Here is a 57671-nt window from a genome sequence, read left to right on the forward strand (position 1 = left end):
ACAGCCGCAAGCCGCGGGGCTCGACGAAGTCGCCGCACACCTTCTCGCGCGGGAAGCGGGCGCGGTCCAACACCCAGGTCCGCACGCCTTCGCGGGCCAGGGCCCACGCCATGACGGCTCCGGCGGGCCCGCCCCCCACGACCACCACGTCGGGACGGCGGGTCTGGGGCCGACCGTTCCTAGTCACGCTCCAGCAGGAGGTCGCAGACGATCCAGGGTGGTCCGGCGGGGCTGTCCTGCAGTCCGGCCAGGGTGAGCCGGTAGGAGTGGCCCTGGACCTCGAAATCCACCGGATCCCCGACGTGAAGCTCCCCACGGAGTGGGTGATCGAGGAAGGGAAGTGGGCGCGAGCAAACCAGCAGCTCGGCATCCGGGATGACGCTGCCGCACTGCGAAGTCGGTGCGACCTCGACCGTTACGAAATCGCGGGAGCGCGGCGTGCGCACCGCCAACAAGAGGTCGCCCAGGATGGCGAACGGCTCCTGCCCGGGGGCGTCGACGACGGTGGCATTCCAACGTGCGCTGGACATGGGGCCCTCCTGTCGGAAGGACTCGGGACTCCACTCCAGGAACGCTACCCGTGCCCGGCAGCGACGGCAAGAAAAATCAAAACGCTTGACCGCCTCGCGCCTGGAAGGTACATGAACAGTATCCACCGAACCGGAGGGTCGACATGGCCTACAATGTCCATGTCCTCAGCATGCCCGGTGTCGACATCGACCATCTCCCCCAGGTCGATGTGGACGTCGATGACCTGCCTCCCGTCGACGTCGCATCGCTGCCGGATCTCACCATCACGGAGATCGGACCGATGGGTCCGCTCACCCTGGCTGGAATCCCCGACCGCTACACGGTCGCGATCAGCGCCATCCCGGACCTCAATCTCCGCATCCGGGAGATCCCGCAGATCCGGGCGCACATACCCGCCAACTTCCGACTCGGCATCTCGGTGCTGGGCGTGGAGTTGGCCGCCCTGCACCTGTGCGGCGAGGCCCAGGTCATCACCGAGCCGTTCCAGCCCAACCCCTGTGAGCGCTGTGGCACGCCACCGCGCACCTCGCTGCCGGGCCAGAGCGTGACCGCGGTGCTCCGGCTGCAGGACACGGACTGACATGGCGGGCGCGGCGCCCACGGTGCGGCTGTCCGGACCGCCGGACCGCCTGTCCGCGCTGGTGGCCGTCGAGAGCACCCGCAGTCGCGTCTTCCCGGTGCGACTCAGGCTGAACAAAGACGCCTCCATCGCTCGCCTTCGCTTGAGACCCGTCGCTCCCGGAATGAGCGAGGCCCGCCTGCGGCTGCCTGCAGACACGGCTCCCGGGCACTATTCCGGCGAGGGCGAGGTGCAGCAGGAGCACTGGAGCATCGAGCTCGACGTCGAGGCCCGTGAGCACCTGAGTGTGCATCCCAGACGGACCCACGTCCGCGGTGCACCCGGAGAGCGTGTCGAGTTCCGGCTCACGATCATCAACGACGGGAACGTGCCGCAGACGCTTCCGGAGGCGGCAGCGTTCGACCTCGACGATGCCGAAGGGCAGGACCGCGCCCTCGGGCGTACGCTGCGGGCCGAGCTCTCCGAAGGCGAGAAGCGCGTGGATCGTCTCTTCGAGGAGTTGCGTGCGACCCACGGCGGAGAGGCGCGCATCACGGTGAAGGGCGGCGGGCCGCTGCAGCCCGGTGAGAGCGGGGAGATCGAGTGTCTGCTGGATCTCCCCACGGGAGTGCGCGAGGGGCATACCTATCTCGGTGGATGGCGTCTGGGTGCGGCGCACCCGCTGGTGGTGGTGGACGTCACGCCGGCGAGCGGACCCAGGAGGCGAGGATGAACGCACCGCAGAAGAACGCCGATCTCGACGCCTTGGGCGCGACGCTCACCACGCTGTTGCAGGCGCCCTTCCAGGTGGCCGCGGCCTTGACCGGGGTTCTGGCCCGGCGCTCCCGCGACAGCTGTGAGATCCCGCCGCCCTGCTGGGAGCCACAGCCTGCCGGGTCCTGCACCTTGACGCTGACGCCAGGAAGCACCGGCACCCTCCGCATCCGTGTCTCCAACTGCGGCTGGAGCCGTCATCTGGTGGGCATCACCGCATTGGGTCGTTTGGCGAGCGTGAGCACGCACCAGCCCACGACCCTCGCGTTGGGTCCCCACGAGCGGGCCACCTTCACCGTCTCGGTGCAGGTCCCCAAAGGCGTGAAAGCCGGCGAGGACCTGTCCGGCATCCTCATCGTGCGGGGGTGTCGCGATCACTACGTTCAGGTGACGGTGCGCGTGGCGGAATGCGCGCAGCACGCGTGTTGCGACGTGCAGATCGAGGACTGTGCCGATCAGATCCACCATTGGTATGAGCACTTCTACTGTCCCCGACCCTGCCGCACTGCCGTGACGCTGCGAGTGCCGACCGATGGCTGAGGGATCCGAGCTCACGGATGCGTTCCGCAGGGCCATGGAGGCGAACGCTCGGCTCTATCAAGGCTGGGTGAACCTCTCCGTCGAGTACCTGCGCTCGCTGACCGAGATCTTCGACGGTCAGACCGCGGCACCACCAGGCGCTCCCGCCGAAGCGACCGCTGAGTCGCTGAGCGGCGTGCTGGTGCTCGAGCACGAGGCCGGGCAGGCCGCTGAAGGTGCGTTTCTGGTCACCAACGACCTGGGGCGCACGTTGAGCTGCGCGTTCCGCGCCTCGTCCTTCCAGCCCGGCGAGGGAAAGGCGGTGCGCGCCAAGGTGTCGTTCGAGCCTGCGAAGGTGGACCTGGAGCCAGGCGAGCAGCGCGTGGTGACGGCCCAGGTCCTGGTGCCCGAGTCGCTCGAGCCCGGGGTCGCCTACACAGGCACGGTCGGCATCGAGGGGATGGACAAATTCTCGGTGCCGGTGGTGCTCCGTCGCCTGCACGAAGTGACAGAGTCGCCGATCGAGCAGGCGCAGCCGGCGCCGTCCCGGACGCGGGGCCCGACGACCAAGGCCGCTCCCTCGCGGGCCAGTGCCAAGAAGGCCACGCGGAAGAAGGCCACCAAGAAGAAGGCGGCCAAGCAGAAGGCCACCAAGCGGGGTCCCCGCTAGGGAAGCCCGATCCGGGGGGGCTCTCGATCGGGGGCGCGGGCCCTTTTCCGAGCCCACCCCCGTCGATCGCGCGGCCCTGCTGCAGCGACGCCTCACCTCGGGGTTCTGCTGAGACGCCGGTTCCCCACCGTCTGAAGCCGGTCCCGTTCTTGCCACCTGGTCGGGGACGCCCGCGCGTTCCACCCACGGCCCCGCCTGATGATCCAAGCCGCTGCCGGCCCCACCGCACGCCCTGCTTCGACGTCGAGTCGACGGGTCGGCAAGGACGTGCTGGAGTTCCTCGTCGAACTCTCGGTGGCGGTGCAGCGCTACTCCATCTATCCGGCCAACCATCCGACCCTGGCTCCGGCCGCCGACGCACTCCTGACCCGCCTGGCCAAGCTCCTCGAGGAAGACGTGCAATTGTCGCTGGGCGTCGCCCACCGGCAGCTCGTGGTCGATGGCGCCGCCACCGATGACCATCATCCGATCCTCGCGGATCTGGCGGGACGGCTGCATGCCCAACACATCGGCGCCATCCAGTTCACGCTGGACGTGGAACGCGCTTCCCTGGTGGGGCTCCTCAGCGTCCTGGCCCAAGGGGACGACGATCCCATCGGCCTGCGGGCCGTGTCGGCGATTCCGGCCTGGCCCGGACTGACGCTCCACCCGGTCGGGTATCAGAACCTGACGCTGAGCGACGACCAACAGGCCGCCGGCGGCGATCAGGTGATGCAGCTGTGGCTGGGGCTTGCTGCAGCCGCCATGGCGGGGGAGACCGGTGCTGTGGAGGGCGACGAGATCCCGACGCCCGCGTTGGTGGCCGCGCATCTCCGCGGTGAAAAGGCGCAGGCGTACGACGAGGCCGTCGTCGGATATCTGTTGCAGATCGCCGATCGCTTGGCGGAAGGCGGCGCGGACGTGGATCCGGTGCGGCACCGCATCCGCGCCCTGGTGGAGGAGTTGGATCGGGGAACCTTGCGTCGCATCCTCGAGATGGGGGGCGACCCCCAGCGCCGGCGACTGATCGTGCGCCAATGCTTTCGTGGGCTGGGCGGTTCGGCTTCGATCAAACTGCTGGAGGCGGCGGCTGCCACATCCGGTCAGGAGATCTCCACGCTCATGATGCGGATGCTGACGAAACTGTCGCTGCATGCGGACAAGGGCAGCGAGGCCATCCGGCCCAAGGTGACGCATGCGGTCCGGGACAGTGTGGATGAACTGCTGGGGGAGTGGTTGCCGGACGGCACCAGCCCCCAAGGCTATGTCCGCATCCTGGACGAGTTCTCGCGCACGGCGCCGCTCGATCGATCGACACGGGGTCGCACGCTCAAGCGCTCGGCCTCGTCGCTGATCCAGATGGCCATCGAGGTGGACGGCTATGGCGAAATGGTCGAACAGGCCGTCGACGAGCTGCTCCTGAAGGGGAGCCTCGAGCAGGTGGCTCCGTTGGTCGAAGGCGAGTTGAAGACCACAGCCGCCCGGAGGATCCGCGCGCGACTGGCCAGTCCCAAGCAGATCGACGCGCTCGAGCAGGTGGAGCACATCTCCGAGGAGGCGCTGGAGCGCCTGGTGGACCTGGTCGGCGCCGAAGCCTCAGCCGCGCCCTTGCTGCGTCTGCTCTCCGAGACGTCTTCCCGAGCGCTCCGCCGCACCGTTTTCGACCGCCTGACGCACATGAGCGCCGCCGTGGGGCGGGCCATCACGCCCTTCCTGGAGGACCCGCGCTGGTACGTCGTCCGCAACATGCTGGAGCTGGTCGCCGCCCTCCCGGAGCGGCCCCAGACGCTGAGCATGCTGCGCTACGTGTCACATGAGGATCTGCGCGTGCGCCGCGCCGCCCTCCCGCTGGCCCTGCAGGAGCCGGGAGCGCGTGCCAGGGCGCTGAGCCTCGCGCTGCAGGAAGATGATGAGCGCATGGTGCGCATGGGCCTGTTGGAGCTCAAGCAGGAGCTGCCCGCCGCGTTGGTGCCCACCATCATCGAGCGCTGTGTACGGGACGACGAACAGTCGGTCTCGCTGCGCCTCCTCGCCATTCGCGTGATCGCGCAGAGCCGAGACCCGGCCGTGCGCGACGCCCTGCTCGAGCTGGCCGCGGGGAAACGCACGCTCTTTGGAAAGCCGCGCCTGGCCTCGCTCGACGGATCGGATGGCGAGGTCGTGCGCACCGCGCTCTCTGTGTTGGTACAGGAGTGGCGGCACGATCCGCTGGTGGCGCCTCTCCTGCGCGCGGCCGAAAAGGTGAAGGACGTCGACGTCCACAGCATCCTGGAAGGGGCGGCCAACCTGTTGGAGGGTGTTGGGGATGCCAGCGATCCAGCGGACCACGCGACGGGCCCCGACCCGGAGGAGGGCGCGTGAGCGAGGCCGTGACCGCCCCCCCGGACTCTGGCGCCGCTCCGCGTGCCGCGGACCCGTCCGCGCAGGCGCCGGTCCAAGCGGCCCGCTTTCTCAGCGCGCTCGCACAGGCGGTCTCGGCCCGTGCGCTGTATGCGCAGGAGCACCCCGCCGTGGATCGGGCCGTGCGGGCCGCCCACAGCGAGTTGGCCGCCCTGCAAGGCGTGGTGCCGAAGCCGGTCTTCACCTTCCTGGGCAGCGATGTGCTGTTGGGAGGCCGACCGCTCAAGACGTTGCGCGCTTGGGAATGGGGGCCCCGCCTCTCCGGGGTCGGTGTCCAGCGCTTCGAGTGTCACGGTCCGGTGACGCGTCCCGATCTCGGACGTTTCGTCGAGTCGCTCCATGTTCGCCTCTCCGATCCCGAGGCGGTGCCGCCGCCGCTCGAGCCGGATTCGACCATCCGCTTCGGTGCGGTGGGGCTCAAGAAGGCCGGCGGGGCGCTGGCCGATGCGGCGGCGGAGATGATCCGCTATTCGCTGGCGGAGGAGATGGCCACCATGGAGTGGCTCGACCAGGAGTGCCGGGCGGGAAGCCGCCTGCACATGGTGGAGGTCGAGACCCTGGTGCGCTCCTTGGCCGTGGCCATGCACGCCGACTGGGAGATGATGATCCCGCTGGTCGAGCTCAAGCGCTACGACCAGTACACCACGACGCACTCGCTCAACATCGCGGTGCTGGCCATGGCACTGGCGGAGTTCCTGGATGTGGACAGTGGCGACGTGCGTCGTCTGGGCGTCGCCGGCCTGCTCCACGACATCGGCAAGACCCGCATCCCCAAGGCGCTGCTCGACAAGGGTGGGAAGTACACATCGGAGGAGCTGACGGTCATTCGCCGTCACCCGTCGGATGGGGCGCGTATGCTGATCGAGCGACAGGCCAACCTGGATCTGGCCGCCACCGTCGCCTACGAGCACCACATCCGCTTCAACGGGGGCGGCTACCCCAAGCGGCGCTTCAAGCGCGCCTGCCACCCCGCGTCCGACCTCGTGCACGTCTGCGATGTGTTCGACGCCCTGCGCACGCACCGGCCTTTCCGCCGCGCCTGGGGGCACGACAAGGTGCTGGCCTACATCGAGCGGGGGCTGGGCACGGAGTTCGACCCGGAGCTGGGGCGCTCGTTTCTGCAGATGATGGACCGCTGGGGGCCGCGGCTACGGAGGGTCATGGCGCGGGAAACGGCCGCGCCGCGGGAGGGCCAACCTCGGGCGCCGCTCGGACCCACCGTGTCCGATACAGCCCCCAGCCGCTGAGCAGCACCGCCGGGATCCAGAGCGCCAGCCCGGGGAGCGCATCGGTAGGCCGCATCACGCCGCTCGCCACCATGGTACCGAGCAGCCCGGCGTCGACGGCGCTCACCAGCCCGGCGTTCACCCAGAAGCCGCTCCGCCGTCCGCGCCAGTTCAGCGTGATGGCCACCAGGAAGACGGTCGCACCGATCACCAGCAGGTCCCAGCTGTGCTGCGCAAGCACAGCGCTGATGGCCGCGCCGTCCACACCGCTCAGCGACGGAGACGGAAGGCCCGTGGCTACCAGCGCGAGTAGCCCGGCGGGCCCGTCCCCGCTCAGCGTCCCGAGCATCGCGACGGCACCGACCACATGAAGGAGCCCCCAGAGCGCGAAGAGCACCGCCCCCGCGCGAGACGCTCGCCCGCTCACAGCGCGGCCTCCAGACCCAGGGCCCGCCGGGCGATGCCCATCTGCCCCACGTGATACCCCTCGTGGGCGGCCAGGCCCGCGAGCGTCTTCCGCAGCTCGTCTCGGGAGAGATCGGCATCCGCCAGGAGGGGCATGATCGCGGCATTGAGCGCCGCGGCCCGATGCACCAGTTCATCCCAGTCGGCACCGTCGGTGGCCGGCATGCTGCGATCCACGCCTCGGTAGCCCGCCGCCGCCGAGAGGTCCCACAGCGTGGGGCCACCCAGCGCGGTCAGGACCTCCTGCCGCCAATACACGATGTGTCCGAGGATCCACGACATCCGATTGCCCGCCTCTGTGAAGGGAGCCTTGGCCTGCTGCGTTTCCACGCCCGCCAGGACGCGCGTCAGGAAGTACTGATTGGCGCCGTAGACGGACGCGATCACTTCGTTCGACAGGTCGGCCATGGCCGTCTCCTCGGTGGGCGGTTGGTGCACGCTCGGGCGCTGCCCGGCTGCAGAGGAGTCTCTCGACCGCGTCGGACTGGTCCAACGAGCCGTCGCTCCGCGGCGCCTCCCTTCTGCGAGCGGCGCTCCGGGACCGACGAGTGGCCCAGGGAGAGCGGCCGGCCCTGAGCTCCGCCGGTGATCGGCCACGGGGACCGGGTGCAGTCCCCCTGGGGCCGTTCGGCGTGACGGCGTTGCCGTTGGGCGCGCCCGCGGTACAGCTTCCCGCCTATGCACGCCGCCTCCGATCGGATCGAGCCCGGCGACGCGTCGCCCGGCTGGGCGCTGCGCTGGCCCAACCTCACGCATCTCGTGGGCTGGCTGGTGTTCGGGCTGGTGTTCTTCCTGGCCGTGCTGCCGTTCATGGCCCAGCCGGAGGACGGCGTCGCGGGCCTGACTGCCCTGAAGGCGGCCTGGGCCCTGAGTGGATGGGCCCTCTCCACCGGGATGGGTTGGATCTACCGACGGGTCCGCTTGGACGAGCGGGGGCCTGCAGCGACGGTCGGGTGGGCTCTCTTCGTGGCGGGCGGCGCCACGGCGGTGTGGATGCTGTTCCTGGGCGGAGCGTCCGTCGTGGCGACGGGGTCCACGGCGGCCATGTGGGGGGGCTCCTTCCTGCCGTTCGTGACGTCCAACCAGCTCTTCATCCTCTTGGCTTGGACGGGTGGGTGGCTGGCCCTCCGATACTGGAGTCGCTCACAGTGGGAGGCGCGCCGCTCTCTGCTGGCGTTTGGAAACGCACGAGATGCACAGCTGGCCATGCTGCGCTATCAGTTGAACCCCCACTTCCTCTTCAACGCGCTGGCCTCACTGCGGGCCCTCATCAACGAGGACCCGGGGCGCGCCCGGGAGACCGTCTCGCGTTTGTCGGACTTCCTGCGCTACACGCTGGGGGTACGCGACCGGCTCGAGGGGCCCTTGTCAGAGGAGCTAGACGTGGTGCGGGCCTACCTGGACATCGAGCGCGTGCGCTTCGAGGAGCGTCTGGACGCGACCATCGACGCGGATGGGGCCATGGAGGAGCGAGCGATCCCCACGTTCCTCCTACACGCTCTCGTCGAGAACGCGGTGAAGCACGGCGGTTCCCCGGACGGGCGTCTGTCCATTCGTATCACCGCGCGCGGTGATGGCAGGGATCTGGTGTTGGGCGTGGCCAACACGGGGACCCTGGGAGCTGCCACGAGCACCGAGGGTGGCATCGGGCTCGCCAACGTGCGTGCCCGCTTGGAGGCCACCTACGGCCCCGCGGCGACGCTGCGCCTCGTGCAGGACGGCGCCTGGGTACGGGCTACGGTGCGCGTCCCGAGCGGAGCGTCCTGATCATGCCCCGGCGCACGGCCGTGGTGGTGGAGGACGAGCGCCTTCCGCGCGAAGAGCTGTGCGCCATGCTCGGTGCCGAGGGCATCGAGGTCGTGGGTCAGGCGGCCACGGTGGACGAGGCCGTGCGCATCATCGGCGCCAAACGACCCGATCTGGTATTCCTGGACATCCAACTCGGACGCGAGTCCGCCTTCGACGTGCTGGAGCACTCGGATGAGCCCTTCGACGTGATCTTCGTGACCGCCTACGACCAGCACGCGGTGCGGGCGTTCGAAGTAAATGCGCTCGACTACCTGCTCAAACCGGTCAATCCGGAGCGCTTGCGCGAGGCGTTGGGCCGCCTGGAATCGGAGGAGGCGATCACGGGCCCGGACGCGCTGGAATCCCTGGCCCCCGACGATCGGCTGTTCTTGAAAGTGGGTTCGAAGTGGCGCTTTCTGCGCATCGATACCATTCGCGTCATCGAGGCCTCGGGCGACTTCACTCGCGTCCGGTTGTTGGACGGGGCGGACTTGTTGATCGGGAAGTCGCTACGGGAATGGGAGGCACGTCTTCCCGACCGTCTGTTCGTGCGCATCCACCGCTCCACCATCGTCAATCTGGACCAGGTGCGGCGCATCGATGAGTGGTTCAATCGCACCTTCCAGGTACACATGGAGGGTATCCCTGAGCCCTACGCCATGAGTCGCCGCTACGCGGCCCGACTGAAGCACTAACAGGTCGCTGCGCAGCGGTCCAACGGTCCGCAGCGGTTCACGGTTCCGGGGCCGCCCGGCGCCCGTTGCAGCCACCGAAGGGCCTCCCGGTACCGCTCGGCGTGCGCTCGTTGGAGCGCCATCCCCTTGCCTTCATCGTTCTCGCAGCCGGGGGCGCCCCGTCGGCGCTCCGACGCGAGAGGCCGCGGTGGCCGCCAGGAGTCGACCGGGGACGAGGAGGGCGGATGGGGGCGTTGAAGCAGGACGTGAGCGACGCGCTGCGGGGGATGTGGCGGCAACCCGGCTTCGTTGCCGTGGTCGCTGTTTCGTTGGGAGTGGGATTGGGTGCGGCCGGTGCAGTCCTGTCCCTGGTGGATGCCGTGCTGATCCGTCCGCTCCCCTATCCGGAGGTGGAGCAGGTCTACGGCGTGTGGTTCAAGTCACCGAACTTTCCCGGTGGGTTGGACCGCGTGCGGCAGTCGCCGGCCACCTTCGTCCATCTGCGCGACCAGAACCGCACGTTCGCAGCCGTCGCGCTGGCAGATGCCGCCATGGCCACCATCGATGACGGCCAGCGTGTCCGACGCGATCCGTCGGCGTGGGTTACCGCGGATCTCTTTCGCGTGTTGGGCGTGGAGGCAGAGCGCGGGCGGGCGCTGGACGAAGGCGACAGCGCCCCCGGCGCCGAACCAGTGGTGGTGATCAGCCACGACTACTGGGCCACCCGCTTCGGCGCGCGGACGGACGCCGTCGGATCGTTCCTGGACGTCGATGGAGTGCGGCGGCGCATCGTCGGCGTGCTCCCTCAGGGGGTGCGTTTCCCCGAAACCCAGACCGGCCTGTGGCTTCCTCTGACCATCGACCCCACTCGGCTGGAGGGGTCCGACTTCGTCAACACCGGCTACGTGCGGTTGCGACCGGGAGTCGACCTCGCCACTGCGGACGCGGACTTCATGCGCATGGTCGACCTCCTCCCGGAGACCTACCCCACCTTCTTCCCTCGCCCCTTGCTCGCGCGTCTCCAGCTCTCGTCGTTGTTCGTGCCCTTGAAGGACGAATTGGTCGGTGACGTGCGTCAGCCACTTCTGGTGGTGCTGCTCGGCGTGGGGGCGGTGCTCGTGATCGTGGCGACGAACGTGGCCGGTCTGTTCATCGTGCGAAACGCGAGCCGCCTGCATGATCTGGCGGTGCGAACGGCGGCCGGTGCCCCGGTGTCCCGCGTGGTGCGGGCGGTCCATACGGAGGCGCTGGTCTACGGACTGGTGGGTGCGCTCCTGGGCCTGGTTGGGGCGTGGGGCACCCTCGGCCTGCTCCGACGGGTGGGCGCGGGCGTGATTCCGCGCATCAGCGAAGTGGGCCTGGGACTGCGGCCCACACTGGCCATCCTTCTGGTCGCGCTGGCGCTGAGTGTTGCTGTCGCCAGCTTCACGCTGGTCCGGCTGCGCGCGCTCGATCTCGGAGCCGCGCTGCGTGCGGGTGGGAAGTCGGTGGGCCCAGCCCGGCGGACGGTGCGCCTCCGCCGCCTGCTGGTGGCCGCTCAGGTGTCGCTCGCCGTGGTGCTGCTCGTCAACACGGGGCTGCTGCTCCGCACCGCCCGCGGGCTGCAAGCGGTGCCCTTGGGTTTCCAGACCGGCCAGCAGCTCGGCCTGCGCGTGTTCCTCCCAGAGAGGGACTATCCCAGCTTCGACGACGCGCGTCGCTTCCACCACGAGACCGTCGATGCGCTGCTCCAGCTGCCCGGCGTGGAGGCGGCGTCCGCCGCCAGCTTCCTGCCCCAGCGCGACGGGCGTGTGTTCGTGCCGTGGCAGGTCGAGGGAGATCTGGCCACCGCCGACCTCCCCACACCGCGACTCCTGGTCGCTGTGGATGCCGGCTACGCAGAGGCGCTCGGGATCCCGGTTCTGGAAGGACGCACGCTGACGCGACAGGACGCGCTCACGGAGCAGCCCGTGGTGGCGGTGAGCCAGGCCTTCGCGGAGACGTATTGGCCGGGACGAAGTGCGTTGGGGCAACGCATCCGATCCGGATCGCAAGGGCCCTGGTTGAGCGTGGTGGGAGTGTTGGGCGACGTACGGCAACGAGAGTTGGCTGAGCCTCCGCCGCCCATCGTCTACGCGCCCCTCGTCGAGTCGGCCAGCACCGCGCGTTGGAGAGAGATGAGCTTCGTGGTGCGGGCGCCCGATCCGGAGCGCCTGATCCCCGTGGTGGGAGACCTCATCGGCGCCCGCGATCGATCTGTCCCTGTCTACGACGTCGAGACTCTCGACCACACGCTGGGCGCCGTGACTGCGCGCCTCCGCTACACGCTCTGGTTGACGCTAGCGGCCGCGGTGTCGGCAGTCTTTCTGTGCGCGGTGGGGCTGTACGGTTTGCTGGCTCAGGTCGTGACGGAGGGGCGGCAGGAGATGGCGGTTCGTCTGGCGCTGGGCGCGACGAATCGATCGGTCCAGTCGCGAGTGCTGCGCCAGGCCCTGGGGGTCGTGGGCGCGGGAATCGGCGCCGGCCTGCTGGCGACCGCCTTCAGTACCCGGGTGCTGAGAAGCCTCTTGTTCGATGTGTCGACCACCGACCCGGCCGCGATGGGGGCGGCGGTGACGTTGCTCGTGGTCGTGGCCTTGGGCGCGGCCTGGTTGCCAGCCCGGAAGGCGGCGGCGTTGCCCCCGGCGCTGATCCTGCGTGAGTCGTAGCGCCGCGGCCTCGCGCCCCTACATCCCCGACACCACGCTCCAGCCCTGTTCGAAGGCGATGTCGCGCGGAATGCCCATACCGTCGAGCTTGTCCAGCTCCGCCTGCAGATCAGGTGGCACCACACCCTTCTCGGCCATGAGTCGGGCCACTCCGTCGTAGTCGCCGTCGCCCTGGAGCTGGAGGATGAGCGCACCCAGGGCGTCGACTGCCGCTTCCATGGCCGCGAAGTCCACCCGGTAGCGGCCGGTGGCATCGTCCCGGCTGAAGGCGCCCCGCTCACGGAAGTAGTTGAAGGTGACCATGTTGGCTTTGCCGTGCGCATCCGCTGCCCCGAAGCGTACCGAGCGGAACAGACCCGCCATGAACGTGGTGTAGTTGTCCTCCACGGAGCCTTCACTGAGTTCGCCGCGGTCGTAGAGCTGCTTGACCATGTAGAGTCCCACCACATCGGCCTTCTCCTCCTCGAGTGCCGAGGTGTGGTCCTTCAACGCTTCGCGCACGGTGCCCTTTCCCGTGATGGTGTTCTTGATCCCGAGCCCGTGCGCGACCTCGTGGAACATGGTGTTGGCGAAAAAGGCATCGAAGGTCACATGGGCCTGCTGCTCTTCCACCACCAGGGCGTCGGCGATGGGAACCATGATGTGGTCGTACTTGGCCTGCATCGCGTTCTTCAGCTGTAGCCGTCGCGTGCCCTTGGCCAGCTGCACCGCTTCGTCGTTGGGGAGGTTGATGGCGATGGTCTTGCTGCCGGCATTGGCCTCTCCCGCTACATAGACTGCGTCGTAGGCATTCAGGTCGGCGTCCGTGCCCGGCGTCTCCGCCTTGTAGCGTGGATCCACGGGCAAGCCGCGCTGCAGGTCCGGTAGGAAGGCTGCGAAGCGGGCCAGTCGCTCACTCCACTCCATGTCCTTGATCAAGACGAAGCCCTCGAAGGCGGCCTTGTAGCCGAAGAGCGCATCCTCGTACGTCTCGATGGGCCCGATCACCACATCGATCGGGTTGTTCTTCATGTCCATCCACGCCATGTCACTGGCTTGATAGTCGTCCACCAGCATTGCGTCCGCGCGCAGCCGCAGGTACTCGCCGAATTCGGGGTCGGACGAGAGTCCGGCCGCCTCCCGCAGCTTGGCCGCCGCAGCCGCGACCTGCGGCGCCAGGGCCTGGTGGTAGGGCACCGCAATCAACTGTCCCGCTTCGTTGCGCCGCACCAGCGTGTAGAGGTCCTTCAAGGCCGGGTCGGCGGCGGCCGCCGTCTCGAACTCCGCCACGGTCATGTCCGCCGGGTAGAGGTTGGCGCCCGGGGCCTTGGGCCCTACGGCCTGCAGGAAGGGCTCGTTGTCCCGCAGTCGGTCCCAGGGACCGAGGTTGATCTCGATGTAGCGCTCCGCCACCGGATCGCCCTTCGCCAGGGCCATGGCATCGGTCTTGTCCCCATAGGTCTGCACCCAGAACGCGTCGGTCATGCTCGGCATGGCCTCCATCAGCAACCGGACCACCTGGCGGTCGCTGTCCGACAGCTGCGAGAGATCGGACGTGAGCCGCACGGTGGCGTACTGGTCCACGAGGGGCTGGAGCGGTGAGGAGGACTCGCGGGGCACCTCGCCCGCGGGCGCGCAGGCAGCGATGGCCAACAGAGCGGTGGACGCGAGCGGTGCGCGGGCAGAGCGGGGCATGGCAGGTCCTCCGGGACGCAGTCGGGACTGCTTCCAAGGTGGGGACAGGCGGTGGGGCGTGGAAGGTGGAGGAGGCGCCGGCCTCGGGAGCGCACTCGGCCGAGGCGTGGCGCCTTGCCTGGAACCGCCGCTCCGGCGCCTGGGCGGAGCTTTCACGAGGCGGGGACCGCGGCCTACCTTGCCCGCTGTGTCCGGCAACCCGGGGGGCGCCTCGCAGCCCGTCCGGTGCGCCGCGCCCCTCGTGACCCCAGATCGGTCGAGTCGGCCCCCGCATGAGCGCTTCTGATCCCTCTCTCCACCTCGTCCAGGACTTCGTCCACGTGTGGGGGCGCGACGAGCTCAAAGGCGCGCGCGCCATCGTGGAGCACGACGCGCTGACCACGGGGGTCGCCGCGATCGAGGCCAGCCTGCGACGGGCGCCGGCCCGGTCCACGTTGTTGATCGGGGCACCCGGAGTGGGCAAGACGTCGTACACGCTGATCCTGGCGCGGCGCCTTCGCAAAGAAGGCGGCGTGGTGTTCGAGGCCACCGCCTCGGACCTGATGGCGGGTCAGTCCTACGTCGGCCAGATCGACGAGCGCATCAAGAACCTCGTGCAGACCATGCGCTCCTCGCCCAAGATCCTGTGGGTGTGCCCCAGCTTCCATGAGCTGGTGTGGGCCGGTCGCCACTCGCAGAGTCCGATCGGCATCCTGGAGATGCTGCTGCCCCACCTGGAGTCGGGTGCGCTGCGCATCGTGGGAGAGACGTCGCCGGCGGCCTACGAGTTGATGATCCGGCTGGTGCCCAAGCTCCGCAGCGTCATGGAGCCCCTCCGCATCGAGGCAGCCGACTCGGAGCTCACCCAACACCTGGCGGTCGAACGCTTCAGCGGCAAGTCGCGCGCTCCCATCCCGCGGGACGTGATCCGAGAGGGTGCCCGACTGATCGACCAGTTCCTGCTGGCGCGCGAGAACCCGGGCCGCCTGCTGGACGTGCTGGAGACCACCAAGCAGCGGCTGCTCACCGAAGCAGGTTCCACCGCGCCCGTCACGCTCGACGACGTGCTCACCACCGTATCGGCGCGCACCGGCCTTCCCGTCGAGATCATCGACGACCGCCGGCAGATGAACCTGGCCGAGGTGCGGAGCTACTTCGAATCGAGGATCCTGGGGCAACAGGAGGCCGTCTCCGCGGTTGTCGAGCGGATCTCGCTCACCAAGGCGGGCCTGACCGATCCGACCCGGCCGCTGGCCGTGTTCCTGTTCGTGGGGCCCACCGGGACCGGCAAGACGGAGATCGCCAAGGCGTTGGCGACCTACTTCTTCCAGTCGCCCTCGCGGCTGCTTCGCTACGACATGAGCGAGCTGGTGGATCCGTCCGCGCTGGACCGACTGCTGGGCGTGGCAGGAGCGGTGGCCGACCCGTCGGCGCTGGTGACCCGCATCCGGGAGAACCCCTTCTCGGTGATCCTGCTGGACGAGTTCGAGAAGGCGCACCCCATCGTGTGGGACCTCTTCCTGCAGCTCTTCGACGACGGGCGACTCACCTCACGCGACGGAAGCACGGCCGACTTCCGCAACGCCATCATCATCATGACGTCCAACCTGGGCGCCGCAGATGCGCACTCGTCGGGCTTGGGCTTCGCGAACGACGGTGCCCGCTTCGAGCCCTCGACCATCCGTCGCACGCTGGAGACGACGTTCCGTCCGGAGTTCATCAACCGGATCGACCGTGTGGTGGTCTTCCAGCCGCTCAGTCGTCCCGTCATGCGCAAGCTGCTGGACATCGAGCTCAAGAGCGTCTACGAACGCCGCGGCCTGAGGCGGCGAGGCTGGGCCATCGAGTGGGACGAAGCCGCGCTCGAGCACCTGCTGGACCAAGGCTTCAGTCCCACGCTGGGGGCGCGCCCGCTCAAGCGCGCGGTCGAGCGGCTGTTCCTGGCTCCGCTGGCCGAGGTCATCGTCGAGCATCGCGCGCCGGAGGGCGAGCAGTTCCTCTTCGTGCGTCTCAAGGACGGAAGGTTGGACGTGGAGTTCGTCGATCCTGACGCGCCGGCCGAGGCGTCGGCCTTTCCGCCTGCTTCGGCCGATGCCTCGAGACCGCACACGCTCGAGTCGGTCGCGCTCGACGGCGAGGGCCGAGCGAGCGAGCTGACCTTCCTCGCCCAGCGCTATGGGGAGCTCGTCGCGCACACCACGGCGTCAGGATGGGCAGAGCGCAAAGCGGCTCGTCTGGCGGCCATGTCCGAGTCAGGCTTCTGGGAGCGGCCGGATCGTTTCCTCACCCTGGGGCTGGCCGAGTACATGGACCGCGCCGAGGCTGCGCTCAGGACCGCCGGGTCGCTGCTGCAGCGCCTCCGTCACACGTCCACCGCTCCGCGCGCGTTGGTGCGTCGCCTCGGAGAGTTGCTCTACCTGATCCGCGAGGCTACCGAGGAGATCGATAGCGGTGCGCTGGGCGAGGTGTTTCTGCAGGTCCGGGCCGCCCACGATCCGCAGCGTACGCTGGAGTGCAACCAGGCGGCCCGACAGTTGGCCACCATGTACCGGCGCTGGGCGGAGAAGCGCCGCATGAAGGTCCAGGTGCTGGCCGAGGGTCAGGACGCGGGTGGTCGCTGGGAGTGCTTGCTCGGCATCAGTGGCTTCGGTTCACAGCGCATCCTGGAGCGGGAGACCGGACAGCACGTCTTTGAACGTGCGACGGGGCCGGAATCGGCGATGAAGATCCGCGCCGCGGTTCTGGTGGCGCCGCAGCCCAGCGGGCCCGCCGAGGGCGCGCGCGAGGCGGAGCGCACCGCCCGGCGGCTGCTGGAGGAAGCTTTCAGGGAGCAGCCCACCACGATTGTCCGGCGTTACCGCGACGCGCCGGACGCCCTGGTGCGGGATGCGGGGCGAGGGTGGAGGAGCGGGAACCTGGCCGCGGTGCTGGACGGCGACTTCGACTTGATGGGCTGAGCATGTCGGCACCTGCGCAGGTACTGGGTGCGTTAGCGCGCCCAACTCTCCGAACGCCAGCCTTCAGGGATCCGACTCCTCCAGCTTCCGGAGAATAGCGTCGGCCTCCGCGCGGGCGTCCTCTTCAGAGGGCGTGGGGATGCCGAAGCCCGCCATGCGCGACCAGAGGACCACCTCGGCCGCGCTCGGATCATGGAAGCCGGGGAGGCCCAGATCCTGGATTTCGCAGGCCGCGTCGTAGGCGGAGACCTCTCCACGCGCGTAGCGCTGCAGGATGGGAAAGAAGCGCTCGTCCGGGGGTGCCAGGTCCCACTGTCTATCGCTCGGTGGGGTCACGATCCGCCACCCACGCCGTCACAGCCGCCAGGGGCTTGCGGCTCGTTGTGGTCGTGCGCGTAGGTCGCTCCATCCCAGCGCCAGACGCCGAAGCAGAAGCCGGGTCCGCCGATCAGGAGGTCGGCGAAGCCGTGGCTGCGTGTGGGTAGGACCTCGGCGATCAGACCCGGCAGGCCGAGATTGGGGCGGAGCACGCCGGACGCGTCGCGCACGAACACCAGCACCGACGTGCCGGCCATCCCCGACACGCATGTGTTGCCGAAGTCCACCACGATCTCGGGAGCACCGTCCCCGTTCAGGTCCTCCGTCCGAACCTGATGGTCGAGCGGCTGTCCGCAGGTGGCGTCGACGAGCGCGCTCCCCGCTGCGTTGGTCGTGACGGCCAACGTGCGCAGGATACCCAGACGGTCCTCCTGGCTGAGCGCGGGGCCATCCGGAGGAAAGAGCAGGGCCAGGGCCGCCTGGTCGGACGGGTTCACGGCCGACCCCGCGGTCTCGACGGGGGGCGGCTCGCCGCCGCACGAAGTGGTTGCCCAGACCACGGTTGCGAAAGCGACTCGACGGAGAGAGGCGGGCCGCGCCGGAGGCCGGAGAAGGAAAGCGAAGGGCCGCAGCGTCATGGCGCCTCGGGGGATGGGCGACCTGGCGAAACCGCTCGGACGCTCCCCAATGTACGCGGTCCCGGCGCAGGCTCACCAGAACGGCCACCCCCCACCCGGGTCCACACCTCATGCGGCTCCCCCACCCGTCTCGGCTCATGGGTCGCGACTTCCTGGTGCTCCTGGCGCACAAGGCTGCGCTCCAGCACCTGGGCCGGCGGGTTCCGCCCGCGATCGACCTCCTGCTGGAGCGGGAATTCGAGCCAGTACCGCTCGGTGAGGACGAGGATCTGGTCCCCGTTCCCTACTACGAGATCGCTGAAGGTGGCGAGAACGACCCCGCAGCGTACCGACTGATCGACCCCCCGTTCACCGGGCCGGTGATCCCCTACCCCCAGCTGATCGAGCGACAGTTCGAGTTCCTGTTCCGGCTCGCCACCTCCGCGCTCGGGGAGGTCGGGCCGGCCATCGGGGGTCTGAGCGCCGTGCTCGCGACCGCGGTGCTGCAGCACCGCGTGGACCGGGGCTATACCTCCGCCAGGGTCCTGGCGGATTTGCTGCACCAGCACCGGTGGGCAGCGGGAGCTTCGATGGCGGCGGAACTGTTCCACGAGGCGATGCTGGGAAGTGGGCTGGACGGGAAACAAGCGCAGGCGACGCTACTCGCACAGGCCGCCAACCCCCGCTTCATCGAGGCTCGCGTGAAGGCGGTGCGGACCCACTTCGAGGAGGCCAACCAGGGTGCCACCTCTCTGGACGACTGGGCCGAGCGACTCTACCGGCTTCGGCCCCACCTCGAGGAGATGACGCTCTACCTGCGCTGGTCCGAGCTGGAGGGGACGGACCGTCGGCTCGGCCTCGTGCTGCACCTGATGTCCCTCACCGACGGACGCCTGCACGACCTGGCGGCCTTCGCGGAGCGCCAGTTGCTGTCTCCCGCCGAGGCGCCCGTCCTCTTCGATGGCTCACTGGAGAAGGTGCGGCTCACGGAGGGGCCCGCCGCGCTGCGGCAGGCGCTGGAGCAGGACTACCACCACGAGCGGCGCATCCCGCGCTTCTGGTACGAAGCCGCGCTGGGCGCGCTCGAGACGCCACCGGACCAATGGCCCGCACCTCTGCGCGCTATCGATCTGTACCGCGTCCTCAGCATCCGCTGTCTGGAGGAGTGGTCGACCGCCTGGGATGGCCGGGCTTCCGAGGCGATCATCGAAGATCCGGAGGCCGGGCTGCCCAAGGACCTGGCCGCGTCGCTCAACCGAGGATCCCGCCCCATCGGGGCTCTGGACCGGGACCCCGGCCCCCTTCCAGAACGGACGCGGATTCTCCGCCGGGACCACGAAATCGTGCGGGTGGGGGTGGAGCGCTTCTCGCTACCCGGGTTGAAAGAGGTCCCCTGGCTGTGGACCGCGATCGCGGACCAGGCCCCGCCCCCGCTGGAGGTGCTGCCCTTCGAGGACGAATTCGTGAGCGTCCCGCGGGTCCACGGATTCCGCGCGATCGAGCAGGCCCTGAGCGAGGCGTCGGCGATCGACCCGCCCTGGACGGGCGATACCTGGCCCTACTTCAAGACGCTGAGGCTCCAGACCGACTTCCTCCGCATCATGGCGACCTGTCCCGGGACGGGGGGCCAGCTGGAGGAGGATCAGGACCACGCGTTCAAGACCCTGAGTCGGCTCGTCTGGGAGGAAGGTGAGGAGCATGGCAGTGCGTACGCACGGGCCTTGGTGGACCGTTGGCATGCGCACCGCTGGGCTCCGGGCACGCAACTGGCGGGTCTACTCCTTTATCAGACCGTGCAGGACCCCAACCACGAGTCCTCGGTGCGCACCGAGGAGCGAATCAAGATCGAGAACAACGGCACCCTCATCAATGCGCGCATCCAGGGGCTGCAGGCGCGGATGCAGGCGATCAAGGAGTCGGTGACCACACTGACCGACTGGACGGAGGCGCTGTACCGCATCAGCCCCTATCTGCACGAGCTGCGCATCATGCTGGACCGGTCCGAGGGCGCGAGCGCCGAAGCCTGGCTGAAACGATTCCAGGACACCGGCGATCAGATCATCGACGTGGGCACGCTCAACCTGGGAACCGTCCTCTCGATGCTGACCGGCCGCAGCGACGCTCCCACCTGGACCACCAAGTGGCTGCGCGACATCCGCACCGAAGAGGGCAGCGTCAGTCAAACGTGGAAGCGGCTGGATCATCTGTACCGCGAACAAGTGACGTTCCCGAAGTTCTGGTATGAGCTGGCCGTGCAGCACGTGGACACCCCGCTCGAGAAGATGCCTGCGGCCCTGACCGCGTTGGACGCGTTTCGAGCGATCAGCATCGACGTGCTGGAGTGCTGGTCGGCCCAGCTCATCAACGCGCCCCGCAACCCCGACACGGAGGACGGATGAGCATCGACGCCAGCGGGCTCCTGTCGCCGGAGGAGCTCTGGCGGCGCCTCGCCACCCGAGCGGTCGATGCAATCGCGGCCGCGTGCCTGCTGCATCATATCCTGGCGCGAGGCACGCCCAAGCAGCGTGCGGCTCCGCCCACGCCAGCGCTGCAGGCGATGTTCCGGCGCGTGGTGGTGGAGGTCGGAGCGGGCGGGGATGTGCAGGAGCGGCTACTGTTGGGGCACCTCCTGGACGGTGAGTCCGAAACGGCGGCGCGGCGCTACGACGCGCTCAGCGTAGCGAACCAGGGCGAGCGGGCGGCGTTGCTGCGCCGGAAGGGAGCGCTGTTCCTGGCACTGGATCCCGCTCTCGCGCAGGCCGCCTTCGAGCGGGCGGTGGCCACGGCGCCCAGCGACGGCAACGCCTGGTTGGGGTTGTGCTTCGCACGGGAGCGCCTGGGGGACCGGAACGGGGGAAGGGAGGCGTTCGCGCAGGCCTCGCGCCATGGAGCCGACCTCAGCGTGATGGACGAGCCGGTGCCGACACTCACTCCGGAGAAGCGGACTCCACCCCCGGACGTGTTGGCGCGTATCCAACCGATGCGAGGGCGTGCCCTCGACGCGGCGGTCGAGCTGTTCCCCAAGGTGCGGGACCGGTTTCCCCAGCTGGCGCGGGCCTTTCCACTGGACGAAACGAAGAAGTGGGACCTGGTGGCGTCAGCCGCCATCGCCTGCTTCGCCTTCCACGAGTTCTATGACCCCGACAAGTACGACGGCGTCGTGCGCTCCCTGTTCGCGCCCGAGACGCGCCGCAAGACCTTCAGCCCCATCCCGCCGGCGCGCCAGCAGACGTTCAACCAGCTATGGGAAGCCCACGGCTACAAGTTCCTGATCGACTGCGGGAACTTCATGGCGGAGGTGACCGCCCCGCTCTGGAAGGCCGCGTCTGCCGGGGGAGTGTCGGAGCGTGAGGCGCGTGGCCTGAGGACCCGAGCGCAGGAAGCCGACGAGCGCCGGGCCGCCGAGTGGGTCATGGGCCGCATGCTCAACATCAGCGACTGCGACGAGCCTGAGCATCGGCTGGCCGAGTTGGGCAAGTGGCTGGCGGAAGCAGGAGCGGCGATCGGCGGCTGAACGGCGAAGAGGTGCCTGAACGTCCCTCGCGCCTCACCCCTCGCCGGGAGCTTCTCCCTCCATCAGCTCGTAGAGCCACGCGCGGGCACGCGCCCAATCCCGTTTGACGGTGACCACCGACTGACCGGTCGCTTCCGCGATCTCCGCGTACTCCATTCCGCCGAAGAACCGGCACTCGACGACCTGGCCCAAGCGAGGATCCAGGTCGGAGAGCGTGTCGAGCGCCTGATCCAAGGCCACGAGATCGAGGCGAGAGCGATCGTCCTCTTGTGCCACCTGAACCGCGTCCAGGGGCAGCGCTCTCTGGTCCCCCCCGCGCTTGGACGCGCTGCGGGCGCGTGCATGATCCACGAGGATGAAGCGCATGGCGCGTGAGGCGACCGCCAGGAAATGGGCGCGGTCGTTGACCCGTGCCCGGTTTCCGTCCACCAGCTTCACGTACGCCTCATGCACCAGCACGGTGGTCTGCAAGGTCTCGCCGCGCACCAAGCGGCGCAGGCGCCCGCGCGCAATCTGCTTGAGCTCGTCGTAGACCAGCGGGAGCAGCTGATCCAGTGCCTCTCGCTCACCCTCGCCCCACCGGTGCAGGAGACTCGTGGTATCGTTCTGTGCCATGCGTCGCGACTCGCATCCGTGGGCTCCCCCCCAAGAGGCGAGCACGGGTTCGCGATCGCAAGTCGCGAGGGCACCCGACGGGGTGGGCGCACGCCAGAGGCCGCGGCCGCCTCACTCGGTGGTCATGCGCTTCAGGATGGCGCGAATCTCCTGGGTCTCGCGCCGGGTGGCCGAAGGGTCCGGCGTGGAAGCGATTTCCTCGACGGCGCGGCGTGCTCCGGTGACGGCCGGATGGGCATCGCCCATAGATCCGATCGCGATCACCCAAACCCGGTAGAATGTCCGTGCGGCGTCGAGCGACCTCCCGACCGCCTTGAGTGACTGTGCGAGCGCGAAGAGGTCCGGCAGCCGGATCGGGTTGTCGGCGCCGAGCAGGGCGGTGCCGAGCGTGTCGGCACGGAACAAAGGGGTCAGCGACTCCTGCGGACGTCCCATGGTGCGGAGCAGGCTCCCGTAGTTGACCAGCGCCGACACATGGCCGGGCGTTTCCGAGCCCACGGACTCCACGTAGCGGTCCAGCACCTCGAGGTAGCGTGCTTCTGCCTCCTCGTAGCGGCCGGCATGCCCGAGCACGAACGCGTAGTTGTGCAGCATGGCCAGGGCGAGTGGGTGGTCGGATCCCAACTCGTCGTGGGCGAGCTCCCAGGCTTCGCGCACGCGCGGTAGCGCGTCCTCCAGGTCCCCCGCTTGCTGGGCGATGCCGCCGCGAAGGGAGAGCGCGTTCCACAGCTCCGTCTTGCCGCCCACCGGATCTCGGCGGGCCAACGCCACCGCGGAGTCGGCGTCGGCCGCCGCCTCGTCGAGTCGACCCATCTGCATGGTGGCGAGCGCGAGGTTCTGGTACGCGGCGGAGCGCTCCACGTGGGCCTCCGGGTCTGCCTCGCTCAGCGTCCGTGCATAGAGTACCGCGGCGTCCTCCCGGCGGCCTTGCGTCAAGCGGAGGTGTCCGAGGCGACTGAGGATTCTGCGGTACTCGGGGCTGTCTTCCTCTCCCAGGGAATCCAGCAGCGAGCGGGCCTGGGTCAGGAGCGTGTCGGCGCGGTCCAGTTGTGCCAGCTTCACCTGGGCGCCTCCCAGAATGCGCAGCAGGGAAGCTTGCACAGCGGGCTGTCCCGCACTGCGCGCCAGGGTCCGCTCGGCACTGCGTTCCAGAAACGCCTGGACTCTGAGGGTGTCGATGCGCTCATGCGCCTCGAAGTCCGCGCCCGTGAACAGGTCTTCGAGCACCCGTACGACGCCCTCGGCGCGCAGGCGCTCCTGCTCGGCGCGATCCCGTTCTCGCGCGGTCTGTGCCTGCTGAAGCAAACTCCCCACGGCAAAGAGGAGCGTTGCCATCGAGAGTCCGCTCCCGGCGAACACGCCCAGTCGATTGCGCCCCACGAACTTCCCGACACGGTAGGTCCAGGCGTCGGGCCGTGCCTCGACCGGAAACCCGTCCAGGTGCCGGCGCAGATCCTCGGCGAAGGCCTGCACCGTACCGTAGCGACGCGCCGGATCCTCGTGCAGCGCCTTGAGAAGGATGGTGTCGAGATCCCCGCGTAGCCGGCGTGCCAGACGCTGCGGCGTGGCGCTCCGTGCAGTCGCCGAGGTGGCGGTGCGGGAACCGGAGCCCAGCGTCGTGAAGATGGTGGAGGGTCGGGGCGGTGCGGCGCCGGACCCCGCTCCGGGGCCCCTCCCCACCGAGCTGGGCCGGACACCCGTGAGCAGTTCGTAGAGAAGGAGACCCAGGGCGTAGATGTCGCTGGCGGTGGTGGCTTCGTCTCCGCGGAGTTGCTCCGGGCTGGCGTATTCCGGGGTCAAGCGTGGACCCTTGGCGCGGGTCAGGGACCGGGTTCCCTCGCTGGGGTCGTCGAGAAGCTTGGCGACGCCGAAGTCGAGCAGGCGAGGCCCGTCCTCGGTGACGAGGATGTTCGACGGCTTCAGGTCCCGATGAAGCACGAGGTTGCGGTGCGCGTACGAGACAGCCTCACAGACTCGGAAGAAGAGTTCGATGCGCGCCTCGAGATCGAGACGTCGCTCGTCACAGAAGCGGTCGATGGGCAGGCCTTCCACGTACTCCAACACGAGGAAGGGGCGACCCGCCTCCGTGGCTCCCGCGTCGTAGAGCCTCGCGATCCCCGGGTGCTCGAGGCGCGCGAGGATGCGGCGTTCCCTCTGGAAGCGCGCGAGGATCTCGTCCGTATCGAGTCCTCGCCGGACCACCTTGAGTGCCACCTGTCGGTGGAACTGGTCGTCGGCGCGCTCGCAGAGGTAGACCACGCCCATACCGCCGCGGCCGAGCTCGCGAACGACCCGGTAGGGGCCGATGTCCGAACCCGCTGGGACGTCCGGCGTGGGCTCGGCGGCGTCGGGTTCGTCGTAGGTGTCCAGGGCATCCAACAGCTCACCGGCAAGGGGAGCCGCCGCGTCCCCGATCCGGGCACGGGCGCGCGGCTCGCCCGCCAGCAGGCGGCGCACCTGTGCCACGATGTCGGCGTCTTCGCCCGCGGCCGCCAGAAGCCGTTCCCGTTGCTCGGCGTCGTCGATCTCCAGGCACGATGCCAGCAGGCGATCCGCGCGTCGGAAGCGGTCCGCGGGTGAGGTCAAGGGACGGTCCTCCTTCGGTACGACATTCGGCAGTAGGGGGCGACAGGAGCGGTCTTGCAAGCGTGGTGCACGAGCGGTCTTGCAAGCGTGACGAAGGACAGCGCGATTTCGTTGGCGCCGGCCACGGCCACGGAGGCCGCCTCAGCGACCCGGGCGACGTCGCTTGGGCTGAGGCTGAAGCCACGCGTCGATGCGCTGCGACAGACCTGTCCCGTAGAGGGCGAGGATGGCCCGGCGGATGGGCTCGTGCTCGTACCCCGCCGATGCGAGGGCACGGGTCGCGGCTTCTGCGTGAGCCTGATCCTCGCAGGCCGCATAGGTGAACGTGGTGCGGCACATGCGCCGGACCACCTTGGCCGCCCGCTCGGCGGGGTATCGCGCTGCCAGCGTCCACGCGGCCACGCTGTTCACATCCGTGGTGACGGACTCTGCGAGTCCCTCACCCACCCAGTCGTCTCGTTCCCAGCCGGCCAGCAGCGTCAGGATGGCGACTGGATCCAGGCCTTGCCCATGGAGGGCGCCGACGACCCCGCTCTTGAAGCCCGTGATCCACAGCAGCGCTTCCTCCCGCGGGACCTCGAACGTCTGCATGAGGCCGCTGAGCACGTCGGCTCGTTCCGGTGCCGTGGCCTCCAACTCAGTGCTGAACTGGAGGCCGACCCCGCCGCCACTCCACTCCGGGTGCACTGCATGGATCGCCGCCACCGCTTCTCGCCCCGCATACCCGCCTCGACGCAAGGCCTCCGCCAGCGCGCCCTTCTCCTGGAGCTCGAACTCCTCCGCCGCCAGCAGCGCCAGGGTCGCATCCCTCTCGTAGCGGGCAGCGGTCAGCGCGGCGAGCCGGCGCGCGGCCAGTTGTACAAGGCCAGTACTCGTTGGGCCGCGAGTGCGGAAGTCGTCCCATCCGTCGCCCGACACCTGCCCACCGAGCAGCGTCCATGCCTCGCCCACCGGTGCGTCCGCACGACGCATCCCCTCGGCGAAAGCACCGGGGGACAGTTCAAGGTCCGAATGGATCACCGCGTCGCGAGCCTGTGCGTAGCCCAGCCCCGCGTCGATGAACCAGAGGAAGGCCAGGGTGGGGTCGTCGGTGAGGGCTGCCACGCCCTCCGCCACCAGACCGTACGCCAGATTCACGTCGACGGACGGTGTTGGAGACGCTGGACCGCCGCGGGATGCGCGCGCACCCCTTCCGGCCCCACTTCTGGAGGTCCGCGCGGGGGTCGGGCGTGTGTCCGCCGCTGCTTGGCGGGCGACATCCCCCGGACGCCGGAGGGGATGGCTCAGACCCAGCACGAGCCACTGCGTCACCTCTCGGCCGTCCGCACGAAAGTGTTCGGCGAGGGCGAGTGCCAGCTCAGGTCTCGTGTAGGAGTTCGTCTGCCCGGCCGCAGAGAAGAGGAGCCGGCCGGCGACTGCCCCGTCCCACGAACGCGGATAGAGTTCTCCGAATACCTTCAAGAGGTCGGAGAGCGTGTACCCACTGGCGTACAGGACGTGCGCGAGGCGGGAGTCCTCGCCATCCACGAACTGCAGCGTCGCGCGCGCCGCATCGGCGTCTCCATAGGCCTGCCTCAGCACGGGCGGCCAGCGCTGGGCGAGGTGGCTCTGCTCGACCACGGCGCGCAGTGCAGTCACCGCATCGAGCACAGGGTACCCCGCCTGCTCGAGCGCGCTGGCCATCGCCGGTGGCGTCATCCCGTACGCGCTCGCGAGGGTCTCTCCGATCTGGTGCAGCTCGAGGTGCCCTTGCAGCTCCGCGAGGAACGCCGCTGGCTCAAGGGCGAACTCCTTGATCGTCTCGTCCGCTGCCCGGTATCCGCCGCCGGATCGGACCAAGGCCGTGTACATGGCCACCGGCGACTCATAGAGGTGCATGCAGCGCGCCTGCATGAACGTCACCGACCCGATGTAGTTGGCGATGGGGGGATCGGCCTGACCCTCGGCCAGGGAGACCCACTTGGTGCCGCCCGTCGGAATCGTGATGCGGATGCGGATCTCGCGGCTGCCGGCGTTGGTGACGCGCTGCAGGTCGACGCGATTCACGTCCTTGCTCTGGCCGGCGGCCAGGCTCAGGGTCTGGGTCGCCGGCCGACCATCCGTTCGAGCGAATTGGTACCGGATGGCGCACGGCTCCTGGGCGGCGGTCGCGTCCGGACGTAGGGCGGCCCAGAGCGGCAAGCACGGCGCCAGAAGGAGGATCGCCGCGGATCGGCGCAGTCCGTGAAGGGCATGGTTCGGCATGGGGAGCTCCGAGTTGAGCAACGAGGGATGAGCGCCAGTGCGAGTCGATCGCAGCCGACCGTCAGGGACAGGCCGGACGGGCCTCGGCCACCGGAGAGTTCGCGTAGGTGCGGAAGTAGCGTCGGCCGTTGAGCAGCGTCTTGCCCTCGTCATCGAGCTGCAGCGTGTACTCCCTGCGGCTCCCGTCGTGGAAGGTCAGAACCAAGGTGGGCGCGCCGCCGGGCGTGACCGTCCACCCCCCGGCGCCCCGCGCATTGGAGCCGCTGTAGCCGCCGACCGCACCGCCGCCATCCGCCGAGAACGAGTCGTGCGAGCCGTAGTAGAAATGACCCTCGCTGCACAGGTCGATGGTGGTCTCTTCCGACGCACCTACGTAGGCGCCGTCCGAGCTACCGCCGCTGTAGTAGCTGTAGAGGTAGGTGAGCCGCGCGCCGTCGAGGCGGTCACGCCATTCCGACGTGGCGTCCGGAGCGCGGGGGGCGAAGAAGGCGATGCCACCCGCCAACGCTTCAGCGGCGGACTCGTGCGTGGCGCCGAAGTCGCTGGTCCGCGCTACGGCGAGGAGGGTCAGTCCTCCGCCATGGGGCGAGAGCAACGCGATGAGGCGTGCTTTGACGGGCTGCCCCTCGATCGTGCCCTTCAGATAGGCGCTCAATCCCCGGCTTCCGAATCCCTCGATGGGTCCGTCCAGCGTCAGGGCGGCTGTGCCTTCGCTGAAGCCTTCGCGCGCGTCGCTCTTCAGCGCATCGAGCGACTCACGTTCGTGGGGGAACACGAGGAGAGAGCCGGCGACGTCGGCGGACTGGAACGAGTAGCCACTCCCGGCCGGTGAGGCGGACCACCCGGCCAGCGGCGAGATGCGGAAGCCTCGATAGGGGTCGGACAATTCGGGTGCGTCGGACGCCACCATCACGGGTGGGTTCGACGCCGCCGGGGTGGCTGCACTGGAGGGGGCGCTCGTGGTGGCGCCGCCCTGGGCTGCTGCGAGCACTTCGGCCGGGACCGGCTCGTCCGATCGCGTCAGCACCACCTTCGAATTGGGATCGGCCACAACCAGACGGCCCCCTGCCCGAATGGCCTCGAAGTTGGTGTCGGCCCCCGCGACCCGGTAGCTGCCGCGCAGCGCTACGCCCAGGAAGGTCCGCGCGGTGAAGGGGACCAAGCCGGCCTGGACCGCGAAATAGCCGGTATACCCGTCGTCGCCGCCGGCGAGCACGTACATGCTCACGTCCGCGCTCACCCAGGAACCCAACCAGGGATCGTCGTCCTGCGCAGCCAACGGAGGCGCTGCCAGGAGGGCCGTGACGAAGGCGATGGCGAAAGCAGCTCGTGCGCGACCGCGGGAAAGAGTGACCATCGGGGTCTTCCTGTCGAGGGATGCGTCGTCTCACCCCTCTATCGGATTCCTCGACCGTCGCGTATCAGGCGGGGAGAGCGCCGGCGCCGGGCCCGCTGGCCGCAAGGAATGTCCAGGTCTTCGGCCGAGCGTCGCCGGGGCGAGGGAGGGGGGGCCACCGGGGCCGTCCCGCCACCGCGCCTCCGGGGTGTCCTATGAACCGCCACGCTCTCCTGGCGTTTGCCGCGCTGTTCGCGCTGGGTTGCCAGGATCTGCCCACCGAGCCCGAGCTGGAGATCACCGAGCCGCCCGCGGAGCTGCCACTGCGCGCCGCGCGGTCGGTGGTTCCCACCTTCTCCTGCACTCGCTCCTGGGCTGCGGCCGTCGATGGAGACTGGTACGACGCCGGCAAGTGGTCCCCGGCAGGTGTGCCCCTTCCCGGCGACAACGTCTGCCTCGACGTGCCGGGCACCTACGAGGTGGTGCTCGACTACGACGCGCTCGCCCACATCGTGAAGGTCGGGGGTCCCGGGGCCACGGTGACCCTCGCTGCGGACCACTCCCTGCTGGTGGACGGCGGCATCCTGGTGGAGGCGACGGGTCGGTTGGAGATCGACGGCGCGCAGACGATCCATCTGGGGAGCAGCGAGCCTTCCCCCACCGTGACCCTACCGGACGCGGAGTGGTTCGTGAACCGCGGCGTGGTGGAGATCGGCACGGGGTGCGCGTGCGCCTCGCTCACGGAATGGGAGTTCCAGACCTATGAGAACCACGCGTGGATGTACCTGAGGGGGCCGTCGACACTCCAGGCGGTGACCTTCGAGAACCGAGGCTTCGTCTTCACCCGGGGCACGGATGCCATCGACGTGCAACGATCGCCTACGTCATTCGGGCCCTACTTCGACCAGTTGAGCGGAACGGTCGGGGGGACCGCGACCGTCCGCCTCTGGGACGGGACACTGACGTGGGAGGGAGGGACGCTTCCGGTGCGGACCTCGTCTCCTTCCACTGCCACGATGACTCTTGTGGGGCAGCAGACAGAGCTGACGTTGCAGAGCAGCGTCCTCTCGGGGCAGGTGGACGTGGACGTTGCTCAGAGCCTCCTCCTCATCGGCACCATCGGGCGTGATGTGCGGATCCAGATGCTTCGAGCCGCACTACAGCTCTGGCTGGTGGGGCGCCAGCAGGGACTTCCGGAGAACGAGGGTACTTTGGATCTGCAGATTCCCGCTGGACGCGCCATGGACCTGACACTCTTCCCCACGACCAAGTCTGGGCCGTGTGGGCTCGTCAATCGCGGAACGCTGAGCATCCACGGTGGAGGAGCAGTATCGGCTCGCCCCGTCTTCGCCTGTGGGGGTCGACCGGTGGTCACCAACCGGGGGACCATCGATGTTCAGGGAAGCTCGGCGCTGCAGGTCACGGACATGACACTGGCGGCAGCCTCGAACAGCACACAGCGCGGAACGCTGACGCTCGTCCGATCCACGTTGTTGGATCGCGGCACCCTGGGGGATGTGCGATCCATCGGCAGCACCATCAGCCCAGGCCCCGTGGCCCTCCCTGGGTTGTCCAACGGGATAGGCACGCTGAGCATGGCCTCGCTCGAGCTGGACGCGAACAGCGAGGTGGTCATGGACATTGCGTCCACCCGGGGCACCGCGCACGACGTCATCGACGTGCAGGGGAGCGTGCAATACGGCGGCACCCTCACGGTGCGGACTCCGACCGGCTTCGCAGGCGGCAGATGTGGAGACCTGATCCCCCTGATCACAGATCGGCTACCGCAAGGCAGTGCTCGCGGCTCCTTCCATGCCTACCAGGGGCTCAACCTTGGTGCTACCCGCGGATGGCGCGTCTACAACCCGGCCCGGACGCTGGGGGTCGCGGGCTACCACCCCGGCTCCGCTCCCCTCTACGCCACGCGCGGGTCCATCGCGATGCAGGAGGGCGGACCTTCCTATGACTACCAGATCTGCTTGGGAAGCGCCGTTCCCATCGCGGATGTGGACCTCCAGCCCTGGTCGACGAACGGGCAGCTGGACTTTGTCGGGCCTCTGCGGTTTGGCGCGACGGACTGGATGCTGCCTCAACGGATGATGGTGCATCCGTTCGACGATGCAGTGGTCGAAGGGCTTCATGCGGACACGATCCTGCACCGACTGGTCAGCAAGGACCCCAGCTACTCCAGCGCGGGGGCGCTGCGCATCCCCGTCACCATCGAAGACAATGACGGTTCCGCGGATCTGGCGATGGTGCGTGTCTCTCAACAAGACAACCAGTTCGTGGGCGACGTCATGAACACCGTCTTCCGGGTCACCAACGCGGGGCCGACGGAGTCGACGGGCTCGACGGTGACGTCGACTGCGCTGAGTGGTCTGGCCTTCGTGACCGCCACCGGAGCCACGTGCACGGCCAGTGCAGCGGGTGTGGTCACCTGTGCGCTGGGGCTCGTCCCCGCCGGTGGCCAGCTCGACTTCACGGTCTCGTTCGAGGGACTCGCCGCGGGCGTGCACTCGAGTACCTGGACGGTGACGGGTCAGCAGCCTGACCCGGATCCATCGAACGACTCCGTGGACTACACCCAGCGGGTGAACTGAGACGCGGTTCGGGGCCGGGGACAGACGTTCCTCGGCCCCGAGCGCACCTTCGCAGGGTCCCTCGGGGTGGCTGCTCGCCGCTCGATGGCGGTTTGCGGGCTGCTTTTCCGCTTTCGTCGGTAGCCGTCCCATTCCGACTCCCCAGCTCCGCGAGCGGTGCGCCGATGATCCCGACCAAGACCCTTCTCGCCCTTGCCGCCTGGACAGCGGCAGCGCCCACGCTGCTCGGGGGCCAGACCGTGACAGGCACGTCCATCCAGGGCGACTGGGTTCGGGTGGTCAGCAACAACAAGCCCAACGACCTCATGCGCATCGAGGTGAACGGCGACGCCACGCTCGTCGCTGTCCCCATCTCGGCCAGTCAGACGGACTGGCAGGTCGGGCAGGTCCTGTGGACTCAGATCCAACCGACGGGTGTCGCACGGGTGCGGGGCAGCGATGGCAACTTCTATCCGGCGACCATCACCCTGCTGGGCACGGACACGATCCACGTGCGCATCCAGCACTCGGGGGCGGGCTACGATCAAACCTGGACGCGTGCGGGTCCGTCCGTACTTGGGGACTGGGTTCGCATCGCGCCGCCGGGAGATCCAGAAGACGGCATGCGCGTCAACGCGACAGGCACCGATGCTTCGATCCGCTACCTGCCCCCGGCAGCGCCCCGGGTCTTGCGCGTCGGTAGTCGCCTCTGGCAGGGCATCCGCGCGCGTGGTGCGCTGGACGTACTGGGCTCCGATGGCCGCTATCATCTCGCCACGGTCACACTGCTGGGAACAGACAGCCTGCGAATCGACAGCAGCTCACCCGCCGTCTCCAACGGCGCCATCTGGGTGCGCCCCGCGGCGGTGGCCGGTGCCCGGGCGGCGGTGCGTCCGCCCCCCACCAACCCGAACACCCCGGGTGCTGGCTTGCAGGCGCCCACCGGTCTGCCGGGCGTGACGCCGCCGGCCACACCCACCGTGATTCCGCCGTCCGGAGCCTGCGTGGACACGGCCGATCCGCTGGACGCGGAGGACGTCACCTGGGACTGGGGGCTCACCGTTCCCATCCGGAACGACTCTTTGACCGAGACGCTGGGGCTCGGTGAGCAGATGGTCGGCCAGCACCCGTCCGGATCACGCTTCTTCGTCCCGGTCGACATCGAGCGCTCCCTCCTACCCGGATTCGGAGACGGCTTCTCGACCATCTGGGAGGACCGGACCCGTCGCGTCCAAGGCCAGCAGCACGTCGACCTCACCCGCGCCGAGTTCGACCAACGCTCGCAAGCCGCCCGAGCCGCCGGACTACGCGCGACAGACATCGAGGCCTACGACACGCCCAACGGAGTGCGCTACGCCGGCCTCTGGGAGACGAACCAGCAGGGCATCGACTGGCGGGTGGACGTCGACCTGACCAGCTCGAGCTTCGCGAACCTGCTGCGCAGCTCAATTCCCAGCACGCACCGCCTCGTCGATCTAGAGGTGCGTTCCACGCCGAACGGACTCCTGCACTCCGCGATCTGGTACCGGAGCTGCAGCGCGTCCACCTGGTCCGAGACGCGGGGCATGGACGCGACGGCGTTCCGCCAGCAACTCGCCGCCCAGGCCGTGCTGGGGTTTCAAGCCATCGACATCGAGTCGTACCAGACGTCCGGCGGTCAACGCTACGCCGCCATCTGGGAGCAGAAGCCGGCCACGCGTGGCTGGGCCGTCAGCTTCGACAAGGGGCTCAACGATTTTATGAACGATCACCGCATGTACGTGGATCAGGGCATGCGGCTCATCGACTACGAATCGTATTCAAGCGCCGCGGGCCTGCGGTACGCCGGGATCTGGGCGGAGAACGACGACCGCTACGACATGCCGTTCCGGGCGGCGATCGATACCACCCTGGCCACGTTCCTGCAGGCCAACCCGGTCCCGGGCGTATCCGCGGTCGTGATGCAGGGCAACCGAGTGCTGTACCGCGGTGGCTCCGGATGGGCGGACATCCAGGCACAGAAGCGCGCCCACTCCGGCACGATCTACCCGACGGCTTCGGTAGCCAAAGTGATCGCGGCCACCCTGGCCGTTCGGCTCGAGCAGCGAGGGCTGATCGACCTCACCCGTCGGACCAGCAGCTACGTGTCCGTGCCCTACGCCTCCCATACGCACACGCTCGAGCAGTTGCTTTCCAAGACCGGCTGTATGTGGCACTACGACGAAGGACCTGAGCCACCCGAGCAGTTCTACATGTGGCGGGACTCGGTGATCGCGCAGTACTCGGGCCCCGACTCCATCTTGGCCGGCTGCACGCCTGGCAACCAGTACCACTATTCCACACATGGCTTCACGTTCGTGGGAGCGGCGTTGGAAAAGGTCACGGGCAAGGACATCGTGACACTGATCCGGGACGAGATCGCTGCGCCGTTCGGGTTGTGGAGCCTCAACCGCTCGTCGACGACCGGTCCGGTCTTCGGCGTGCCGTGGTTCGATCAGGCCCAGGTGTACTGGTACGACACCACCACCGTGAACGGCGCTCCGCGTGGTCTCGTCATCCCGCGCCGCCCGGACGACACCTGGAAGATCCTGGGCGGCGGCTTGCAGATCCACGCGCGGGACCTGGCCCGCTTCGGCGCGCTGGTACGCTCGGGCCAGCTTGCGGACACGGCCCGCATGTGGACGTCCCAGACGGCCATGGCGGTCACGTGGGCCCCGCCGAGTGGCCCGGCTCCGCCCGTCGGCCTGGCTTGGGACCTCACCAGTCCGAACGGAGGGCGCGCTGTGGCCGAGCACGGGGGGTACGGGGTGGGGGCCCGCCCGTGGCTGGGCATCTACCGAGGGCCCTCTCAGCTGGTCGTGGCGGTGATGACCAACCAGACCGACCGCTTCAACGGCAACGCGACGGCCATCGACGCTCTGGGCACGGCCATCGCGGGGCTGGTGTTCGCCAACCCTCCGCCTCCGTGATGCCGAGCGAACCAGGCCATCGCGGAAACACGATCCCACACGCCGTGGCCATACCACAGGCGGGTGGCCGCACGCGAATGGCGGGGTTGGGCGCCCGATTACGCTGGTAGAGGCGAAGGGGTCGAACCTGTCCGTGGTCGATCCGTCCTTCCGCCGCTCGGGAGCCGGTAGCATGCGCATCTACGCCAAGATCCTGTCACTGGTCGTCTTCGCCCTGCTGCTGAGGCCGGCCCCCGCCGACGCTCAGCTCCGCCGGCTCCGCGACGCAGCCCGCCGAGCCGCCGAACGCGAGACCAGCTCGATCGTGGACCGGTTGGTCACCAATGCGATTCGGTGCGCGGTGAACGACCCCAGCTGTGCCGAGAAGGCCAAGTCGGACGGCAAGGAGGTCATCTACGTCGATGACGACGGCGAGATCATCACGGACGACGATGGCGTGCCCATTACGGATCGTGACGCAGCGGCTGCCCGGGCCCCCGCGTCCGAGGCGCCGGGCGAGGGGATCTGGATCAACTACGACTACGTGCCCGGCGACCGCATCGTCTTCTACGACGACTACCAGTTCGACCGCGTCGGTGATTTTCCGCGCCGCTGGGAGCTGGTGAGCGGGAACTGGGACGTGGTGGAGAAGGGAGAGCTCCGCTACCTGCGGGGAACCTCGAGCGGCGCGGTGAAGGTTCCCCTGCCCGAGACCCTTCCGGACCGCTTCACCATCGAGTTCGACGTCAGCATCCAGCACGGCAACGCGTACGTGTACCTGACCTCGGCGCCGGCGTTCTTCGGGGCCGACCGATCGTTCGCAGGGTCGGCCATCGGCGTGCGTTTCCGCGAAGCTGGGATCCGGCCCATGCAGAATCAGGGGCCGGAGGTGAGCACCACGCTCGATCATCGCTTCGAGCGATCCGGCACGGCTCCGTTCCGCATCATGGCCGACGGCGACTACATGAAGGTCTATCTGGGAGACCAGCGCGTCGCCAACGTGCCCAACGCCGTCTTTCCGCGCACGGACCAGCTCTACCTCAGCACCTCCTCCGCCAGCGAGGGCCAGCCCACGTTGATCGGGCCGATTCGCATCGCTGCGGGGGGGCTCGACCTGTACTCCCGCCTGGACGCGGATGGCCGCGTCTCCACACAGGGCATCCTCTTCGCGGTGAACAGCGACCGGATCCGCCCCGAGTCCACTCCCACCTTGGAAGAGATCGGCACCATGCTGGCCGATCATCCGGAGCTCCGCATCGCCATCGAGGGACACACCGATGCCGACGGCGAGGACGCCTACAACCAGGAGCTCTCGGAGCGCCGGGCTCAGGCGGTCAAGGCGTTCCTGGTCGAGCACTACGACATCGCATCGGATCGCCTGGAGGCGGCCGGGTACGGTGAGTCGCGGCCGGTCGCCGACAACGCCACGCCTGAAGGCAAACAGCAGAATCGGCGAGTGGACCTTGTGCGACTGCCCTGAAGTGGCTCGGCCCCAACAGGTTCCTCGTCACCGGCCCTCAGCCGGCGCGGGCTAGTTCCCGCGGATGTACGTCTTCCCTCCGGCGATCAGCCCGCCACCCTGCAGGGTGTAGTCGTAGACGGCTCGGCCCTGCTCGCTGGTGACCACGATGGCGTTCCCGATCACCGTGTAGGTGCCTCGTGCGTCGCCACCGCCCAGGCTCGACGCGGTCGAGTACGAACCCTCACTGGAGCGCGAGCTGGACGCGCCCACATAGGACGACGACGTGAACTCGAAGGATCCCCGACCGTCGAAGGACACTGTCTCCTCGTAGGACCGCGCGTAGGAGCCGCTGTTGGCGATGCTGGGAGACGAGCTGCCCGAGTAGTAGGTCCAGCGCCCGGCCAGCGCCGCCACGGCCGCCTGGTTGGTGGTGGGTGCTTCGATGCGGACGGCCCCCACCAGGTGGTCCAGCTCCGCCTTGAGGGACGCGAACTGATCCGACTGCGCCAGCAGGACCATCCCCAGCGAGGTGCCGTGCTCGCTCAACACCGTGACGGAACGCCCCAGCGCGCGCTGACCCGTGGACGGGCTGAACAGATCGTATTCACCGACGATGGCGCTACGACCGGAGACCGACGTCGGATGCAGGTCGGTGGTGGGCTGTCCCTGCAGCCCCAGCGCGCTGCCCAGCGCGATGAGGTCGTTCTGGATCTCGGCCGGTGTGGCGCTGACGCCGGGAGCCGCGAAGAGCGTGGCCGTTCCGGCGGGATTCTGGAAGACCCGCACCCGGCCCTCCGCCCGGACCAGCGACCAGCCCTCTGGGATCGGGTAGCGGACGTTCCAGCCCTGGATGGTCTGCATTTCGCCGATGCCCTGGCCCGTAGCGGGTGACGGAGCGGCGAGGGCCGCGGCGGTGATGGCGACAGCGAGGCGGCGATGCATGGGTTCAATCCGGCTGTGGAAGCGAGTCGCGTTGAAGCCAAGAAGCGAGGAGAGGCTGGCGCCGCCTGTCGGCGTGCCGCTGCCAGGAGTGGCGAGATCGGCGGGCGGGCGGGGTCACGCCGCCGATCTCGGTGCGCTGCGGTTCGCCCGGGCGCCGGTCCAGCGCCGCTGGAGAACCGAAGCGCTTTCGGGATCGAGGCCCGACCGGCAGGTTGGCGGACCAGCCCGCGCGGGGACAGCGGCCGGCGACGGTCGTCGGTCCCGGCTCGCCCACGGACCGATCCACGGAGCCCACCATGCCTCGTCGTTTGCTCAGCCACCCGCGCGCAGGACTCCGCGCTCTGCTTCCCGCCTGCTTGGTCGCCATCGCCGGCCTGCTGGGTGGCTCACCCGCCGCCGCCCAGAACATGGACGACGTTCAGATCACCACCACACGCGTCGCCGACGGCGTCTATATGCTGATGGGGCAGGGCGGCAACATCGGGCTGTCCGTGGGGCCGGACGGCGCGTTCGTGATCGACGACCAGTTCGCTCCGCTCACGGAGAAGATCCTGCGGGCCATTGCCGGCGTCACCTCCGAACCCGTGCGCTTCGTGTTCAACACGCACTGGCACGGCGATCACACCGGCGGCAACGAGAACATGGGTGAGGCAGGCGCGCTCATCGTGGCGCACGAGAACGTGCGCCAGCGCATGAGCGTGGAGCAGGTCCTCGAGCGGATCGGCCGCCCGGTCAGCACCACACCCGCCTCCCCAGAGGGCGCCCTGCCGGTGGTGACGTTCACCGAAGAGGTGAGCTTCCACATCAACGGCGACGAGCTGCACGCCTTCCACGTCGCCAATGCCCATACGGACGGGGATGCCATCGTGCACTTCGTGGGGGCCAATGTGGTGCACATGGGTGACACCTTCTTCCGCGACCGCTTTCCCTTCATCGATACGGCGAGCGGGGGCTCGATCGACGGTGTGATCGCGGCGGCCGGTGCGGCGCTCGCGGTGATGGACGCCAACACGCAGGTGATCCCCGGCCACGGTGCGTTGTCCACCCGGGTGGACCTGCAGAACTACCGGGACGCGCTCAAGAGCATGCGCGACGCCGTGGCGGGGATGATGGAGCGGGGCATGTCACTCGAGCAGATGCAGGCCGCCCGGCCACTGCGCGCGCAGGCGGAGCGCTGGGGCCAGGACCAGGCCGCGGAGGAGTCGTTCGTGGCCACGATCCACCATGGCTTGGGAGGACGCTGAACCGGGTGGAATCGCCCCCCCCGTCCGGTCGTATGGCAGAGCAGTTGAGCGGGCGGCGCTGAGCCTTTGTCAGGCGGAGCCCGCGCCCACGCGCCTGGAGGTCCGATGCCACTCGATCGACGCCAATGGCTTCGCCGCGCCGCAGCGGGCGCCGCCACGCTGTGGCTCGACCCCCGCCGCCTCGGCGCCCAGGAGGCGAGTCAGCGCATGCGCGCCATCCCGTCCACGGGCGAGGAGCTTCCCGTGGTGGGCCTGGGCAGCGCCCGCACGTTCAGCGTCTCCTGGGGCGGCGCTGAGCTCGACGCCCTGCGGGAAGTGCTCCGTCTCTTTCATGAAGGGGGCGGCCGCCTGTTCGACACCGCACCGACGTACGGTGGTGCCGAGGCGGTCTCGGGTCGGTTGGCGCGGGAGCTGGAGATCCACCGGGGTCTGTTCTTCGCCACCAAGATCTCGACGGGAGGTGGACGGCGTGCGGCCGTCGCGCAGGAGCAGGGCTCGCTGGAGACGTGGGGCCGGGAGGTCATCGACCTGAACCAGGTGCACAACCTCCTCGATGTCCGGGAGCATCTGCCCTATCTGCGCGAGGAGAAGGAGGCGGGGCGGGTGCGCTACATCGGCGTCACCACGTCGCGCATCCCGCAGCACGACGCCACCGAGGCCGTTCTACGCCGCGAGCCGATGGACTTCGTGCAGTTGAACTACTCGCTGGGTGAGCGCCAGGCCGCGGACCGGTTGCTCCCCCTGGCCCTGGATCGCGGTCTCGCCGTGATCGTCAACGAGCCCTTCAACGCCGGTGGCCTGTTCCGCGCCGTGCGCGGCCAATCCCTGCCGGAATGGGCCGCCGAGTTCGACTGCGCGAGCTGGGGGCAGTTCTTCCTCAAGTACATCCTCTCGCACCCTGCCGTGACCGTGGTCATCCCGGCCACCGGCGACCCCGAGCACCTCCTCGACAACATGGGCGCGGGGCTGGGGCGCTTGCCGGACGCGGAGATGCGGAGACGGATGGAGGCGTTCTTCGACGGGCTGTAGGGACCTGCTGGGACTCGCCCGCCCGTGTCCGGTGCGGGGCGCGCTGACGCGTCCTCAGCCCTTCCAGACTTCTCCGAACAGACGCACCCAGTTCCCGCCGATCACCTTCTCGATGATGCGGTCGTTGTGCCCGCGGCTCGACAGGCGGTCGGCGATCATCTCCATGCGGCGATGCGAGTTCAAGTCTGGCACCGTGAACAGGACGTCCGGGTCTTCGGCGGGTGCCGCGATCCCGGCGGCCAGGCGGCCGGACACGAACTCGCGGTGCTTGGACCAGTACTCGTCCGACCCGTCGATGGGCGTGATGGAGAGGTCGCTACCGATCCCCACGTGGTCTTCACCACACACCTGCAGCGCGTGCTCGATGTGGGCGATGACGTCGTCCCCGGTGGGCACGCGCCCGGGGGAGAGGAAGGGCATCAGATAGATCCCCACCACGCCGCCCCCTTGGGCGGCGGCGCGCAGCTCCTCGTCATCCTTGGAGCGGGGGTGAGGCGCCACGGCGTTGCAGCCGGTATGCGTGATGCCCACCGGCACGCGCGACGCCGCGATACCTTCCGCGGTGGTGCGCTTGCCGCAGTGCGAAAGATCGACGATCGATCCCAGCTCATTCAGCCGCTCGACCACCTGCCGACCGAAGGTGCTGAGGCCGGCGTTGCCCGGTTCCAGGCACCCGTCGCCCACCAGGTTGCGCACGTTGTAGGTGAGCTGCACCACCCGCACCCCCATCTCGTGGAAGACGTCCACACGGGAGAGGTCTCCTTCGTAGGGGGTGGTGTCCTGGAAGCCCAGCACGATGCCCACCTGACCGCCCGCCTTGGCCTGGTGCAGCTGCTCCACCGTGCGCACCATGTGGAACACATCCGGCCACTTCTCCACGTTGGTGAACCAGGGCGACATGCGTCGGAGCGTGTTCACCGTATCCCCGGCGCTCACGGTGACGTTCATGGCGGTGATGCCCGAGGTACGGGCGTTGTTCACCATGACGTCGTCCAGCGGTGGGTTCTCCGGATAGTTGAAGTAGCCGGGGCTTCCCAGGAAATCGATCACCATGGCGTCGTCGTAGCCCGGCCACAGCGGCCTCACGGAGGTCCTGCCGCGGGGTGTAGCACCGTCCGGCATTGCCCCCAACAACGACGGAGTGACGCCCGCCGCGGCGGCGTAGCGGATGAAGTCTCGGCGGGGCACGGTCATGGCGGTTCTCCCGTATCGTGGCAGACCACGAGAGTGCGGCAGAAGGGCAGGCGGCGCCAGGCCTCCGGAACACGTCCCCAGCGCGAGGGTCGTTAGCGCGTACGAGGGTCTGCGCCGTTCCCGCATCAATACGAGTGGAGGTCGCCGATGGAGGTTCGCGTCCTGGGCCGCACGGGGATCCGCGTGTCGGCGTTGGCTCTCGGTACCGCGAACTTCGCCGACCCCACCCCGGAGGCCGAGGCCCGCCTGATCCTGGATCGCGCCATCGACGCTGGGATCAACCTGATCGACACCGGAGACAGCTACGGCGGGGGAGAGGCCGAGCGCATCATCGGTCGGGCCCTCAAGGCGAACGGCCGCCGACAGCAGGTGGTTGTCTCGACCAAGGTGTTCCCGCCGACCGGGCCGGGCCCCAACGATCGGGGGAACTCCCGGCTGCACATCCTGCGCGCCTGCCACGAGTCTCTCCAGCGTCTGCAGACCGACTACATCGATCTGTATTTCCTCCATCGGTTCGATCCGGACACGCACCCCGAGGAGACCCTGCGCGCCCTGGACGATCTGGTCCGGGAGGGGAAGGTTCGCTACGTCGCCTGCTCCACCTTTCCGGCCTGGCGGGTGATGGAGGCGTTGGCCATCAGCGAGCGGCGCGGGTACGCACGCCTCTGCTGTGAGCAGCCGCCGTACAACCTCTTGGACCGCCGCATCGAGAACGAGCTGCTTCCGCTCTGTCGGGAGCACCAGCTCGGGGTGCTGGTCTGGGCGCCGATCGCCCAGGGCGTGTTGGCCGGTCGCTATGCGAACGCGGCCGCGCTCCCCGAGGGATCCAGGGCGCGCTCGCGCGGCGGGATCTACGCGGAGCGGGTCACGGCAGAGGGGATCGCAGTGGGCAACCGGTTCGTGGCGTTGGCCAGGGAGACCGGGATGTCGCCGATCCAGCTTGCCGTGCTCTGGGCCAAGGACCAGCCCGGCGTCACGGCACCGCTGATCGGGCCGCGCACCGCGGCGCACCTGGAGGACTACCTGCCCGTCGGGGACATGCGGCTGAGCGACGAAGTGCGCCGCGCCTGTGACGATCTGGTGCCGCCCGGCACCATGGTGGTCAACTTCCACAATTCGGCGGGCTGGGGGGCGGGAAGCCGGACGTTGGGGGTGGCGGACCGGAACTGAGCGCGGCGGGCAGGAGATCCAAGGGGGGACGGTCTCTGGCCCCTGGCCCCCGTCATCCCCACACTGCATCCGACAGGGCCTGAGCCTCTCCGGCCATCGACGAGCTCTTCACGAGGCGACTTCCGTGCGCGCGCTCATTCAGCCATCGGCACTCGTACTCATTCTGCTGGCCTCCTGGGGAACGGCTGCTTCGGCGCAGTCTCCCGAACTCTGGGCCGACATGCACTGGCGCTCCATCGGTCCCACGCGGGCCGGGCGGACCCGCGCGCTCGACGGAGTCGCCAGTCAGCCCAACGTCTTCTATGTCGGCTTCGACAATGGCGGCGTCTGGCGCTCCACCGACTACGGCTCGAACTGGGAGCCGCTCTTCGACGCCCAGCCGACCGGTTCCATCGGTGCGATCGCGGTGGCTCCCTCGAATCCGGACATCATCTACGTGGGGAGCGGCGGGGGCATCATCCGCCCGGACCTGTCTACCGGGGACGGGATGTACAAGTCCACCGACGCCGGTGCGACCTGGACGCACCTGGGGCTGCGGGACAGCCAGATGATCGCCGATGTGGTGGTGGACCCGAACGATCCCGATCGGCTGTTCGTGGCCGTGCTGGGACACCCGTACGGGCCCAATGAGGAGCGTGGGATCTACCGGTCCACGGATGGGGGCCAGACCTTCGAGCAGGTGCTCTACCGCGACGCCTACACGAGCGGGAACGACGTCCTGCTGGATCCGTCGAACCCGAACACGGTCTACGCGACGCTCTGGGAGCAGCAGCAAGGGTTCCAGGAAGGTGCCGCCTTCGGAGGCGCGGGCACCAGCATCTACAAGTCGACCGACGGTGGTACGACGTGGCGCCCCCTGAGCGAGGGCCTTCCCAACGTGATCCAGGCGAACCTCGCGCTGGCGCCGAGCAACCCGCGACTCCTGTACGCCATGGTGGCGGGTACGCCGCGAGGGCAGCCGGTCACCAGCACCACGGGGATCGTGGGACTCTACAAGTCCGTGGACGGCGGCGAGAGTTGGACGGCGGTCGACGTACCGGAGGGTCCCATGGGTGCCGCGACGCCCCACGTGGACACGCGGCCGTTGGCGCGCATCGGAGGCGGTGACCTCCCGACCATCACCGTGGATCCGCAGCAGGAGAACGTCCTCTACAGCGCCACGGTGGTGATGTGGCGTAGCGACGATGGCGGCGTCCATTGGACCGCGGTGCGGGGTGCCTACGGCGGGGACGACTACCAGAAGATCTGGATCAACCCGAACGACCCCAAGATCATCCTGGCGGTCTCGGACCAGGGCGCCGTGATCTCCGCCAATCGGGGTGTCTCCTGGAGCAACTGGTACACGCAGCCCACCGCGGCCATCTACCACGTCACTGCGGACAACGCCTTCCCCTACCGCCTGTGTGGCGGCCAGCAGGACTCGGGTTCCGCGTGCGTGAAGAGCCGCTCCGACGACGGGATGATCACGTTCCACGACTGGCACCCCGTGAACATCCAGGAGTACGGCATCGCCGCCCCGGATCCGCGCGATCCCGACCTGGTCTTCGGGAGCGCCCGCACCGACGTCTCGCTGTACAACCGGAGAACGGGCCAGACGACGAGCGTGGGCCCGGAGATGGGTCCGCGCGGTGGCCCGTTCAATCGCGACGTGCGCACGATGCCGATCCTGTGGTCGCCCGTGGATCCGGACCTGCTCTTCTATACGTCCAACGTGGTGTGGAAGACCCGGGACCGCGGTCAGAGCTGGGAGCGCATCAGCCCGGATCTGGCCCGGCAGACCTGGGAGGTTCCCACCTCAGCGGGCCGCTACGCGTCCAGCGTCACGCCTCGGCCGCTGGGCACGATCACGGCCCTTTCGGCCTCGCCACTGGACGTCGACATCCTCTGGGCAGGCACCGACGACGGCAACATCCAGACGACGAGCGACGGCGGGGCACACTGGTCCAACGTGACGCCGCCCGCGATCCGGCCCTGGACACGCATCTTCAACATCGAGGCCGGCCACTTCGATGTGGGCACGGCCTACGCTGCGGCCAATACGATGCGGATCGACGACATGAATCCGCACTTCTGGCGCACCCACGACGGCGGCCGCACCTGGGTGGAGATCAACCGGGGGATCGCGCCGGGAGCGGTGGCCAACTCCATCCGCGAGGATCCACGCACACCGGGGCTGCTCTATGCCGCGACGGAGACGCAGGTGTGGGTCTCCTTCGACGACGGTGATCAGTGGCACTCGCTGCGCCTGGACATGCCGGCCGTCTCGGTCCGCGATATCAAGGTGAAGGACGACAGCACCTGCCTGTGCTCCGACCTCGTGGCCGGCACGCACGGTCGGGGCTTCTGGATCCTCGACAATGTGACGCCCCTGCGTCAGGCGGTGGAGGCCGCGTCGGCGGAGCGCGCCTATCTGTTCGAGCCCGCCACAGCGGTGCGCGTGCGCTTCGGCACGAACGATCCCACGGAGTGGACACCCGAGCTTCCCCACGGCGAGAACCCTCTGCCTGGGGGCATCATCGACTACTGGCTCGCCGCCGACGCCGCCGGTCCCGTCACGTTGGACGTGCTGGACGGTGGTGGAACGGTCATCCGCTCGTACTCGAGCGACGATCCCAGGCTGGAACCCGACCCCGCGCTCGATCCCGCGGGCTACGACCGGATCTGCCAGGAAGATCCGACGGCACCGAATTGCCGTGTGCCACTCTACTGGCCCGCACCGCAGATGGTGCTGAGCACCCGACGGGGAATGCACCGCTTCTCGTGGGACCTGCGCTACGAGCCCCTGGGTGACGAGCCCAGGGCCGGGGGCGGGGCCACGGGGGCCGTACCGGGGCACACGTATCCGCGGGTGGACGCTCCCTGGGCGCCCCCGGGGCGCTACACGGTCCGTCTCCGCGTGGGCGGCCAGGAACACACGCGTCCCCTGACGCTCCGTCTCGATCCTCGCGTGACGACTGCGGCCGCCGACCTCCAGCGCGTGGCCACCCTTTCGCGGGAGATGTGGGAGGCGGCCACGGAGGCGCACACGGAGTACGGGCGGGCCCGCGCGCTGCTCGATCGACTGGGTGGGGTCCAGGGTCAGCAGGCGGCTTCCCTGCGCACCGAGCTCGCCACCCTGGCACCGGAGGCCCGGAGCGGCGGCGGAGGCTTCTTCCGCGGCCCGGCCGGCCCACCCGATCTGAGCACGATCGGCGGTGTACTCATGGGCGCGGCCCTCGCGATGCAAGAGGCGGAGGTGCCGGCCACGGCCCGCCAGATTGCCGCCTGTGACGAGGCGCGCGCGCAGGCGCGTGACATCCTGGCTCGCTGGCGTGCGCTGGAGACCTCTGCGCGCCGCCTGACGGGTGGACCGTAGATCGGGCGCGGGCGGCGCTTCGCGCGACGATCTCCGCTTCCGTTACCCGAACTGAGACCCTTCACTCCATGAGCACGCCCATGACCCGCACCGTCCGAACGCTGCGCCTCGCAACGCTGCTCCTGATCGCGGCGCCGTGGGCGGCCGCGGCCCAGCAGAACGCCGGCCAGCTCTCGCTCGACCGCATCTTCAACTCGGGCGAGTTCGCGTCCGACCGCTTCGGACCGGTGCGCTGGCTGGTGGACGGGTCTGGATACACCACCGTCGAGGTGTCGCCTCGCGTGCGTGGCTACGACATCGTCCGCTACGAACCGGGGTCCGGTGCCCGCGCGGTGTTGGTGGCCGCCGAGCGGTTGATCCCGACGGGGAGCCGGGCGCCTCTGATCCTGGAGGACTACGAGTGGTCGGACGACGGCAGCAAACTCCTGGTGTACACCAACTCCGAGCGCGTCTGGCGCGTGAACTCGCGCGGCGACTACTGGGTCTTGGACCTCCAGTCGGGGAAGCTGCAGAAGCTCGGTGGAGACGCGCCGGCCTCCACGTTGATGTTCGCCAAGTTCTCCCACCAGGCCGACCGGGTGGCCTACGTGCGTCAGAACGACATCTACGTGGAGCGCCTGGAGGACGGACAGATCACCAAGCTGACCGAAGGCGGGTCCCCGACGCTGATCAACGGCACCTTCGACTGGGCTTACGAGGAGGAGTTCGGCATCCGGGACGGCTTCCGTTGGAGTCCGGACGGTACCCGGATCGCCTACTGGCAACTGGATTCCAGCGGCGTGAAGGAGTTCCTGCTGGTCAACGACACCGACTCCCTGTACCCGATCGTCACGCGTCTGCCCTATCCCAAGGTGGGCGAGGTTCTGTCTGCGGCCCGCGTGGGAGTGGTTCCCGCCGCCGGTGGCGCGACCGTGTGGGCGCAGCTGCAGGGCGATCCCCGCAACAACTACATCGCCCGCATGGAGTGGGCCGCCAATTCGGAGCAGTACACCGTCCAGTATCTGAACCGGCCGCAGAACACCAATCAGCTGGTCATGGTGGCGGCCGCCACCGGTGCGGTCCAGACCATCTACACGGATGAGGATCCAGCCTGGGTGGACGCGGTAGACGACATGCGGTGGATGGACGGTGGCGCCCGCTTCACCTGGGTGAGCGAGAAGGACGGGTGGCGGCATGTCTACGTGGTGTCCCGGGACGGACAGGAGCAGCTCATCACGCCCTGGCCTCTGGATGTGGTGAACATCGAGCTGATCGACGACCGCGGTGGCTGGCTGTACTTCATCGCGTCCCCCGACAACGCCACCCAGCGCTATCTGTACCGTTCGCGACTGGACGGGCGGGGAGAGCCACAGCGCCTCACGCCCGAGCAGTACCCGGGCTGGAACTCCTATCAGCTCTCCCAGGACGGGAGTTGGGCGTTCCAGACCTATTCGGCCTTCTCCCTCCCGTCCACGGTGCGGCTGGTCTCGCTTCCGGATCACCGGTCCGTGCGCACGATGGTGGACAACGCCGCGCTCAAGGAGACGGTCGCCGCGCTGGACCGCGGCGAGTCGGAATTCTTCCAGGTCACCACCGAGGAAGGGGTGGTGATGGACGGCTGGATCATGAAGCCGCCGCACTTCGATCCCGCGCGCAAGTATCCGCTGCTGTTCTACGTCTACGGCGAACCGGCCGCGCAGACGGTGACCGACAGCTGGGGTGGTAGCCGGTACCTGTGGCACTTGATGCTCACGCAACAGGGCTACCTGGTGGCCAGCGTCGAGAATCGAGGCACTCCCGCACCTCGAGGACGTGAATGGCGCAAGTCCGTGCACGGCGAGATCGGTACGCTGGCCTCACGCGATCAGGCGGGGGCGGCGCGCGTCATCCGGGACTGGGACTTCGTGGATGCGGAGCGCATCGGCATCTGGGGATGGAGCGGAGGTGGCTCCATGACGCTCAACATGATGTTCCGCTCTCCGGACATCTACCGGACCGGCATGTCGGTGGCACCGGTGCCCGATCAGCGCCTCTATGACGCCATTTACCAGGAGCGCTACTCCGGCGTGCTGCCGGACTTCGCCGACGGCTATCAGCGCGGCTCACCCATCACGCACGTGGATGGTCTGCGCGGCAACCTGCTGCTGGTCCACGGCAGCGGCGACGACAACGTGCACTATCAGGGATCCGAACGCCTCATCAACGCGATGATCGAGCGCGGCAAGGTGTTCACCATGATGACCTATCCCAACCGGACCCACGGCATCTACGAGGGCCCCGGCACCACGCTGCACCTCTACAACCTGCTGACCCGCTATCTGAAGGAGAACCTGCCGGCGGGGCCGGGGCCGGTGTCGTAGGAAAGCTCCGCCAGGGGACGTGCCCTCCTGCCTCCGGTACCGTAGGATGGTGGGACCTAGCCACGCCTCCAGGAGATTCCGATGAAGTCGCTGCGCCCGCTGGTGCTGGGTGGCCTCGTCCTGGCCGCTTCCGCCACGCCCGCATTCAGCCAGATGCGTCCGCTCGAGCACCCGGACGTCCTCCACTGGAACAGCATTGCCAACCCCTCGCTGTCGCCGGACGGCGGCTGGCTCGCGTGGGTGCAGAGGCCCCTGGAGGGCGACCCGACGCTCCGGGTGCGGACCGCGCGCGAAGGCGGCGTGGATCTCTCGGTCCGGGGCACCTCGCCCGTGTTCACGTCCGATTCCCGCTTCGTCGTGTTCGAGGTTCCGCCGCTGGAAGCGGTCCTCGATTCGCTCAAGCTGGAGGGCAAGAAGCGGGATGATCTGCCGGGCGACTCCCTGGCCGTGGCCGACCTGACGGCCGTCTTCGCCGGAGGCGCCCCGCAGCCCTCCGGCGTGACGCGGTTGGGCGCCGTCGAGGACTTCAAGGTCGCGGAGGAAGGTTCGTGGTTGGCGTACCGCGTGAAGAAGGAGAAGAAGGAGGAGGAACCGGCGGCTGAACGGGCGGAGACTCCGGCAGCGGAAGCGCCCGCTGCGGAGGGTGCGGAAAGCCGGCCCGACCACAAGAAGGACGAAGGCTCCACGCTGGTGGTCCGAAATCTCGTCTCCGGCGCGGAGAGCCGCTACGAGGACGCCGTCGAGTACGTGTTCTCCAAGAACGGACGCACGCTCGCATTCACGACCTCCACGAAGGACGGCAGCCACGACGGCGCGTTCGTCCTCACCCTGTCCGATGGCGGGGTGCACACACTCCGTGCGGACGAGGGACACTACCGGAAGATCGCGCTGTCGGAGGACGGGACGCAGGTGGCCTTCCTCACCGACGCGGCCGACTTCGCGGCCAAGCAACCCGAGTTCACGCTCGAACGAGCCTCCGCGGGAAGCTGGACGGCGAAGACGCTGGCGAGCACGTCCACGGCCGGCATCCCCGAGGACTGGTGGGTGAGCGAGAACGGCACCCTGCGCTTCTCGGAGAAGGGGACGCGACTCTACTTCGGGACGGCACCACGCCCGGCCCCCGATCCGGAGGAGAAGGTCCTCGACGAGGACAAGGTCTCCGTCGACGTCTGGAACTGGAAAGATCCCTATCTCCAACCCATGCAGCTGGTCCAGGCGGATGAGGAGAAGAAGCGCTCCTACGACGCGGTGGTCCACCTGGACGCGGGTCGGGTGGTGCAGCTCGGTACGCCGGAGATTCCGGACGTGCGCTTTGCCGACGAGGGTGAGCCGCGCTTCGCACTGGGCGTGACCGACGTACCCTACCGGCAGCTCCTCTCCTGGGACGGTCGCTACAGCGACGTCTACGCCATCGATCTGACGACCGGTGTGGCGCGTAAGGTGGCTGAGCAGGTCAAGGGCTTCGGAGGAGGCAGCATCTCGCCTGCGGGCACCTGGGCGAGCTGGTGGGACGGGGCCGAGCGGCAGTGGAAGGGAGCACCGCTGGCCGGAGGTGCGACCGTGACCTTGAGCGCTGGCGCGGGCGAGCCCGTGTGGTACGAGCTGGACGACCACCCGGACGAGCCGCCGCCCTACGGGTCGGCCGGTTGGACGGCGGGCGATGTGGCCTTCCTCTACTACGACAGCTATGACGTCTTCCGGTTCGAACCTGCGTCCGGGACCACCACCAACCTGACGCGGGGGCAGGGCCGGGAGTCGGGGCTGCGCTTCCGTTACGCGGACACCGAGCCCGAGCTCGAGCACGTACCGGAAGGCGAGATCCTGCTCAGCGCCTTCCATCTGACCAACAAACAGGGCGGGTTCTACCAGGCGCGCAGCGACCGTGCCGGAGCTCCCAGACAGATCCTGTTGACGGACAAGTCGTTCGCCCTGCGTGGCAAGGCCAAGGATGCCGACCGCTGGCTGGTGAGCCGGGAGGACTTCCGTGAGTTCCCCGACCTGTGGGTGACCGATGGACCGATCACGGACATGGTCAAGCTGACGGACGCCAATCCCCAGCAGCGCCAGTTCACCTGGGGCACGGCCGAGCTGACCGAGTGGACCTCCAACGATGGTGCGCCGCTCCAAGGCATGCTGTTCAAGCCCGACGGCTTCGACCCGTCACAGAAGTACCCGATGATGGTCTATTTCTACGAGCGCATGTCGGACGGCCTGTACGAGTACCGGTCCCCCGTTCCAGGCAGCTCTTCCATCGCGGTGCCGTTCTACGTGAGTCGCGGCTACCTGGTCTTCATTCCGGACATTCCCTACGAGATCGGCTATCCGGGGGAGAGCGCGCTGGACGCGGTGGTGCCTGGCGTGCTGAGCCTGACGGCCAAGGGCTTCGTGCAGGAGGACAAGATCGGCGTGCAGGGTCACTCCTGGGGTGGCTACCAGATCGCCTACATGGTCACCAGGACCAATCTGTTCGCGGCCGCCGAGGCCGGTGCGCCGGTGGCCAACATGACCAGTGCCTACGGGGGCATCCGCTGGCAGACGGGGATGAGCCGGGCCTTCCAGTACGAGCGCACCCAGAGCCGGATCGGCGGCACGCCCTGGGATGCCACCGACGAATACCTCTCCAATTCTCCGCTCTTCTTCGTCAACAAGATCGAGACGCCGCTGTTGATGATGCACAACGACGCGGATGGTGCGGTGCCCTGGTATCAGGGCATCGAGATGTTCTCCGCCATGCGTCGCCTGCAGAAGCCGGTCTGGATGCTGAACTACAACGGCGAGGCGCACGGACTCAGGGAAGAACGCAACCGGAAAGACTGGGCGCTGCGCATGCAGCAGTTCTTCGATCACTACCTGAAGGATGCACCGGCGCCGGTGTGGATGGAGGAGGGCGTGCCCGCCATCATGAAGGGCAAGACGTTGGGGACCGAGATCAGGATCCGGGGGGTGTCGTGATGTCCCGGATCTCCCTGCGACCGAGCCGACCGGCGTACGGATGGCAGGCGCTCCCACCCACGAGAGCGTGATCCGTCCATGACCATGCCCGCGCTCCTGCTGCTCGCCTCCATGCAGCAGCTGCCCGCTCCGTTCGAGACACCCTGGAACCGCGCCATCCCCAAGGTGGTGGCGCAGCCCGCGGACGCCACGCTCTCGCTGCCGGACGGATTCGAAGTCTCGGTGTTCGCGGAGCGGCTCACGAACCCGAGGCACCTGGCGCTCGCGCCCAACGGCGATGTGTTCGTGGCCGAGAGCGCGCCGGGGAGCATCGTGGTGCTGCGGGACGCCGACGGCGATGGAGTGGCGGAGTTGCGCGAGACATTCGCCACGGGACTGGACCGGCCGTTCGGCCTGGCGTTCCACGGCGGGTATCTCTACGTGGGGAACAACAACGCGGTGGTCCGCTTCGGCTACACGCCCGGACAGCTGCACGCGTCTGCGACCGCCGAGCCAGTGGTCGAGCTGCCGGTGAGCAGCGATGCCCTGGACGTGGATACGGCGGAGCGGCTGGGCATCGACGTCAGCCGTACGCGCGGGTTCAACCACTGGACGCGCAACCTCGTCTTCTCGCCCGATGGCCAGAAGCTCTACGTGTCGGTGGGCTCGGCCACCAATGCCATGCCCGGTGACGATCCCCGACGCGCTGCCGTCAACGAGTACAACCCGGACGGGTCGGGCCACCGGGTCTTCGCAGGGGGTTTGCGAAACCCTGTTCCCATGGCCTTCTTTCCGGGCACCACTGTGCTGTGGACGGCCGTGCACGAGCGCGATCACCTGGGTGACCGGCTGGCGCCCGACTATGTCACATCCGTGCGGGAGGGCGGGTTCTATGGGTGGCCCTACGCCTACATCGGCCCCAACCCGGAACCGATCCTGAACGGAGCCCGACCCGATCTGGTGGAGAAGACGCTGGTACCGGACGTGCTGCTTCCGGCGCACGCCGCGCCCATGGGCATGGCGTTCTACACGGGAGAACAGTTCCCCCGGTCCTATCGCAACAGCGCGTTCGTCGCGCTGCACGGCTCGATCAACCGCCTCGACCTGGTGGGCTATTCCATCGTGCGCATCCCCTTCGAGAACGGGAAGCCTGCGGGCCCGCCCGAGGATTTCCTCACCGGATTCATCGTGCGCAACGACGACGTGAAGGAGGTCTGGGGTCGGCCCGTCGACGTTCTGCAGGCGGCAGACGGAGCGCTGTTGGTGGCGGACGATGCGGGCAAGCGGATCTTCCGCGTCCGGTATCGCGGCGCATGAGGTTTGCGCGACATGGAGCGCAGCGGCGTTCCCCGATTCCGGTATCGCTTTGGATGATGGTGCTGCTCTGGGTCGTGATGCTCGGCGGTGCGCTGCCGCTGCATGCTCAGCAGGAGTCCTTTCCCTACACCTACGGCAAGCAGGACCTCTGGCACCTGGGCGCCGGCGTTGGCGCGGCCGCCCTGGGTGGATTCTTCCAGGAGGGGCTGCCGGCCGCGACCGCGTCCGACTTCGAGCTGCTGGATCCCGACGGGATCAACGGGTTGGACCGCTGGGTCACGGATCGCTACTCGGAGACCTGGCAGGATCGCAGCGACCTCTTCCGTTCGGCGGCGCAGGGGGTGGGCATCGTTTGTGTGACGCTCTGCGGGCTGCAACCCGGCGAGAGTGGCACCGTCGGACACGCGGCCGTCCTGGCGGGGATGGCGGCCGAGGCGTTCCTGCTTCGCACCGGCGTGACCGATCTGATGAAGGGCTCGTTCCGACGTTGGCGCCCCTACACGTACAGCGCGACGCTCACGTCGGAAGAGAAGCTGGCGATCGCCCAACGCTTCGGCACCGATCCCGACGATGCGCGGCGCTCCTTCTTCTCGGGCCATGCCTCCAACGCCGCGCTCTGGGCGGTGTTCGCCGGCCGCGTCTTTTCAGAGCTTCATCCGGAATCGTCTCTGCTCACGCCGGTGTGGATCGTGGGCGGAGCCGTGGCCGCAGGTGCCGGTGTGGGTCGTGTGCTCGGGGGAATGCACTTCGTCAGCGACGTGCTGGTGGGCTGGGGCGTGGGCGGTGCGATCGGGTGGTTCATCCCCGAGCTGCACCGGCGTGACCGGGAGGGTGGGCTGGAGGTGGAGGCCGGGTTGGATGGCGTGGGCCTGCGCTGGCGCTTCTAGCGCGGAGTCCTGCTCAGGCTCGGTCCTGCGCCTTTCGCTTTGAGACACACCACGTCCAAGCCCTGGCACTCGAGACGGAGTCACGCACGATGGTTCGGCTGGTCCTTCGCAGTTCCCTCCTGATCCTCCTGGCCTCTGGCTGCGACTTCAAGTACGAGTGGGAATCCCTCGGCCCCTTCGAGACCAGTGGACCCGTGCGGCATCTGATCGTGGATCCGGTGGTTCCGCGTCGACTGTACGCCGCGGCCGAGAATGGCGGGCTCTGGGTCCTCGACGATGTGGCTCGGCGGGAAGTCGGGTGGCGGCCGCTCAGCGATCAGCTGGAGAACCTGCAGATGCGGGGCGTGGCCAAGTCCATGGTGGACAGCAGCTACGTGGTGACCGCCAACGCGCTGGGGCGCGTCTATCACACGCTGGATCACGGGGAGAGCTGGTCGCGCATCTCGACCCTCGAGTTCTCGTACATCCGCCGATTGCTGCTGCGCGAGGGGCTCACGCGCATTCCCGCCGGCAACTACACCAAGTTGGCCAAGGAGACCACCGTGCTGGTGGCGGGCTCCACCGGCCTGCATCGCCTGCGCTTGATCAACGACGCGTTCGCCGAAGTCGACACGCTGTTTCCCAGACTTCCTGCACACGGGTCGGACGTGCTGGACCTGGCCCGGCATCCCTCGCTGCCGGACCTCCTCTTCATCGGCGTCCGTAGGCAAGGCGTTTGGCGCTCGCAGGACGGCGGTGCCTCCTGGGCTCTGGTGGCTGACTGGGCCTCCTTCGGTGATTCTGCCTCCGACATGATTCGCCTGGCCACCAACGGGACGCGCACGGTCGCGAAGTTCGGCCGCAACCTGCTGGTGAACGATGCCGGCGGAGCCGCCGGGGCGTGGCAGCCCCGCACGGTGGGCTTCGGCAGCGACAGCGGCGGCAGCGACATCGGATATCGGGGCAACTACAGCGGCCGCCGCGGGGAGTGGACCCAGGCGGTGGCCATCTCCCCCACGGACACGGCGGTCCTGGCCGCGGGCCAGGTGACGCTGTTCCTGTCGACCGACGGCGGTGCGACGTGGGACACCACCGGGGCGGGACACGAGGACATGCAGGCGCTGACCTTCGCGCCCAACGACTCGGTGCTCTACGTGGCCAACGATGGAGGAGTCTGGTCCGTCAGTCGGGGGCGCGCGGCGCCCCTCAGCTTGAACCGCAACCTCACGACCTTGCAGTTCTACCGGGCCGCCAAGAGTGGAAGCCGTGTGGTGGGCAACGCCGATCACCAGGGCATCCGCGGCACGCGGGACGTGGAGGCCGATCCCCCGGTGTGGGAGCGCGCTACCGCCGGTGCGTCCGGCTACGGCAACAACGGGTTGGAGAACGACTTCGTGTTCGGGGACCCCACGGTGCCGGGGCGCTTCTATGTAGCGTTCGCGGACCGCGACGTGCTGCGTCTGCGCTATCCGTTGACGGGCGCGACGCAGGACCTGCTGCAGATGAACGCCCAGGCCGCAGCCGTGCGTCCGTTCACCATGCGCACCCGAAACCGAGCGGTGGACAACCAGTTGAACTACCCGGTTGGAACGGTTGCGGCCGACCCGCGTCCCGGCGGCGCGGGCCTGCTGCTGGCCACGCATCGTCAGCCCGACATCACGTTCGAGATCCGGCAGACCACCACGCGCACCCAGGATCCCACCGGCGGACCGCGCAGCGCGTGTCCACCCCCGAATACGAACGCGTTCTGCTTCAATCCCCCGCTGCAGAACACGTCGACGTTCACGACGGTGTACGGGCCCATCAGCACGCCCATCGTGAGCGTCGCCTGGGATCCGGTCGACCCCACGCAGGTGTTCGCCCTCCTGGAGGATGGACAGGTGATCGTCGAGCGCAATGTCGATGACGCCGTCTCCGATTGGGACTCGTTGGGCGTGTTGCCCCTCGAGCCCGGCGGCGTGGCCCGCCAGCTCACGGTGGACGCGATCACGCCGGGTGGCCTCTTTGCCATGAGCCACGGGCGCTTCTTCCGATCGTTCGACGGGGGAGTGACCTGGCTCATCGGAGGCGTCCCGTCCGGTCCCACGCAGCAGCTGAACGCGTTCGTCCAACATCCCAGCCGGGCCCGCTCGCTCTACCTGGGCACCAACGTGGACGTTCTGGTCTCCACCGACCGGGGCGCCCACTGGCGCAGCATCGGAGAACGGCTCCCGAACGCTCCGGTGATGCAACTCTTCGTGGCCGGCTCCGACCTGTACGCGGTCACCTTCGGGCGGGGCCTATGGCGCGTGGCGCTACCGGGATGAGGTGCGTCTCAGAATCGTCCCTCTCGCACCGTCGAGCCCTTCCGACCGAGCTCCACCACCTTCATTCCGTCCACCGATTCGTTCTCGGGCAGGGGCACGTCGCCCTTCGTCTTGCCCATCGTGGCCACGCTGAGCAGACGTGAGAGGATGCTCGATCCCTCCACGGCCTTGGCGTCGCCACCATAGTACTCGAACCACGGTAGGCCTGCTTTGGTGTACTCCTTCGCGGTGGGCGGAACCGTGGGAGGCTCCAGGCCTGTGATCGAGCGCCACACCATCGAGTTGCAGAGGTGCACGAAGCAGCGGCTGGGATGGCGCTGGTCCCAGTCGGACAGATTGAAGGTGTCCTCGAAGATCTCCTGCCGCATGCGGCCGCCGGGGGCGAGGCCCATGTCGGCGGAGGCAGGCTCACGCAGGGCGCTGACCGACATCCTGCTGTAGCTCATCCGCGCGGGCTCCCGTCTCCTCCGCTGCAGGCGCTCCCACACCTCTGCCTTGAGCGGATAGGCAACGACTTGGAGGCCGCCATGCTCCGCCTCGCCGGTGAGTTGTTCTTCGGCGCTGTAACCGCTGCCGAGCGGCATGGCCACGAACTGCCGGATCACACCCTTCTCCACGGCGAACCCGTCCAACCAGGGCTGCCCCGGGACGGAGATGTAGTCCTGTGGGCCACGGTGCAGTCCATTGCTCCAGGGCTCCCCGGTCACCGCGTTGGTCTTGCCGGCCGCGATCTTGACCGCGAAGGGATACCTGCCCTCGACATTGATCCAGAGGGCCTCACTCTGGTACATGGGCAGCATCACGCCGCCGTGCTCGATCCAGTGCTCGGGGACCCGCGTGCCGAAGTCGTCCACGTGACGGAGGGGGAAGCGCCCCAGTCCGGGAGGCAAGCCGTAGCTCCGGCCGTCGTCGGGAATGCGCAGGGTGCGTTGGAACTCCATCTTCATCTCCGCCGCCGCGTGCACCTCTGGCGCGCGGATCACCAACCTGTCTTTGTGCAGCTCGATCATGTGCCTCGTCTCCCGTTGTGAGCGGTAGCCAACACCGCCAAGTCTCCACCACACACCGCCGCGCCCGTTCGTCGATCTCGCGTCCGACCAACTGCGCGGCTACCAATCCCCGTCGCGCACCTCCCGCACGATCCTGAGCACCGCCCGGTCGGGCGCCGTCTTGAGCTGCCGCAGCAGCTCGCCGAAGAGCTGTGGCCGCGCTCGGATCGCGTCGAGCAGGTCGCTCGAGACCTTTCCCGCCAGGGCCAGTAGCACGTCTCGATCGACGTCCAGGTCGTCCGCCAGCCGCAGCAAGGTCTCCTCGGAGGGCGGGGAACCGATGTCCCGCTCCACCTTGCTCAGGAAGCTGGGCTCCACGCCCACTCGCTCGGCTACCTGGCGGAGCGAGTAGCGGGGGTCCTGCTCCCGGAGCGCCTCCCTGCGCTCGCGAACGAACGATCCCAGCGTCGCCATTTCGAAACGTCCACTCCAGCGGGTCCATCCGGGGCGCCGTGCGCGCCGATCCCTGGGCGCCCTCCCGAGTGTGTAGTATGTAGTACATGATACACATTGTCAAGCACAACCAAACTCCCCCCGCGGCTCAGGGAACGACCTGCCGCCAGTGCTCGCTGGTCTTCCCCACGATGAACCCGATGACAGAGCCCAGGCCGGCGCCGATGAGCACGCCTTTCGAGAGGTTGGAGGGCGGGCAGTCCGTCCGGTTGCTGGAGCAGTCCATCTTGTTGATCAGGATCTTGCCGAAGACCCCAAGCGCGGCGCCGGGCACGGCACCGATCACGGTGGAGCGCACAACGCGACTCTCGCGGACGGACATGGACTCCAACAGGGACGCTTGTACGGCCCATTGCAGGCCTTCTGCTGCCACCAGCAGAGTGTCTCCCGCAACCGCCTCGATCCGTCCGCCGTCGATGACGACGCCGGGCGCTGTGAGCCGCACGTATTGGCCGGCGCGGATCTGACTGGTGATGGGTGCGGTGACCTCGGACGGGTCGGTCTGGGCGTGCCCTGCGGCGGGCCAGAAGACCATCGTTCCGGTCAGCAGAAGTGCGAGTCGGCCGGCTCGCTCCACGGCCGTCCTGTCGTTTGTCTTCACGCTACCTCCTCGTAGTCGCAGCGCTCCTCGTTCAGTCACCGCGTCGTGATGAGCAGCACTCCATAGCGGCCGGGGTGCCCGAATCGCGTGTGCGCTTCGAATGGATCGAGCACCTGCACACTCGCCACGGTCTCAGGGCGGATGGTGACCAGCCCCGCCGTGTCGAGCATACGGACTCCGTCCACCATCACCATCGCGACATTGCAGCCAGGTCCAGCCCGCACGATCTCGACGCACAGATCGAAGCCCGTGCGGCGGACGGTCAGCCCGGGAAAGCGCGCTGCATCGAGGAGGCTCGTGAAGTCGGTCACCTGGGGCAGCAGGGAGTCGATCTGCATCCGCGTCAACGCGTCGACGCGCGTGCCACCGGCGCTCCGCTGTTCACTCAGATCCGAGCGGGCACGCACGATGATCGGTGGCAGCTCGACTGCATCTTCGAACAGGTGGATCTCCAGATCCAGTCGGTCCCGACTGGCCACGTCGATGGAGTCGGTCCTCGTGGCGTAGCCAATGCGGCTGCTCCGGACGATCAAGCGGCCCGCACCCTGTCCGAGGATCCTGAACTGCCCGTCCGCGTCGGTGACCGCGCGCACGGGCCGGCCCTCCAGCGCGATGGTGACGCCCTCCAGCGGCGCGCCGCTGGATCCATCGAGCACCTGCCCGGCAATGTCGGCAGGCTCGGACCAGCGGATGTACACCGGGGGCACGGGCGCCGCCGAGTCCGCCGCGATCGGCACACTGCGGCTCGTGATGGCGGTCAGCTCTCCCGTGACGTTCAAGCCGGCGACGTCGGGGACCCCGCAGAATACGTACGCGCCCTGGGCATCGGACGTGGTCTGTCCGAGGAGTCGAATCTCGCGGCCCACTGTGGACCGGAGCGTGACGGCGACGCCGCCCAACGGCTGGAGCGTGAGGAGATCCAGCGTACTCCCCCGAACCACGCGCCCCGGCGGCACGTCCGGACGCAAGCAGGCGGAGCCGGCAGCGGCCGGCCACTGCTGCGCGCTCAGTGGGGCCGACCCGTTCCAGGGGGCCATGACGCAGAAGCTGCTCAACAATGCGACCGACACCAGCGTCCGGGCCCGGCGCTGCCCGCCTCCCGCGTCGTAGACGGGGGCGGCTGCGGCGCTGTCCGCCGACGGGAGCGAGATGCGGAGGCGAAGTGCGTGGGGTCTCATGGGGGGCTTGTGCGGCGATCCTGCTGAATCCTCACCAACATAGCAGCAATCATGCAGATTCCGCACCCGTGAGGCGGCGATGCGACAAACGGGAGTGATCTGCTCCCGTACGGTCGTGGGTCTTCCCGAGCGACTTCGGGTCGTGGGTGGCTACGACGCGAGGCGCGAAGAGGGCGGTCACGCTGCCGTGTTCGAGGGATGCCGCTTCTCGATCTACGGATTCGGTGGGTGGGGCAACGTCCGCAGCGGCCCGTTCTTTCCCGAAGTCAGGTCGCGTTGTCGTCGTTCTTTGCGGAAGAGCAATCCCTGGGCAACGGCTTGACCAGCATGGTCGGCGAGAACCGCACGCAGAGTATGGGGCAGCTCGTTGGAGGAGGTCCGCTCGCCCTTTGACGCCGCACAGGAGAGCCGCCATGGTCTCTGCGTGCCGAGGAGACCTGTTCCGCTTCGAATCGCGGCCTGCGCGCGCCCGCGACGTACGCTGCTCCTCTCGCTGGCGGTGCTCTCGACCGCCGGCTGCTCTACGTTCCAGCTTCGCACGCAGCCCGTCTCCAGCCTGCTCGAGCGGGAACCGCCCGTGCGCATGCGGGTCGTGCGCCACTCCGGGCCGCCCGTCA

At 68.6% G+C, this 57671-nt stretch carries 42 protein-coding genes (2 of these 42 running past the window's edge); 25 read left to right on the top strand and 17 right to left on the bottom strand.

The genetic code is table 11. The features are described 5' to 3' along the window. Together R3E10_10070 and R3E10_10075 are read right to left on the bottom strand one after the other, a co-directional pair. Window positions 1-187: the 5' portion of an NAD(P)/FAD-dependent oxidoreductase gene (locus tag R3E10_10070; GenBank protein ID MEZ4416095.1), read on the bottom strand. Its footprint begins 1325 nt before the window's first position; only the first 187 of its 1512 coding nucleotides appear in the window; it begins with the start codon at window positions 185-187; its stop codon lies off the left edge, out of view. Further along, complete coding sequence (locus tag R3E10_10075) at window positions 180-530, bottom strand: hypothetical protein (GenBank protein ID MEZ4416096.1); 351 nt, start codon at window positions 528-530, stop codon at window positions 180-182. Before R3E10_10075 ends, R3E10_10070 begins: the two co-directional genes overlap by 8 nt. A 143-nt stretch (window positions 531-673) precedes the next feature. On the opposite strand from R3E10_10075, the gene R3E10_10080 reads away from it, so the two are divergent. The 6 genes from R3E10_10080 to R3E10_10105 all read left to right on the top strand — a co-directional run bounded on the left by R3E10_10080 (window position 674) and on the right by R3E10_10105 (window position 6679). Continuing rightward, complete coding sequence (locus R3E10_10080) at window positions 674-1111, top strand: hypothetical protein (GenBank protein ID MEZ4416097.1); 438 nt, start codon at window positions 674-676, stop codon at window positions 1109-1111. A gap of 1 nt (window position 1112) precedes the next feature. Continuing rightward, on the top strand, window positions 1113-1823 hold the full coding sequence (locus R3E10_10085) for a hypothetical protein (protein ID MEZ4416098.1): 711 nt from the start codon (window positions 1113-1115) through the stop codon (window positions 1821-1823). After that, window positions 1820-2404, top strand: a complete 585-nt coding sequence (locus tag R3E10_10090) for a hypothetical protein (GenBank protein ID MEZ4416099.1) — start codon at window positions 1820-1822, stop codon at window positions 2402-2404. The genes R3E10_10085 and R3E10_10090 overlap by 4 nt, the downstream gene beginning before the upstream one ends. Then, a complete protein-coding gene (locus tag R3E10_10095; GenBank protein MEZ4416100.1) occupies window positions 2397-3053 on the top strand; it encodes a hypothetical protein in 657 nt (218 codons plus the stop codon). Before R3E10_10090 ends, R3E10_10095 begins: the two co-directional genes overlap by 8 nt. Window positions 3054-3251: 198 nt before the next feature. Beyond that, window positions 3252-5393 carry a hypothetical protein gene (locus R3E10_10100; GenBank protein ID MEZ4416101.1) on the top strand — a complete coding sequence of 714 codons (2142 nt, stop codon included), beginning with the start codon at window positions 3252-3254 and terminating at the stop codon, window positions 5391-5393. Next, window positions 5390-6679 (top strand): HD domain-containing protein, encoded by a 1290-nt coding sequence (locus tag R3E10_10105; GenBank protein ID MEZ4416102.1) that lies wholly within the window; start codon window positions 5390-5392, stop codon window positions 6677-6679. Before R3E10_10100 ends, R3E10_10105 begins: the two co-directional genes overlap by 4 nt. Here the strand turns inward: R3E10_10105 and R3E10_10110 are convergent. Then, window positions 6591-7085: a hypothetical protein gene (locus tag R3E10_10110; protein MEZ4416103.1), complete on the bottom strand. Its 495-nt coding sequence runs from the start codon at window positions 7083-7085 to the stop codon at window positions 6591-6593. The genes R3E10_10105 and R3E10_10110 overlap by 89 nt on opposite strands. Next, window positions 7082-7531 carry a DinB family protein gene (locus tag R3E10_10115; GenBank protein ID MEZ4416104.1) on the bottom strand — a complete coding sequence of 150 codons (450 nt, stop codon included), beginning with the start codon at window positions 7529-7531 and terminating at the stop codon, window positions 7082-7084. Before R3E10_10115 ends, R3E10_10110 begins: the two co-directional genes overlap by 4 nt. Before the next feature lie 270 nt (window positions 7532-7801). On the opposite strand from R3E10_10115, the gene R3E10_10120 reads away from it, so the two are divergent. From R3E10_10120 to R3E10_10130, 3 genes are all read left to right on the top strand, one after another. Then, the gene (locus R3E10_10120) at window positions 7802-8890 is read left to right on the top strand and encodes a histidine kinase (GenBank protein ID MEZ4416105.1); all 1089 of its coding nucleotides are present in this window, start codon (window positions 7802-7804) and stop codon (window positions 8888-8890) included. Window positions 8891-8892: 2 nt separating this feature from the next. Continuing rightward, complete coding sequence (locus R3E10_10125; protein MEZ4416106.1) at window positions 8893-9606, top strand: LytTR family DNA-binding domain-containing protein; 714 nt, start codon at window positions 8893-8895, stop codon at window positions 9604-9606. Between the two features lie 224 nt (window positions 9607-9830). Further along, the gene (locus tag R3E10_10130) at window positions 9831-12272 is read left to right on the top strand and encodes an ADOP family duplicated permease (protein MEZ4416107.1); all 2442 of its coding nucleotides are present in this window, start codon (window positions 9831-9833) and stop codon (window positions 12270-12272) included. An 18-nt stretch (window positions 12273-12290) separates the two neighbouring features. On the opposite strand, the gene R3E10_10135 is transcribed toward R3E10_10130, so the two are convergent. After that, window positions 12291-13946: a Zn-dependent hydrolase gene (locus R3E10_10135; GenBank protein ID MEZ4416108.1), complete on the bottom strand. Its 1656-nt coding sequence runs from the start codon at window positions 13944-13946 to the stop codon at window positions 12291-12293. A 272-nt stretch (window positions 13947-14218) separates the two neighbouring features. Between R3E10_10135 and R3E10_10140 the strand changes: the two genes are divergently transcribed. Then, a complete protein-coding gene (locus R3E10_10140) occupies window positions 14219-16882 on the top strand; it encodes an AAA family ATPase (protein MEZ4416109.1) in 2664 nt (887 codons plus the stop codon). A 63-nt stretch (window positions 16883-16945) separates the two neighbouring features. Here R3E10_10140 and R3E10_10145 read toward each other — a convergent pair whose 3' ends face one another. Further along, window positions 16946-17218 carry a hypothetical protein gene (locus tag R3E10_10145; GenBank protein MEZ4416110.1) on the bottom strand — a complete coding sequence of 91 codons (273 nt, stop codon included), beginning with the start codon at window positions 17216-17218 and terminating at the stop codon, window positions 16946-16948. Beyond that, a complete protein-coding gene (locus R3E10_10150) occupies window positions 17215-17697 on the bottom strand; it encodes a hypothetical protein (protein MEZ4416111.1) in 483 nt (160 codons plus the stop codon). Before R3E10_10150 ends, R3E10_10145 begins: the two co-directional genes overlap by 4 nt. 278 nt (window positions 17698-17975) lie before the next feature. Between R3E10_10150 and R3E10_10155 the strand changes: the two genes are divergently transcribed. Both R3E10_10155 and R3E10_10160 read left to right on the top strand, forming a co-directional pair. Continuing rightward, a complete protein-coding gene (locus tag R3E10_10155) occupies window positions 17976-20216 on the top strand; it encodes a hypothetical protein (GenBank protein ID MEZ4416112.1) in 2241 nt (746 codons plus the stop codon). Next, window positions 20213-21331 (top strand): hypothetical protein, encoded by a 1119-nt coding sequence (locus R3E10_10160; GenBank protein ID MEZ4416113.1) that lies wholly within the window; start codon window positions 20213-20215, stop codon window positions 21329-21331. Before R3E10_10155 ends, R3E10_10160 begins: the two co-directional genes overlap by 4 nt. Window positions 21332-21364: 33 nt before the next feature. On the opposite strand, the gene R3E10_10165 is transcribed toward R3E10_10160, so the two are convergent. The 4 genes from R3E10_10165 to R3E10_10180 all read right to left on the bottom strand — a co-directional run bounded on the left by R3E10_10165 (window position 21365) and on the right by R3E10_10180 (window position 28133). Next, a complete protein-coding gene (locus R3E10_10165; GenBank protein MEZ4416114.1) occupies window positions 21365-21946 on the bottom strand; it encodes an ECF-type sigma factor in 582 nt (193 codons plus the stop codon). 111 nt (window positions 21947-22057) lie between these two features. Continuing rightward, complete coding sequence (locus R3E10_10170; protein MEZ4416115.1) at window positions 22058-24532, bottom strand: serine/threonine-protein kinase; 2475 nt, start codon at window positions 24530-24532, stop codon at window positions 22058-22060. A gap of 141 nt (window positions 24533-24673) precedes the next feature. Further along, window positions 24674-26776, bottom strand: coding sequence for a hypothetical protein (locus tag R3E10_10175; protein MEZ4416116.1), 2103 nt, complete (start codon window positions 26774-26776; stop codon window positions 24674-24676). Window positions 26777-26837: 61 nt separating this feature from the next. Continuing rightward, the gene (locus R3E10_10180) at window positions 26838-28133 is read right to left on the bottom strand and encodes a hypothetical protein (GenBank protein MEZ4416117.1); all 1296 of its coding nucleotides are present in this window, start codon (window positions 28131-28133) and stop codon (window positions 26838-26840) included. 194 nt (window positions 28134-28327) lie between these two features. Here R3E10_10180 and R3E10_10185 point away from each other — a divergent pair, with 194 nt between their 5' ends. The 3 genes from R3E10_10185 (at window position 28328) to R3E10_10195 (ending at window position 35098) form a co-directional block, all read left to right on the top strand. After that, window positions 28328-30712: a DUF11 domain-containing protein gene (locus tag R3E10_10185; protein MEZ4416118.1), complete on the top strand. Its 2385-nt coding sequence runs from the start codon at window positions 28328-28330 to the stop codon at window positions 30710-30712. A gap of 164 nt (window positions 30713-30876) precedes the next feature. Beyond that, window positions 30877-33639, top strand: a complete 2763-nt coding sequence (locus tag R3E10_10190) for a serine hydrolase (protein MEZ4416119.1) — start codon at window positions 30877-30879, stop codon at window positions 33637-33639. Between the two features lie 172 nt (window positions 33640-33811). Next, a complete protein-coding gene (locus tag R3E10_10195) occupies window positions 33812-35098 on the top strand; it encodes an OmpA family protein (protein ID MEZ4416120.1) in 1287 nt (428 codons plus the stop codon). Window positions 35099-35149: 51 nt separating this feature from the next. On the opposite strand, the gene R3E10_10200 is transcribed toward R3E10_10195, so the two are convergent. Continuing rightward, entirely contained in the window at window positions 35150-36022 is an 873-nt protein-coding gene (locus R3E10_10200; GenBank protein MEZ4416121.1) for a hypothetical protein, read from the bottom strand. Between the two features lie 296 nt (window positions 36023-36318). Here R3E10_10200 and R3E10_10205 point away from each other — a divergent pair, with 296 nt between their 5' ends. Continuing rightward, window positions 36319-37266: an MBL fold metallo-hydrolase gene (locus tag R3E10_10205; GenBank protein ID MEZ4416122.1), complete on the top strand. Its 948-nt coding sequence runs from the start codon at window positions 36319-36321 to the stop codon at window positions 37264-37266. 105 nt (window positions 37267-37371) lie between these two features. Continuing rightward, on the top strand, window positions 37372-38295 hold the full coding sequence (locus R3E10_10210; GenBank protein ID MEZ4416123.1) for an aldo/keto reductase: 924 nt from the start codon (window positions 37372-37374) through the stop codon (window positions 38293-38295). A 54-nt stretch (window positions 38296-38349) separates the two neighbouring features. Here the strand turns inward: R3E10_10210 and R3E10_10215 are convergent, their stop codons facing one another. After that, complete coding sequence (locus R3E10_10215; GenBank protein ID MEZ4416124.1) at window positions 38350-39489, bottom strand: membrane dipeptidase; 1140 nt, start codon at window positions 39487-39489, stop codon at window positions 38350-38352. A gap of 147 nt (window positions 39490-39636) precedes the next feature. On the opposite strand from R3E10_10215, the gene R3E10_10220 reads away from it, so the two are divergent. From R3E10_10220 to R3E10_10250, 7 genes are all read left to right on the top strand, one after another. Next, window positions 39637-40659, top strand: coding sequence for an aldo/keto reductase (locus R3E10_10220; GenBank protein MEZ4416125.1), 1023 nt, complete (start codon window positions 39637-39639; stop codon window positions 40657-40659). Between the two features lie 124 nt (window positions 40660-40783). After that, on the top strand, window positions 40784-44014 hold the full coding sequence (locus R3E10_10225; protein ID MEZ4416126.1) for a glycoside hydrolase: 3231 nt from the start codon (window positions 40784-40786) through the stop codon (window positions 44012-44014). Window positions 44015-44094: 80 nt separating this feature from the next. Then, window positions 44095-46353, top strand: coding sequence for a S9 family peptidase (locus R3E10_10230; GenBank protein ID MEZ4416127.1), 2259 nt, complete (start codon window positions 44095-44097; stop codon window positions 46351-46353). 81 nt (window positions 46354-46434) lie between these two features. Continuing rightward, window positions 46435-49305, top strand: coding sequence for a prolyl oligopeptidase family serine peptidase (locus R3E10_10235; protein MEZ4416128.1), 2871 nt, complete (start codon window positions 46435-46437; stop codon window positions 49303-49305). A 78-nt stretch (window positions 49306-49383) separates the two neighbouring features. Further along, entirely contained in the window at window positions 49384-50601 is a 1218-nt protein-coding gene (locus R3E10_10240; protein ID MEZ4416129.1) for a sorbosone dehydrogenase family protein, read from the top strand. After that, window positions 50598-51488, top strand: a complete 891-nt coding sequence (locus R3E10_10245; protein MEZ4416130.1) for a phosphatase PAP2 family protein — start codon at window positions 50598-50600, stop codon at window positions 51486-51488. The genes R3E10_10240 and R3E10_10245 overlap by 4 nt, the downstream gene beginning before the upstream one ends. A gap of 89 nt (window positions 51489-51577) precedes the next feature. Next, window positions 51578-53773, top strand: a complete 2196-nt coding sequence (locus tag R3E10_10250; GenBank protein ID MEZ4416131.1) for a hypothetical protein — start codon at window positions 51578-51580, stop codon at window positions 53771-53773. A gap of 8 nt (window positions 53774-53781) precedes the next feature. On the opposite strand, the gene R3E10_10255 is transcribed toward R3E10_10250, so the two are convergent. The 4 genes from R3E10_10255 to R3E10_10270 all read right to left on the bottom strand — a co-directional run bounded on the left by R3E10_10255 (window position 53782) and on the right by R3E10_10270 (window position 57054). Continuing rightward, the gene (locus tag R3E10_10255) at window positions 53782-54783 is read right to left on the bottom strand and encodes a hypothetical protein (GenBank protein ID MEZ4416132.1); all 1002 of its coding nucleotides are present in this window, start codon (window positions 54781-54783) and stop codon (window positions 53782-53784) included. Between the two features lie 99 nt (window positions 54784-54882). Continuing rightward, window positions 54883-55236: a helix-turn-helix transcriptional regulator gene (locus R3E10_10260; GenBank protein MEZ4416133.1), complete on the bottom strand. Its 354-nt coding sequence runs from the start codon at window positions 55234-55236 to the stop codon at window positions 54883-54885. A gap of 127 nt (window positions 55237-55363) precedes the next feature. Further along, window positions 55364-55876, bottom strand: a complete 513-nt coding sequence (locus tag R3E10_10265; GenBank protein ID MEZ4416134.1) for a hypothetical protein — start codon at window positions 55874-55876, stop codon at window positions 55364-55366. 35 nt (window positions 55877-55911) lie between these two features. Next, window positions 55912-57054 (bottom strand): carboxypeptidase-like regulatory domain-containing protein, encoded by a 1143-nt coding sequence (locus tag R3E10_10270; GenBank protein MEZ4416135.1) that lies wholly within the window; start codon window positions 57052-57054, stop codon window positions 55912-55914. Window positions 57055-57478: 424 nt separating this feature from the next. Here R3E10_10270 and R3E10_10275 point away from each other — a divergent pair, with 424 nt between their 5' ends. After that, a protein-coding gene (locus R3E10_10275) for a hypothetical protein (GenBank protein MEZ4416136.1) crosses the window boundary here: on the top strand, window positions 57479-57671 show its beginning. 215 nt of this gene lie beyond the right edge of the window; 193 of the gene's 408 nt are visible here — the first part of the coding sequence; it begins with the start codon at window positions 57479-57481; its stop codon lies off the right edge, out of view.

It is taken from the genome of Gemmatimonadota bacterium, from assembly GCA_041390105.1.
Classification (GTDB): Bacteria; Gemmatimonadota; Gemmatimonadetes; order Longimicrobiales; family Gaopeijiaceae; genus JAGQIF01.

Coding starts and splice junctions, on each gene's coding strand:
- R3E10_10180 (MEZ4416117.1), bottom strand. CDS start 28,133: ATGGTCACTCTTTCCCGCGGTCGCGCACGAGCTGCTTTCGCCATCGCC.
- R3E10_10200 (MEZ4416121.1), bottom strand. CDS start 36,022: ATGCATCGCCGCCTCGCTGTCGCCATCACCGCCGCGGCCCTCGCCGCT.
- R3E10_10140 (MEZ4416109.1), top strand. CDS start 14,219: ATGAGCGCTTCTGATCCCTCTCTCCACCTCGTCCAGGACTTCGTCCAC.
- R3E10_10195 (MEZ4416120.1), top strand. CDS start 33,812: ATGCGCATCTACGCCAAGATCCTGTCACTGGTCGTCTTCGCCCTGCTG.
- R3E10_10160 (MEZ4416113.1), top strand. CDS start 20,213: ATGAGCATCGACGCCAGCGGGCTCCTGTCGCCGGAGGAGCTCTGGCGG.
- R3E10_10080 (MEZ4416097.1), top strand. CDS start 674: ATGGCCTACAATGTCCATGTCCTCAGCATGCCCGGTGTCGACATCGAC.
- R3E10_10115 (MEZ4416104.1), bottom strand. CDS start 7,531: ATGGCCGACCTGTCGAACGAAGTGATCGCGTCCGTCTACGGCGCCAAT.
- R3E10_10075 (MEZ4416096.1), bottom strand. CDS start 530: ATGTCCAGCGCACGTTGGAATGCCACCGTCGTCGACGCCCCCGGGCAG.
- R3E10_10205 (MEZ4416122.1), top strand. CDS start 36,319: ATGCCTCGTCGTTTGCTCAGCCACCCGCGCGCAGGACTCCGCGCTCTG.
- R3E10_10260 (MEZ4416133.1), bottom strand. CDS start 55,236: ATGGCGACGCTGGGATCGTTCGTTCGCGAGCGCAGGGAGGCGCTCCGG.
- R3E10_10240 (MEZ4416129.1), top strand. CDS start 49,384: ATGACCATGCCCGCGCTCCTGCTGCTCGCCTCCATGCAGCAGCTGCCC.
- R3E10_10235 (MEZ4416128.1), top strand. CDS start 46,435: ATGAAGTCGCTGCGCCCGCTGGTGCTGGGTGGCCTCGTCCTGGCCGCT.
- R3E10_10230 (MEZ4416127.1), top strand. CDS start 44,095: ATGACCCGCACCGTCCGAACGCTGCGCCTCGCAACGCTGCTCCTGATC.
- R3E10_10250 (MEZ4416131.1), top strand. CDS start 51,578: ATGGTTCGGCTGGTCCTTCGCAGTTCCCTCCTGATCCTCCTGGCCTCT.
- R3E10_10125 (MEZ4416106.1), top strand. CDS start 8,893: ATGCCCCGGCGCACGGCCGTGGTGGTGGAGGACGAGCGCCTTCCGCGC.
- R3E10_10270 (MEZ4416135.1), bottom strand. CDS start 57,054: ATGAGACCCCACGCACTTCGCCTCCGCATCTCGCTCCCGTCGGCGGAC.
- R3E10_10245 (MEZ4416130.1), top strand. CDS start 50,598: ATGAGGTTTGCGCGACATGGAGCGCAGCGGCGTTCCCCGATTCCGGTA.
- R3E10_10190 (MEZ4416119.1), top strand. CDS start 30,877: ATGATCCCGACCAAGACCCTTCTCGCCCTTGCCGCCTGGACAGCGGCA.
- R3E10_10120 (MEZ4416105.1), top strand. CDS start 7,802: ATGCACGCCGCCTCCGATCGGATCGAGCCCGGCGACGCGTCGCCCGGC.
- R3E10_10130 (MEZ4416107.1), top strand. CDS start 9,831: ATGGGGGCGTTGAAGCAGGACGTGAGCGACGCGCTGCGGGGGATGTGG.
- R3E10_10255 (MEZ4416132.1), bottom strand. CDS start 54,783: ATGATCGAGCTGCACAAAGACAGGTTGGTGATCCGCGCGCCAGAGGTG.
- R3E10_10155 (MEZ4416112.1), top strand. CDS start 17,976: ATGGGTCGCGACTTCCTGGTGCTCCTGGCGCACAAGGCTGCGCTCCAG.
- R3E10_10085 (MEZ4416098.1), top strand. CDS start 1,113: ATGGCGGGCGCGGCGCCCACGGTGCGGCTGTCCGGACCGCCGGACCGC.
- R3E10_10220 (MEZ4416125.1), top strand. CDS start 39,637: ATGGAGGTTCGCGTCCTGGGCCGCACGGGGATCCGCGTGTCGGCGTTG.
- R3E10_10215 (MEZ4416124.1), bottom strand. CDS start 39,489: ATGACCGTGCCCCGCCGAGACTTCATCCGCTACGCCGCCGCGGCGGGC.
- R3E10_10100 (MEZ4416101.1), top strand. CDS start 3,252: ATGATCCAAGCCGCTGCCGGCCCCACCGCACGCCCTGCTTCGACGTCG.
- R3E10_10090 (MEZ4416099.1), top strand. CDS start 1,820: ATGAACGCACCGCAGAAGAACGCCGATCTCGACGCCTTGGGCGCGACG.
- R3E10_10175 (MEZ4416116.1), bottom strand. CDS start 26,776: ATGCCGAACCATGCCCTTCACGGACTGCGCCGATCCGCGGCGATCCTC.
- R3E10_10095 (MEZ4416100.1), top strand. CDS start 2,397: ATGGCTGAGGGATCCGAGCTCACGGATGCGTTCCGCAGGGCCATGGAG.
- R3E10_10135 (MEZ4416108.1), bottom strand. CDS start 13,946: ATGCCCCGCTCTGCCCGCGCACCGCTCGCGTCCACCGCTCTGTTGGCC.
- R3E10_10165 (MEZ4416114.1), bottom strand. CDS start 21,946: ATGGCACAGAACGATACCACGAGTCTCCTGCACCGGTGGGGCGAGGGT.
- R3E10_10210 (MEZ4416123.1), top strand. CDS start 37,372: ATGCCACTCGATCGACGCCAATGGCTTCGCCGCGCCGCAGCGGGCGCC.
- R3E10_10185 (MEZ4416118.1), top strand. CDS start 28,328: ATGAACCGCCACGCTCTCCTGGCGTTTGCCGCGCTGTTCGCGCTGGGT.